The organism is Parabacteroides sp. AM08-6 (assembly GCF_003473295.1).
Classification (GTDB): Bacteria; Bacteroidota; Bacteroidia; order Bacteroidales; family Tannerellaceae; genus Parabacteroides.
In genome coordinates this window covers 174,218-231,888 of record NZ_QRMP01000002.1, presented here as the reverse complement: position 1 = coordinate 231,888, position 57,671 = coordinate 174,218, and the positions used below count along the sequence as shown (strand labels likewise).

At 42.0% G+C, this 57,671-nt stretch carries 36 protein-coding genes (2 of these 36 running past the window's edge); 23 read left to right on the top strand and 13 right to left on the bottom strand.

The genetic code is table 11. The annotated features are described in order from the left end of the window. The 5 genes from DW103_RS02745 to DW103_RS02725 all read left to right on the top strand — a co-directional run. Positions 1–451 carry the 3' portion of an NUDIX domain-containing protein gene (locus tag DW103_RS02745; protein ID WP_122274132.1) on the top strand. 74 nt of this gene lie to the left of the window's left edge, so the window shows 451 of its 525 coding nt (coding positions 75–525); its start codon lies beyond the left edge, outside the window; its stop codon occupies positions 449–451. A gap of 36 nt (positions 452–487) precedes the next feature. After that, entirely contained in the window at positions 488–2,164 is a 1,677-nt protein-coding gene (locus tag DW103_RS02740) for a TldD/PmbA family protein (RefSeq protein WP_122274131.1), read from the top strand. 28 nt (positions 2,165–2,192) lie between these two features. Next, positions 2,193–3,896, top strand: coding sequence for a metallopeptidase TldD-related protein (locus DW103_RS02735; protein WP_158576658.1), 1,704 nt, complete (start codon positions 2,193–2,195; stop codon positions 3,894–3,896). A 207-nt stretch (positions 3,897–4,103) separates the two neighbouring features. Continuing rightward, positions 4,104–7,103, top strand: a complete 3,000-nt coding sequence (locus DW103_RS02730) for a tetratricopeptide repeat protein (RefSeq protein WP_122274129.1) — start codon at positions 4,104–4,106, stop codon at positions 7,101–7,103. 7 nt (positions 7,104–7,110) lie between these two features. Then, entirely contained in the window at positions 7,111–8,868 is a 1,758-nt protein-coding gene (locus DW103_RS02725; RefSeq protein ID WP_122274128.1) for a TonB-dependent receptor, read from the top strand. A 72-nt stretch (positions 8,869–8,940) separates the two neighbouring features. On the opposite strand, the gene DW103_RS02720 is transcribed toward DW103_RS02725, so the two are convergent. From DW103_RS02720 to DW103_RS02700, 5 genes are all read right to left on the bottom strand, one after another. Next, entirely contained in the window at positions 8,941–10,245 is a 1,305-nt protein-coding gene (locus DW103_RS02720; protein ID WP_122274127.1) for a BT_3987 domain-containing protein, read from the bottom strand. Positions 10,246–10,293: 48 nt separating this feature from the next. Further along, the gene (locus DW103_RS02715) at positions 10,294–12,144 is read right to left on the bottom strand and encodes a RagB/SusD family nutrient uptake outer membrane protein (RefSeq protein ID WP_122274126.1); all 1,851 of its coding nucleotides are present in this window, start codon (positions 12,142–12,144) and stop codon (positions 10,294–10,296) included. Between the two features lie 19 nt (positions 12,145–12,163). Next, positions 12,164–15,514, bottom strand: a complete 3,351-nt coding sequence (locus DW103_RS02710) for a TonB-dependent receptor (RefSeq protein WP_122274125.1) — start codon at positions 15,512–15,514, stop codon at positions 12,164–12,166. 118 nt (positions 15,515–15,632) lie between these two features. Next, the gene (locus DW103_RS02705) at positions 15,633–16,619 is read right to left on the bottom strand and encodes a FecR family protein (protein ID WP_122274124.1); all 987 of its coding nucleotides are present in this window, start codon (positions 16,617–16,619) and stop codon (positions 15,633–15,635) included. A gap of 62 nt (positions 16,620–16,681) precedes the next feature. After that, complete coding sequence (locus DW103_RS02700) at positions 16,682–17,242, bottom strand: RNA polymerase sigma factor (protein WP_122274123.1); 561 nt, start codon at positions 17,240–17,242, stop codon at positions 16,682–16,684. 485 nt (positions 17,243–17,727) lie between these two features. On the opposite strand from DW103_RS02700, the gene ruvA reads away from it, so the two are divergent. From ruvA to DW103_RS02680, 4 genes are all read left to right on the top strand, one after another. Then, positions 17,728–18,315, top strand: coding sequence for a Holliday junction branch migration protein RuvA (gene ruvA / locus DW103_RS02695; protein WP_122274122.1), 588 nt, complete (start codon positions 17,728–17,730; stop codon positions 18,313–18,315). Positions 18,316–18,373: 58 nt separating this feature from the next. Beyond that, the gene (gene sprA, locus DW103_RS02690; RefSeq protein WP_122274121.1) at positions 18,374–25,804 is read left to right on the top strand and encodes a cell surface protein SprA; all 7,431 of its coding nucleotides are present in this window, start codon (positions 18,374–18,376) and stop codon (positions 25,802–25,804) included. An 11-nt stretch (positions 25,805–25,815) separates the two neighbouring features. Next, positions 25,816–27,144 carry an MATE family efflux transporter gene (locus tag DW103_RS02685; protein ID WP_122274120.1) on the top strand — a complete coding sequence of 443 codons (1,329 nt, stop codon included), beginning with the start codon at positions 25,816–25,818 and terminating at the stop codon, positions 27,142–27,144. A 63-nt stretch (positions 27,145–27,207) separates the two neighbouring features. After that, on the top strand, positions 27,208–28,488 hold the full coding sequence (locus DW103_RS02680; protein ID WP_122274119.1) for an O-acetylhomoserine aminocarboxypropyltransferase/cysteine synthase family protein: 1,281 nt from the start codon (positions 27,208–27,210) through the stop codon (positions 28,486–28,488). A gap of 118 nt (positions 28,489–28,606) precedes the next feature. Here DW103_RS02680 and DW103_RS02675 read toward each other — a convergent pair whose 3' ends face one another. The 3 genes from DW103_RS02675 to DW103_RS02665 all read right to left on the bottom strand — a co-directional run bounded on the left by DW103_RS02675 (position 28,607) and on the right by DW103_RS02665 (position 32,888). Further along, positions 28,607–29,761: a glycosyltransferase family protein gene (locus tag DW103_RS02675; RefSeq protein ID WP_122274118.1), complete on the bottom strand. Its 1,155-nt coding sequence runs from the start codon at positions 29,759–29,761 to the stop codon at positions 28,607–28,609. Further along, positions 29,758–30,558, bottom strand: coding sequence for a UDP-2,3-diacylglucosamine diphosphatase (locus DW103_RS02670; RefSeq protein WP_122274117.1), 801 nt, complete (start codon positions 30,556–30,558; stop codon positions 29,758–29,760). The genes DW103_RS02675 and DW103_RS02670 overlap by 4 nt, the downstream gene beginning before the upstream one ends. 173 nt (positions 30,559–30,731) lie before the next feature. Then, positions 30,732–32,888 carry a translation factor GTPase family protein gene (locus DW103_RS02665; protein ID WP_122274116.1) on the bottom strand — a complete coding sequence of 719 codons (2,157 nt, stop codon included), beginning with the start codon at positions 32,886–32,888 and terminating at the stop codon, positions 30,732–30,734. A 231-nt stretch (positions 32,889–33,119) separates the two neighbouring features. On the opposite strand from DW103_RS02665, the gene hemW reads away from it, so the two are divergent. The 4 genes from hemW (at position 33,120) to DW103_RS02645 (ending at position 35,651) form a co-directional block, all read left to right on the top strand. Beyond that, complete coding sequence (hemW, locus tag DW103_RS02660) at positions 33,120–34,247, top strand: radical SAM family heme chaperone HemW (protein ID WP_122274115.1); 1,128 nt, start codon at positions 33,120–33,122, stop codon at positions 34,245–34,247. A 171-nt stretch (positions 34,248–34,418) separates the two neighbouring features. Next, the gene (locus tag DW103_RS02650; RefSeq protein WP_122274114.1) at positions 34,419–34,994 is read left to right on the top strand and encodes a zeta toxin family protein; all 576 of its coding nucleotides are present in this window, start codon (positions 34,419–34,421) and stop codon (positions 34,992–34,994) included. Continuing rightward, a complete protein-coding gene (locus DW103_RS18220) occupies positions 34,987–35,157 on the top strand; it encodes a hypothetical protein (RefSeq protein ID WP_199652948.1) in 171 nt (56 codons plus the stop codon). Before DW103_RS02650 ends, DW103_RS18220 begins: the two co-directional genes overlap by 8 nt. Before the next feature lie 38 nt (positions 35,158–35,195). After that, positions 35,196–35,651 (top strand): carboxypeptidase-like regulatory domain-containing protein, encoded by a 456-nt coding sequence (locus DW103_RS02645; RefSeq protein WP_122274113.1) that lies wholly within the window; start codon positions 35,196–35,198, stop codon positions 35,649–35,651. A 1-nt stretch (position 35,652) separates the two neighbouring features. Here DW103_RS02645 and DW103_RS02640 read toward each other — a convergent pair whose 3' ends face one another. The 3 genes from DW103_RS02640 to DW103_RS02630 all read right to left on the bottom strand — a co-directional run bounded on the left by DW103_RS02640 (position 35,653) and on the right by DW103_RS02630 (position 39,646). Next, the gene (locus tag DW103_RS02640) at positions 35,653–37,815 is read right to left on the bottom strand and encodes a S46 family peptidase (protein WP_122274112.1); all 2,163 of its coding nucleotides are present in this window, start codon (positions 37,813–37,815) and stop codon (positions 35,653–35,655) included. A gap of 109 nt (positions 37,816–37,924) precedes the next feature. Next, on the bottom strand, positions 37,925–38,392 hold the full coding sequence (locus DW103_RS02635; RefSeq protein WP_122274111.1) for a CYTH domain-containing protein: 468 nt from the start codon (positions 38,390–38,392) through the stop codon (positions 37,925–37,927). 183 nt (positions 38,393–38,575) lie between these two features. Then, a complete protein-coding gene (locus tag DW103_RS02630; RefSeq protein ID WP_122274110.1) occupies positions 38,576–39,646 on the bottom strand; it encodes a DUF2027 domain-containing protein in 1,071 nt (356 codons plus the stop codon). A gap of 156 nt (positions 39,647–39,802) precedes the next feature. Between DW103_RS02630 and DW103_RS02625 the strand changes: the two genes are divergently transcribed. Then, positions 39,803–41,023, top strand: coding sequence for an S-adenosylmethionine:tRNA ribosyltransferase-isomerase (locus DW103_RS02625; protein WP_122274274.1), 1,221 nt, complete (start codon positions 39,803–39,805; stop codon positions 41,021–41,023). A gap of 62 nt (positions 41,024–41,085) precedes the next feature. After that, positions 41,086–43,080 carry an OmpA family protein gene (locus DW103_RS02620; RefSeq protein ID WP_122274109.1) on the top strand — a complete coding sequence of 665 codons (1,995 nt, stop codon included), beginning with the start codon at positions 41,086–41,088 and terminating at the stop codon, positions 43,078–43,080. A gap of 1 nt (position 43,081) precedes the next feature. Here DW103_RS02620 and DW103_RS02615 read toward each other — a convergent pair whose 3' ends face one another. Further along, entirely contained in the window at positions 43,082–43,441 is a 360-nt protein-coding gene (locus DW103_RS02615; RefSeq protein ID WP_122274108.1) for a hypothetical protein, read from the bottom strand. Between the two features lie 422 nt (positions 43,442–43,863). Between DW103_RS02615 and DW103_RS02610 the strand changes: the two genes are divergently transcribed. After that, complete coding sequence (locus DW103_RS02610; protein ID WP_122274107.1) at positions 43,864–46,092, top strand: S41 family peptidase; 2,229 nt, start codon at positions 43,864–43,866, stop codon at positions 46,090–46,092. A gap of 61 nt (positions 46,093–46,153) precedes the next feature. On the opposite strand, the gene DW103_RS02605 is transcribed toward DW103_RS02610, so the two are convergent. After that, positions 46,154–47,293, bottom strand: a complete 1,140-nt coding sequence (locus DW103_RS02605; RefSeq protein ID WP_122274106.1) for an aldose epimerase family protein — start codon at positions 47,291–47,293, stop codon at positions 46,154–46,156. A 146-nt stretch (positions 47,294–47,439) separates the two neighbouring features. Here DW103_RS02605 and DW103_RS02600 point away from each other — a divergent pair, with 146 nt between their 5' ends. The 7 genes from DW103_RS02600 to DW103_RS02570 form a co-directional block, all read left to right on the top strand. Continuing rightward, positions 47,440–48,234 carry a thymidylate synthase gene (locus DW103_RS02600; RefSeq protein WP_122274105.1) on the top strand — a complete coding sequence of 265 codons (795 nt, stop codon included), beginning with the start codon at positions 47,440–47,442 and terminating at the stop codon, positions 48,232–48,234. 53 nt (positions 48,235–48,287) lie between these two features. Continuing rightward, the gene (locus DW103_RS02595; RefSeq protein ID WP_122274104.1) at positions 48,288–48,785 is read left to right on the top strand and encodes a dihydrofolate reductase; all 498 of its coding nucleotides are present in this window, start codon (positions 48,288–48,290) and stop codon (positions 48,783–48,785) included. A gap of 96 nt (positions 48,786–48,881) precedes the next feature. Continuing rightward, positions 48,882–54,554: an alpha-2-macroglobulin gene (locus DW103_RS02590; protein ID WP_122274103.1), complete on the top strand. Its 5,673-nt coding sequence runs from the start codon at positions 48,882–48,884 to the stop codon at positions 54,552–54,554. A gap of 48 nt (positions 54,555–54,602) precedes the next feature. Next, on the top strand, positions 54,603–54,983 hold the full coding sequence (locus DW103_RS02585) for a DUF1573 domain-containing protein (protein WP_122274102.1): 381 nt from the start codon (positions 54,603–54,605) through the stop codon (positions 54,981–54,983). A 23-nt stretch (positions 54,984–55,006) separates the two neighbouring features. Continuing rightward, complete coding sequence (locus tag DW103_RS02580) at positions 55,007–56,122, top strand: DUF1573 domain-containing protein (protein WP_122274101.1); 1,116 nt, start codon at positions 55,007–55,009, stop codon at positions 56,120–56,122. A gap of 94 nt (positions 56,123–56,216) precedes the next feature. After that, positions 56,217–57,314 carry a methylmalonyl Co-A mutase-associated GTPase MeaB gene (meaB, locus tag DW103_RS02575; protein ID WP_122274100.1) on the top strand — a complete coding sequence of 366 codons (1,098 nt, stop codon included), beginning with the start codon at positions 56,217–56,219 and terminating at the stop codon, positions 57,312–57,314. 42 nt (positions 57,315–57,356) lie between these two features. Beyond that, on the top strand, positions 57,357–57,671 hold the start of the coding sequence (locus DW103_RS02570; RefSeq protein WP_147381166.1) for a hypothetical protein. 654 nt of this gene lie beyond the right edge of the window; only the first 315 of its 969 coding nucleotides appear in the window; it begins with the start codon at positions 57,357–57,359; its stop codon lies beyond the right edge, outside the window.

Genomic DNA, 57,671 nt, shown 5'->3' with positions numbered 1-57,671 from the left:
AGCGAAAAAATGCGCGGCATGCGGATTTACTTATTATTTCAATCCGTCGTCGGCAGTCGCTTGTTTCATCCGCAACAGGAAAGGAGAACTGCTTCTGGTGCGCCGCGCCAAAGAGCCGGCCAAAGGAACACTCGACTTGCCCGGAGGCTTTGTAGACATGCACGAATCGGCAGAAGAAGCAGCACGCCGTGAAGTACAGGAGGAAACAGGACTGGAGATAACCGATTGCCGCTATCTCTTTTCCATTCCGAATATCTATCCTTATTGCGGTTTCGATGTCCACACCGTCGACATGTTCTTTGAATGTCTGACCGACTCTTTCGAAGATACACGCGCCGAAGACGATGCTGCCGAAATAGTCATCCTTCCCGCTAATGAATTAAATCCGGATAAATTCGGGCTGCATTCAATAAAAAAAGCAGTAACAATCTATAGGTATTCACATACCTAAAATTAACATAGACATGAATATTCTAAATTATGTACCATGACAAAATCTAAATTCCTGTTATTTTTCTTCTTCCTGATAGGAATGACCACGACTCTGCATGCCAGTGTGTCGCTCGAAGAAATCTTACAAAAAGAGGCAAAACGAAACCTGGAAGTGCTTTCGAAAGCAGAAGTACCGGCTTACTATATTAGTTACCGGGTGTATGAGACGACCAGTTTTAATACCGGAAGTTCATTTGGCGAGATATTTACTCCTTACAAAAATAAATCGCGCCTAGTACAAGCCATTGTCCGCGTAGGTTCGCCTGAACGGGACAATACCCACGAAATCAAAGACAACAATGAAGATAACTTCTTCCAGGGCAATTCCGTTGAAATCCCCATCGAAGATAGCGAAGAAGCCATCTCGCTCCAATTATGGGATTATACAGACGCTACCTACAAAAAGGCCGTGCAACGCTTTCAAAAAGTAATCTCGGAAGCTTCTACCAAAGTAGCATCTGAAGATAAAGCTCCCGACTTCAGCAAAGAAGAAAGAGAAGTTTATTTTGAAAAACCCATATCCGACAAAGCATTCGACAAGCAAGCCAGCGAACTGACTGACCGGATACGGCACTATTCCAGTCTCTTCAAAGAAAACAAAGAACTGACATCGGGCGAATCCGCTTTCCAGATTAATTTGCTCCGCTCCTATTTTGTCGATACGGAAGGAGCTTGTATCACTCAAAACAGCCTGGATTACCGTATCAACATTAGTGCGGAAACAATAGCTGACGATGGAATGCAACTGCCGCTTTATAAGAGTTATTACGCAAACACTTTTAAAGAATTGCCGGATAACAAAACTGTAGAAAAAGACATACAAGTTGTTAGTAAAATGTTATCGGATTTACGTAAAGCCCCCGTTGCCGACACATACGCAGGTCCCGCTCTACTCCAGCCGGAAGCTTCCGGTGTGCTTTTCCATGAGTTTTTCGGACACAGGCTTGAAGGTGCCCGCATGAAACAGGAAAACGATGCACAGACATTTAAAAAGAAAATAGATGAGAAAGTATTGGCAGACGACATGTCCGTTTACTTCGACCCAACTATTCATTATTATAAAAATATGCCCCTGAGCGGCAGTTATGTATTCGACGATGAAGGTGTAAGAGGACAAAAGACTGATATTATAAAGAATGGTATCTTAAAAGAATTCCTGATGAGCCGGACCCCTATTGACGAACACCCCAAGTCGAACGGACATGGAAGAGGAATGATTTATTACACTCCTGTCACTCGCCAGTCGAACATGATTATCGAATCCTCCAATCCTAAAACAGAAAAAGAACTCCGTCAAATCCTAATCGATGATTTAAAGAAACAAAACAAGCCATACGGTTATCTGTTCTGTGAAGTCAGTGGCGGTTTCACCAACATCAGCCGTGTAGATGCCAACGCTTTTTACGTAAATCCATTGGTTGTTTACCGTATTTATGCGGACGGAAGTCCTGATGAACTGGTACGAGGGGTAAACCTGATTGGAACCCCGCTGTCCATGTTCTCCCAGATTGAAGCTTGTGGAGATAAGCATGGTGTATTCAACGGATATTGCGGAGCTGAATCCGGAAGTATCCCAGTGTCTTGCGTGGCTCCGGCTGTTTACGTTAAAATGATCGAAACGCAAAAACAGGCGAAGTCGCAAAACCTGCCTCCTATCCTGCCACGTCCTTAATTGAATGTTTCATAAAAAAAAGAAAGTCATGAAGAAATTACATCTATATATCGGAGGAATGGCATTGATGCTGTCAACCGGAACAATATCCGTTGCAGCCTCCACTCCTGAAGAAGATCCTATCAGTAAAAGTATACAAACGGAAATACAACGAGGCATGGAAGGGTTGAAGCTGGACAATGTCGTTTCCCCTTGTTTCATCGATTACCGGATGAATGCGTTGGAAAACCTGAATATCAAAGCCATACAAGGAGCTTTGGTATTCAGCAACAGCCGAGCGTACTATAACGGTATGGCCAATGTGTTGGTCGGCGATTATGCGATGAACAATCTGAACTTCGTTGCTTCGTTCCGGGATTTGTACAACTACAACTACCCTAACCGGATGGTTTACGGCAACGACGACCAAGCTATCCGTACGGAACTTTGGCGTATTCTGGATGGACAATACAAAAACGCCGCCGAACGGTATAACAACAAATTAAGTATTCTGAAACAGACGGAACTTCCCGAAGAAGAAAAGAACATCCCTGATTTCCAGCAAATGAATCCGGTGAAAGCTTTTTATCCGGCTCAACCGTTAAAATACGATATGGAGAAACTGAATGAATACATTAAAGAAGCCTCCAGGATATTTGCCGGTAACACCGATATTAATGATTCGCATGTTCGCATATATGCAGGTTCCGCCGATGTCAGATATTGCAATAGCGAAGGTTCCGTATGCCGGTACCCGAATAACTTGATTGCCTTGTTTATTTATACAAGAGGTAAAACAGCCGACGGGCAGGAAATAGCCATGAACAACTGCTATCCGTACGATTCTTTCGATGATATTCCTTCGTTGGACGAACTGAAAGAAATGTGCCGGCAACAAGCAAAATTAATGCACGACAGGATAACAGCTCCCCAGATAGAAGAAGCATATGTTGGCCCCGTTTTATTTGAAGGAGAAGCTGTTGCCGATTTAGTCGGAAAACTGCTGGTTAATAACGATAACGGGATTATCGCACAACGGAAACCGATTGCAACTCCCGAAATCAAAATGTATTACAGCGGCAATTCCGCCATTACAGGCAATGCTCTCGAAGGATTTATGAATAAGAAGGTGATTTCCCGTAATTTATCCCTGGAGTCCATGAGCGGCACTGAAGAGTATAACGGGAAAAGGCTCTTTGGCTATTATCCGGTAGACGCGCAAGGTGTAACACCTGATAAAAACTGCCCGTTAATCCAAGACGGCGTATTGGTCAACATGCTGACTTCACGTACTCCCACTCTGAAGCTTCACAACTCCAACGGACATGCACGGGCAACCATAGACGGACGCCTGACAGGTATCTATCCCGGAGTACTTCGCCTCAGCGGGAAGCAAACGGTATCAGATTCTGAACTCAGGAAAAAACTAATCGACGCAGCCAAAGAAGAGGACTATTCCTATGCTTATATTATTCGCAAGCTGGATAACGATACTCCAGTACAAATTTATCGTGTCAATGTTGCCGACGGTTCAGAGACACTTATTCGCGGAGCAATTATGAAAGATTTAATGCTACGTTCCTTAAAACGTGTTTCCGGCGTTTCCGATAAGGAAATCATTTGCAACAGAATTTATAATGATGTGAAGACATCTTATATTATACCCTCGGCAATCTTACTGGAAGAAGTCGACATTGTAAAAAACAACAAGATTGATTTCCAAAAGCCTTATGTTGTCAGCCGACCTGAATAATAGCTTAAGTGATTATATTTTGAGAAAGAGGACTTTTACGAAGGTCCTCTTTCTTTTTTCCCTTTTCATTTACATCCAGCCGTTATTTTTAATTAATAAGATTTTATATCGAACTTTTTTGTAATCGGGCTTTTTATGTACATTTGCAATTTAGAACTAACAGATACGTTATTTAGTTATATATCTGTATAAAAAGCAAAAGGAGTGATGAAAAGAATACTTATTCCATTGTGTCTGGTGATAGGGAGTCACGTTGCAAACGGGCAACGGTCGTACCAGTTCGATACACCGAACCGCCTGTTTGTAGAAGGGAAAGAATTGTTTAGTTTAAAAAACTATGCTGGATGCATTGACAAGCTGGAAGCCTACAAGCAACATTCCACGGATGCAGACTTGATTCAGGAAGCAGACTATATGATGGTTTATGCAGCCTATGAACAAGGACGTCCGAATGTCGACGAACTGCTGAAGGACTATCTGGAAACCTATCCCGCATCCCGCCACAGTGACGAAATCAATTTCCTGATTGGTTCCGTCCACTTCGAAAAGAAAGAATATCAAAAAGCCATTTTCTGGTTCAACGAATCCAATATCGACACGTTGAGTCCGGAACAGCAAGAAGCTTACTCGTTCCGTCTGGCATATTCATTGCTTCAAACCGGTGAAATGGAAAAGGCACGGGGCTATTTTGCCCGCATTGAACAAATAGGGGACAAATACAAAGAAGCATCCGCCTATTATGTTGCCTATATTGATTATGCAATGGGGCAATACAACAATGCCCTGATTGAGTTTTCCCGCCTGAAAGAGAATCCGAAATACCGGGAACAATCTTTGTATTATATCACACAAATCTATTTCATCCAGAATAAATACGAGAAAGTGGTCAGCGAAGGTGAAGCACTTCTCTCCGCTTATCCCGATAGTAAGAATAATACGGAATTATATAGGATTACCGGTAATTCCTATTACCATTTGGGAAACCAGGATAAGGCAATCAGCATGTTGAGCAAATACGTATCGTCTACCGACAATCCGTTGCGAGGCGATTTGTATATCCTGGGAGTCTGCTATTATGACAAAGGGAAATACAGCAATGCGATTAAATCCCTCAGCCAGACAGTCCGCCAGAATGATGCGCTCACTCAAAATGCTTATTTCTATCTCGGACAAAGTTACCTGAAAACAGGAGATAAGAATAACGCCCGCATGGCTTTCGAAGCAGCAGCCACTGCCTCATTCGACAAACAGATAAAAGAGGTGGCCATGTACAATTATGCCCTGCTTATCCATGAGACGGCCTTTACTGGTTTTGGCGAATCGGTTACCATTTTCGAGGATTTCCTGAACGACTTCCCGAATTCACAGTATGCGGACAAAGTGAATGATTATTTGGTCGAAGTGTATCTGACAACCAAGAATTACGAAGCTGCCCTGAATTCCATCAATAAAATCAAACACCCGAGTACCAAGATACTGGAAGCCAAGCAGGATATTCTGTTCCAACTGGGAACACAAGCATTTACCAATATGAAGCTGGATGATGCCGTTCGCCTGTTTACTGAAGCTATTTCACTTGGTGCTTATAATATGGAATCCCGTAACGATGCTTATTTTTGGCGGGGTGAGTCATATTATCGCATGGGAGAATATGAAAATGCGATTTCCGACTATCGTACCTATTTGAACAATACCCGCCAACGCAATACGGACATGTATGCATTGGCTTACTATAATTTAGGGTACAGTTATTTCAAACAGAAAGATTATCCGGCAGCTCTCAGCCGCTTCCGCCAGTATACAGAGATGGAAGGGAACCGGCAATCGCCTTCTCTTGCAGATGCTTACAACCGTATAGGCGACTGCCTGTATCAAAACCGTCAGTTTGCACAAGCAGAAGAAAGTTATTCACAAGCCGCCCAGTTATCTCCGTCAGCTGCTGATTATTCAGTTTTCCAAAAAGGCTTTTTGCTCGGTCTGCAAAAAGATTACAGAGGAAAAATCAGTGCCATGGATCGCCTGATTACCGAATATCCCGAATCGCAATACGTGGATGATGCCTTATTTGAAAAAGGACGTTCCTACGTACTACTGGAAAACAGCGCATCGGCCGCACAGGCTTTCGAAAAGCTGATACGTGAATTTCCACAAAGCAGCTTGGCACGTAAAGCCGGTATCCAGTTGGGATTGCTTTACTTTAATGATAACCAGCCGGAAAAAGCGGCCGAAGCTTATAAGAATGTTATCAGCAATTATCCCGGTAGTGAAGAGGCAAAAGTCGCATTGCAGGATTTGAAATCTGTTTATATCGACCTCAATGATATCAATGCTTATGCCAATTATGTCAATTCGATAGGTGGTAATATCCGCTTGGAGGTTAGCGAACAAGACTCACTTACTTACATCGCTGCCGAAAAGCTCTTTATGCGTGGAGATAACGATGGAGCACGCCGTAGTTTAATTAATTATTTGCAAACATTCCCTGATGGTGCTTTCAGCTCGAATGCCCACTATTATTTAGGTAGCATTGCCTTCACCTATAAAGAATACGATGAGGCTTTGGAACATTTCAAATCTGTGTTGGCTAGCGGCGATACCAAATTCCGGGAAGAGTCGGTTGCTCGTACAGCTGAAATCGAATATCTGAATAAAGATTATCCGACTGCTCTCGAAAGCTTCAAACGTCTGCTGGTTGTAGCTGAAAACCCGGAAAACAAACAGGCCGCCCGTCTCGGTATCATGCGTTGCGCCGTAGTAACCGACCAGCCGAAGGATGCTCTTCAAGCCGCCGATGAATTGCTGAAGGAACCGAAACTATCACCGGAAATAAGTTCAGAAGCACGTTATGCCCGTGCCAAGGCATATATCGGGTTGAAACAGGAAAATCAAGCGATGGCTGATTTGAAAGAAATCAGTAAGGATACTCGTACCGCACATGGAGCCGAAGCTAAATATCTGTTAGCTCAACTCTATTACGATGCAAACGACGACAAGAATGCGGAAAAAGTATTGATGAATTTTATTGAAAACGGTACACCCCACCAATACTGGTTGGCACGCGGATTTATCCTGTTAGCGGACGTTTATATCCGTCAAGGAGATGATTTCCAGGCACGTCAATATCTCACCAGCCTGCAAAACAATTACAAGGGCGATGACGACATTGCCGGCATGATAGAAGACAGATTGGGTAAACTTAAGAAATAACAGAGCGATGAAGACAATATATAACATAAAAGCATTGTGTGTAATGGCCTTGCTGGGAAGCGTTGCAACCGTCAGTGCACAAGAAGACAAATCAAAGGAAAAAGACCTGAACAGGGAAATGACTTTGGAACGTGAATACGACCCGAGTGTGCAAGATGCCAATAAAGTGAACACGTTGCCGGTCATCAAAGAACCCGCTGTAAAAAAGATGCCTATCGATTATGCATTCTTTAATGCTCCTGCCGATCCGGAAAAGGAAATCAGCCTTCTTCCTTCCGGTAGTATTATGACGGATATCCAATACAACAAACGCCGCGGTTACTTCAACTTCGGTGCCGGTACATACCTCAACCTGAATGGTGACATAGGGTATCATATTCTGAGTACAGATAAGGATAAATTAAACATTTGGTTCTCTCACCGCTCAACCAATGGGAAAGTGAAATATCTTGACATGGACGAGAAGGTAAAAGCAAAGTTAAACGATAATATGGGTGGGCTGAACTTCCGCCATGCATTCGACAAGCTGTCACTGAATATGGGCATCAAATATGGTTATTCCGGTTTCAATTATTATGGATTGCCTATCGATTACCCGACAACCGGGGCATTAATCAATCCGGACCGTGAGACTAATCAGGTCAATCAGACCGTGAAAGCAAAAGTCGGTGTAGAATCGAAAGAGGATGCCCATGTTGGTTACCTGCTGGATGTCGATTATACGAATTTCTCACATAAATATGCGTTGACTAAAGAATTGGACGGTCCTACCGAACATACTTTCGACGTAAAATTCGACTTGAATGCCGGTTTCGGAGGAAATCAACGTATCGGATTCGGAGGAAATATAGAGTATTTTAATTATAATCTACCGACAGACGGTACAAATGAATATCTGTTTTTTGAAAACCATGCCGAAGCGACTTTGTCTCCTTACTACAAAGTAACAGGTGACAACTGGAATGTTAAACTAGGAGTCAACGTCATGTTCGTAACCGGGGACAATAAAAAGTTCATGGCTTCTCCGAATATTGCAGCAGATGTAGAAATAGCAGAAAAAACGGTTCTTTATGCCAGTGCCGGCGGAAAATTATATTCCAACAGTATGTACGATATGTCATTGGTAAACCGTTACGTCAATCCCACTGAAGAATTGTTGCCGTCGCGTAATTACTTGGACGCAACACTCGGTATTAAGAGTGGTGTCGCTCCCGGTTTCTGGTTTGATGTATTCGGTGGATACAAAATTACCAAGGATGATGTATTCTTCATTCCGGGTGTAAACATAGGGGAAGGTCTTTTCGCAAACGTAAGCAATGCTTTCCAAGCGGATGCAGACCATTTATTCGTTGGAGCCAATTTGAAATATAGTTATCAGCAACTTCTCGACATCAACCTGAAAGGTGTTTATAATAGCTGGACTGTCGACGAACCCAATGATGCACAAACATCTATTCCGTACAACGCTTACGGCAAGCCGGAAATGGAACTTACAGCCGGTGTAACAGTCCGTCCTATCCAAAATATCTGTGCTTCATTGGATTACTATCTGGCAACCGGACGAACAACATTACTCCCCGGTTCCACAAAGAAAACAGATATGAAAAATATTAATGAACTGGACCTTACCGGTACATATACCCTGAACGAGACCTTCGGTCTGTATCTGAAACTAAACAATGTCCTTTTCCAGAAATACGAAATGTATTACGGTTACCCACTACAAAGTTTCAGTGCCATGGTTGGGGTAAATATCAATTTCTAAACATCTGATTTATACCGATAAAGCTAATAAAGCCTTGTTCAAATAAGTGTGAACAAGGCTTTATTTATTAATTTAAAGGACCTCATTACCCCTTAAACGGAATTCTGCCATATGTCGGACGCCACTTTTAATCATAAACCTGACATATCGCGCTTTTGTTGGAGGAATATTAAAACCTTGGTATACGTTTAAGTATTTTGTCGTTACATCATCAAACGTCACCCAATCAGTTCCATTTTCACTCAGTTCTATTGTTATATCCGTATCAATTTGAGCCGGACCATATGTCGATTGTCTCCTTACAATTTCAAATCGAGAAATCTCATATAATTTATTCATATCAAACTCCAATTTAACAGGGAAGGGAGAATCATAATAAGCATGCCAATAAGTATCCATATTATCATCCAATAATGCAGGAATACCACCTCCGTCTGTCGGATGAGTGATACTTTGCCCTGACAAAACTGTCCATATACTGCGATTAACCTCCGGAGGAAGGTAATTCAGTAAAAAGTTTAACTTATTTTCCCCTTCTGTTATAGGGAAGTGTTCTGAAGACACAAGCTCAAATGGAAGCATATAAGTTCCAAAAGGTAGATTTTCAACATTAAGTTTAAAATTCACTATTGCTTTCTGTTCATTAGCACTAATCACAGTTTCATTCTCTTGCCGATAATATTGAGGTTGAAGTAATTCCACAGAACTACCATGTTCTTTGTTATATTCTTCCAAAGTCCGTGTATTTATTCCTAATTCAAAACCAGAATTAACAGGTGTCTTAAAAGGTATTTTTACCGGAACTGCCAATATATTATTATCCTTAGCTTCAATAGCCAGCTCTTTTAACCCACTTGTTTCAAATTGAATAAAAGGGGCATGTACTACGGGATTCAAGAAAATAAGATTTATATCCTCATTGATTTGGAGTCCCGGCGTATCATACAATTCTAATGGCAATATAAAATCACTATTACCAAGACCAACAAGCTCCACCATTTGCTGCATATTGAATTCAACAGATACTATACCGGCTTCCTTCTTCGATTCAAATACAACCTCCTGATTCAAAATTTTATAACAAGAAGCTGGTAATTCCCGGAAAGAAGTATAATTCATTGTATTATATTCCGATAACCGCTCCGAACTTACTCTCAATTTTGCCTGTATCTTCAGATTTTCCACTCCACTACATTGAATCGGGAGATCATATGTCACTATTTGTTGACCCACATTCCGTAAATCATACATTTCAAAAGATTGCATACCATTAATAACCAGATATGATTTAATATCCGGATAATCTTTTTTAAGGCTATCTTCACATGAGAAAAAAGCTAAAAGTATGCCTAATAAATATATTATTCTCTGTTTCATATATATCTTGTTTATGATTACAAATTTCTTTAGACATCAACTGTTCAATTACCAATACGGGTTCTGTTCCAACAATTTATTACGATCCAGTTCTTTCTGTTTAATCGGATATAAGTAATGCTTATTCCTGAATATATGGACTTCAACAGGTGTCCTTTTCCAAAATTCACCATTTTCATCATGATTATCAGCCGTATAATTCATTCCATACATAGGACCTGCAAAATACTTTTCACCCTCCTTCCAAAAACGGACATCAAAATATCTATGGCCTTCAAATGCCAACTCCACTTGTCTTTCTCTTTTCAGTAATTCTAAAAGCTTTTCTTTATTCCCGACAGCTTCCGGATATACGGCTTCTATATTGGGTACACCCGCTCTCTGGCGGACTTTATTCCAATAATAAAACAAGTCAGGATTATTCAAATCTGTTTCTATCAAAGCCTCACAATAATTAAGATAAATCTCTGCCAAACGGAAAATCGGAATACTAATATATCCCCAAGAAGTATAATGAGTCAAAGAATGGTCACGATTTCTATCGACAAATTTACGAAGCAAATATCCTCCTTTGCTATAATCGTTGGCTGTACCCAGACCAGAATTACCTTGACGGAAAAATTCCACAATCAAATTTTTCGGATAAGCATTAATCCAATATGCTCCACTCCAGAGCACGGTTGCATAAAAACGAGGTTCCCGATTTATATACATATTAAATGTCCGCGTTTCCTTTTTCTCTATCGGATGAGTAAAATTACTAAATCCCGATTCTGAATATCCGCCTTTATTTCCTGCATAAATAGGACTTCCATCCGTATTATGACCGACAATAGGATATATACCATTATTCATTGCATAAGCATCGACCATTTGTTGGGTAGGAGATATCCCTCCATAAGTAGTCGTTCCTCTCACACCTGTCGGAATACAATCATATTGAATTTTTCCCCATGATAAACGACGAGCCCATATTAATTCTGAATTCCAAGGTTCCGTAATCATTGCATAAATGGAAGCATTCGGATCAATGACTTGATTGCCTTCTTCATTCACCTTCATTTTCACAACCAGCTCTCCATCAAATGTATCAATCACAGCTTTATTGGCTGCTGCCGCCAATTTCCATTTATTAGCATCATACTGCGAACTAAACAAAGAACTACTACTGTAATCTTTGTTACCATTAAATAAAGGACGAGCCGAATACAATAATAGACGAGCTTTGATAGCTAAAGCTGCCGCTTTTGTCGGTTTCCCCAACCACTGTTCCGTTTGCTTTTCTTCCAACAAGGGAACTACAGCCTCCAGCTCTGATGTAACGTAATCGACACACTCATCCCAAGTATTCCGAGTCTTCTCTAATTTTTTAGTGTCCGGTTCCGTTAAATCCATTATTTCATCATACATCAGGACAACCGGTCCATATTGCCTCATAAGCAAAAAGTAGTAGTATGCACGCAAAAAGCGAGCTTCATTCGCCATTTTTTCCTGTTCGTCCCAAGGGATAATTGTCTCCGGACACCATCTCTTATTTAATATTGCATCACGAAAAATATTTGCCTCCCGGATACCTTGGTAATAAGTATACCAGTTTCCGTCGCCAGGCGAAGAAGACACATTCCAAGAACCGTTATTAATGAGTGTAAAGCCAGCATTTGCATAACAATAAATTGCTTCATCCGTTGTGGCAGCCCAAGTCGAAGTACCAGTCATATCCGTACCTCGTTCATCCGGTATGAACGAATAAACATTCCACAAATACTGTTCCGTTGTTGCTCTTTTTAAAAATACCGACTCTAACGTCAACGGATCATCATTCATCTTATCCAAATAACTATCGCATGAACATAATCCGGATAAACCGATAAGTAAAAATAATTTATTAATTAGTTTCATCACATTGCATTTTAGATTATTAAAAACTTATATTTAAACCGACATTAAAGATTCTATTCGGCGGGTATCCCATCCCCTGTCCGGAACCCAGTTCCGGATCCCATAAATCAAATTTGCTAAAAGTCAATAAATTAACAGCAGATACATATATTCTTAGATTTCTGGAATAAATCTTTTTAAGCCACTCTTTCGGAAGAGTATACCCTATCTCCACATTTTTAAGACGCATATAGCTTCCATCATACATTCGGGCAGTCGACTTTTGCTGATTATTCGTATTAGCCCCATCTGATAAACGTGGATATACAGCATCCGTATTATCTCTTCCCTCCTGCCATCTTCTCAAATAAAGGTCCTCAAACATCCCGTTAGCTTTGATATCCGATGATGTTATTCCATATAGAGCATTTCCCCTGGCAAAAATACTTGTTTTAGCTACCCCTTGGAAAAAGAAAGAAAAGTCAAATGAATTCCAACTCAAACTACCACCGAATCCATACGAGATTTGCGGTAACCCCGGATTGCCAATCGGGACTTGATCTTCATCATTCACTATACCATCTCCATTGATATCGCTATATTTAAAATCACCGGGACGTACTTCTCCAAACTGCTGTATAGCCGAATTACGAATCTCTTCCTCACTTTCAAAAAAGCCTTCGCAAATCAATCCCCATTCCTGTCCGTATTTATGTCCGGAAGCCCCTTGATAAGGCCATTTATAAGCAGGTTCATCATTATTGATAACCAGCGAATTATTATATGTAAAATTCGCTCTTCCGGACAAATAACAATTCCCGACTTTTCGCCCGTATTCCAAAGAGCTGTCAAAACCCTGATTTTTCATTTCTCCGACATTAGACCAAGGGATACTCGTATTTCCTGCTATACCGGGGAGACTAGCACGCTGGACAAAGATGCCAGTTCGATTTTCTTTAAAATAATCAGCTTGAATTTTTAACGATTCGAATAAAACAAATTCAGCCCCAATATTTGTCTTATGGGCTGTTTCCCAACCTACATTCGGATTTGCAATATCCCCTTCACGAACACCGGAACCACCAGATTGTCCCTGATCTCCAAAATTTTGTCCTCCAACCCCTGTCAGAATTGTCCCTTCATAAATAAAACGCCTATTACCACCTATCTGATCATTTCCGACCAATCCATACGAACCTCTTATTTTCAACATATCAACATAAGGTCTAATAGGCTCCCAAAATGATTCGTTAGAGACCATCCAACCTAACGCTACAGAAGGGAATATTCCGAATCGATTACCCGGACTAAAATTTTCCGAACCATTATAACCGAAATTTCCTTCAACAAAATATTTATCATCATAAGCATACGTGATACGTCCGGCTATACCTTGTGTCTTATAAGGCATGGCCGCCCTTGAGGAACCCGCCCATAAAATTGTTTTTTCCCGTTGATTATAAAGAAACAATGCACCAATTCTATGTTTTTCATTAAATATACGGTCATAAGTAACTGAAGCTTCCAGATAGATAGAACGTGAACCACTACCACCTTGCGAATAAGCCAAAGTTTCAGAACCTCTTTGCGTCTCATAATAATCTAACGAACCGTCCGGATTATAGTTTCCTGTAGCCAACCATGTTTGTGGTGTTTTTGTACGGGTAATGCTCGTATTATTATAAGCATCCCATGCAAACCGGATATTTGCTTTCAAACCCGGAGTAATCAAATTACCAAGATCCTGGGTGACTCCGATATTTGCCTGTGCCGAATTATAAAAATGCTGAGAATAACCGGAGTGCATTAATTGATTGTAAGGATTCCAGCCTTGATTCGCAAGTTGTCCTGCTAAACGGTCAAAACTCCCATCCTCATTCATATAATAAGCCGGATAAGCATTTGGAGAAGTTTTAAAAGCTAAAGTCCATATTCCCGTATAACTATCATCCCTGGACGCGGCCGGCGAATTTTTCACTTCATATAAATTAGACAAACTCACGTCCAAAACAGTTGACGACGTTACATTCACATCCACATTTGTCCGAAAATTATAACGCTTATAATTAATAGAGGTATTATAATCATTGCTGGCATCCGTTTTATAAATACTTCCTTCATTATAGAAAGAACCGGATATAAAATAACGGGCAATCGTTCCACCACCAGATACACTTAAACTCACTTTTTGATTCGTTGCCACATCCGAAAAAAGCTCCCCCAGCCAATCGACATTTGGATATAAGTTTCTTTCCAAACCCGTCGCCGTCATATATTTTTCTATTGTTTCCGGAGAATAAGTATTGGGACGGACCTCATTCACCATTTCGGCAAATTGTACGGAATTTACCATTTTAGGTAACTGAGTAGGCGAAACCACACCAAATTCAGCCCTTGCAGAAATCAGAGGTTTACCTTCTTTCCCTTTCCGTGTAGTAATCAACATAACTCCATTAGCACCACGTACACCATATACAGCCGTAGCAGTTGCATCCTTCAAAATGGAAAATGTCTCAATATCTTCCGGATCTACAGAATCCAGAGAACGTTCAATTCCGTCAACTAATACTAACGGCTTTTGGGAAGCTGCATTAAACGAGCTTATACCCCGGATATAAAAATCACCGGCTTCTCCAGGTTCCCCGCTCCTCGACACAGCGACAACACCCGCTAACTGACCAGCCAAACTTGTACTAAGTTTGGCTACCGGGAGTTTCAAATCATTCATCGACACTGTAGAAATAGAACCGACAATACTCTCTTTCCGCTGTGAACCATACCCAACAACAACAACCTCATCCAAACTTTCTGTTGAGGGTTCCATTTTAAAATTAATTTCCGTACGATTATTAATCGGCTCCTCTATTTGCTTATATCCCAAAAAACTAATGACCAATACCCCACCTTGGCTGCTATAGCTGATTGTATAATATCCATCCACATCTGTTATAACCCCATTTGTCGTTTCTTTTACCCAAATGTTCGCACCGACAATAGGTTCTCCATTTTCATCCAGAACCCGGCCTTTGATTGTCCGGGCTTTTTGTTGAGCTTTGAAATCAACTTTTTCTTTCCCCGATAAAAATATTTTATCATTCAATATTTTATAGGTAATATCCGTATTTTCAAAAAGAGTTTTTAATACGGTTTCAACTTCTGTATTCCGCATTTTAATGCTTACAACGCGCTTCGTGTCAACTAAATCGCTACTATAGGCAAAATTCAGATTACTTTGCTTGGAAACTTCTTTGAAAACCCGTTCCAATGGGACACTGTCAAAATTGAGAGTGATTTTCTGAGGTTTAAACGAGGCAAAGATATTAGTTGTACAAAAAATAACAACAACAAATAAATATAGCCTTCTTTTGCTGGTATTAAATCCTTTTTTCATACATTTGTAATGTTAGATTAATAGATTGATAATTGTCTGACAGATTAAATCGGGAAGTGTTTGCGGCATTTCTCGATTTTTTTTCGTTAACTTGTATTTTCCATAATGTGTACTGTTTTTATAGTTTCTTTATATAAATGTGGGAACCTTCTATTTCCCATTCTGTAGGAATAGGAGTTATCAGTTTCAAACTTTGGATGATTTCATGAATAGTCTCATTTTTAAAACAAATCGTATATTTCAGAGTTCCCAAGTCCTTATCTTCTATATCAAACCGAACGTTATATTTACGGGCAAGTACTTGTACGATTTCCTGTAAAGGTGTATCATCAAAATATAATTGATTATCTCTCCACAAACCAATTTTTTTCGAATCCCCCATTTTTTCTATTTGGTAAAGTTGAGTAGATGTTTCAAACAATATTTTTTCTCCGGGATATATTTGTACCGGAGTAGGAAATACCGCTATATTCACATTTATACGTCCTTCATCAAGCGTTGTTTCTATTTTCTCATTCTCAGGATATGCTTTTACATTAAAAGAAGTACCAACAACTTCAATATCCAGACCCTCAACATAAACATGAAAAGGCTTATCCGGATTTTTAGCCACCTCAAAATAGGCTTCTCCTTCCAGTTTTAGAGAACGTTCCCGAACATTGAAATTTTCCGGAACATAAATTTTAGACTCTGCATTCAGCCAAACATTCGTATAATCATCCAGTTCCACTTTTCTAATTTCACCCCGCAACGAACAAATTTCATTATAATGTATAACTGCTTGCTGGTCTTTTATATTCAACCAATAAAAAGTGCTACAAATAAATAATGGGACAATAACAGCTGCAATCTTTAAATATAAACGTAATCTTTTCTGTTTATGAATTTCTCGCATCAATACATATTTCATTTTGGCGGAAGGAACAGGATGATTAACAGGTATATCACCGTCATTTATCATTTGGTCGATGTCCTGTTTCATCTCTTTCGATAAAAAGGCTTCCCCCTCAACAGTATTAAACCACTGATTTATAATCCACTTTTCTTCAGGTTCCGACATTCCTCGGAAATATCTATCCAAATTCTCTTTGCCAGGTTGCTTCATAATCACTTGTTTATATATAATACACCCAACAAGAAAAAAAGTATGAAGTCCGGCTTGTTTTTTTACTTCAACAAAAAAAGCAGTAGAAAAGAATACTTCTCCAATTTATCGCGAAGCATTTTTATTGATTGACTATATTGAAATTTGACTGTGTTAATAGAAATGTTCAATTGACTAGCTATTTCTTTATTGTCCAAACCCTCACCTATCTTTAATTTACAAATAGCTCTTTTCCGGGCAGGCAAAGCTTCAATCTCTGTGTATAAAGCCCTTACAAGTTCATCAAAATCGGAAAGGTTTTCGGGATTCTCAAATGAAGGCTGTTTGCTTAAATAAATCAAATCCTTTTCCATATGAGAGAATCTATCCCGTATCATATTGAGCAAATGATTTTTGAGTAGCGTGAATATAAAACTTTTAAATGAAAAGTCGGGATTAAGTATTGCCCTTCTTTCCCAGATATACAGAAAAACCGCTTGTACGGCATCCTCTGCCAAAGCCTTATTTTGCAGATACTTATATGCAAATGAGTACATACGTATATGGTAAGAATCATAAATAGCAGAAAAGGCTTGTTGATTTCCTTCACGCAGCTCTATTATATAATCTTTTTCATTTTGCATAAATCATACCATAAACTTAAATACATATCAAAAAGAACGAATTGATAACATTTCTCTTTTCACAAACATAAGGATTTTCTAATAATAAAAGACTAAAAGTAGATTACAAAAAAATAAAAAAAGACACAGACTCACTGAGGATAACAAAATATTCAAAGCTATTGTAAGATTTCGACAAGTTAGACTGCTGAAAGCTAAAGATTATCAAAATGTCACAAGTATAGCAGGTAAAATGGATTAATATGGCGGGTAAAATAAATTACCCGCGCATGTAACTCTTTTTAACATATCAGTCCGATAGTGAAACACTCAAATGGAGAACATCCTGTCACTCGCAAAGATATGCAAGGCTAGTCATTTTTGTTGATTTGCTAAAAATGGATAAAAGATACAGGGGAGTAAACACACAAATATTTTACGACCATATATACGCTTTTACTTAATTTTGCGTTATAATAGGTACGAATGACTAAGACAAACATAAAATGATTGAATATATCAAAGGCGAAATAGTAGAGCTAACGCCAACGCGCATGATTATCGAATGCGCCGGCATTGGATATGAGCTTAATATTTCCCTGAATACATACAGCTATTATAACGGGAAACAAACTGGGAAAATTTACGTATACGAGGTAATACGGGAAGATGCCCATTTATTATTCGGATTCGCAGAAAAAGCGGAGCGTGAACTTTTCTTGATGCTTACCTCCGTATCTGGGGTCGGACCCAATACAGCACGGATGATTCTCTCCTCCCTGCCCCCTTCCGAACTCATACAGGTCATCGCGAATAAGAATGAAACAGCACTGACCGCAGTAAAAGGTATCGGATTGAAAACAGCTCAACGTATCTTAGTGGATCTCAGAAACAAAGTGAAACCGATTGAAGGGATAACAACCGGTACGACCACAATAGCAGAAAGTGGAGCAATTGCAGAAGAAGCTGTTGCCGCACTTGTGATGCTGGGGTTCCAAAAAGCAGCTTCACAGAAAGCCGTTACAACCATTCTGAAAGGCTCGCCGGCACTGGCTGTCGAACAGGTGATTAAAACGGCACTCCGGATGCTCTGATTAATTGAGAATTGAGAATGAAAAATTGAAAGACTCAATGGTTCATTAATTCTAACGAATGAAGAAGAAGACACTAAAATATATACTCTGGACTATTATTCTTATGTTCGGCATCGGTCTGTATTCATTGAATGCAGACTATCTGGTTTATACAGCCTCAATGCCTGACTTTGAAGTACTAAACGCACCGGATGATACGGTTTCTGTCACCCGTTATCCGGTAGCGAAAACAGTACCTGAAGGATACAAAGACATGCTCGAACAATCGCCAGTCGATTTAAAAACACCGGATAACGTAAAAACTACAATCGAATATGACACCCGGACAGGGACTTATGTGGTCCGCTCCAAACTGGGCGAGATGGAGTTGACCACCCCTATCGTGTTAACACCTGAAGAATATCAGGATTATAGCCTTCAAAAGTCTATTCAATCCTACTATCGGCAGAAAAATGAAGAAGAATTTCAAAAAGCGGCTAACAATCAATTCAATCTGACCGATATGCAGTTCAACATCGGAGCCGCGGAACGTATATTCGGCCCCGGAGGCGTCCGGGTCAAAACACAAGGTTCAGCTGAAGTAACACTAGGATTGAAGCAGAACAAAACGAAAAACCCTTCTCTACCTGAACGTGCACGCAACCGTACATTTTTCAACTTCGATGAAAATGTACAGCTGAATGTGAACGCATCTGTCGGTAGTAAGGTTAATTTCGAAATGAATTACAATACTGAAACATCTTTCGACTTTGATTCCAAAAAGCTAAAATTGGCTTATACCGGCGAAGAAGATGAAATCATCAAATCGTTGGAAGCCGGTAATGTTAGCATGACGACAAGTAATTCGTTAATTAATGGTGGTGCAGCCCTGTTTGGTATGAAAACAGATCTTCAGTTCGGAAAACTGAGGGTTAACGCATTATTTGCTCAGCAGGAATCGGAATCGAAAACTGTCAACTCAAAAGGGGGAGTACAGACAAAGCCGTTCGAACTAACCATCGACCAATATGACGAAAACCGTCACTTCTTCCTCTCACAATATTTTCGTGATACTTACGAAAATTCTGTCAGGAGCTTACCTTCTGTTGCTTCCGGTATCAAAATTAATCGGATTGAAGTCTGGATAACCAACAAACGAAGTAATTACGACCAAGCACGTAATATTGTCGCTTTCTCCGACTTAGCTGAACATAATCATATCTTTAACAATCAATTTCAACCGTCACCAGGCAATAAAGACATACCTTACAACAAAACAAATACTCTTTATCAGACCATCGTTGACCAATATGCCGGAGCACGTGACATAAATACCGTCAATCAGGCTATCGGAGGCTTTTTGATAAATGGAACAGACTACGAAAAAGTGGAAAGCGCCAGATTACTGGATGCATCCGAATATACTATCAATGCACAGTTAGGATACATCTCACTAAAAACCCAGTTACAAGCGGATGAAGTGCTAGGAGTCGCCTACGATTATACCTATTCGGACGGACAGACTTACCAAGTTGGTGAATTTTCAACAGATAACGCACAAGCTACTTCCTCTTGTTTGTACGTCAAGTTATTGAAAGGAACAAGTATGTCCCCAGATATGCCGTTCTGGGACTTGATGATGAAGAACGTATACTCACTCGGAGCATATTCGGTACAAAAAGAGAAGTTTAAACTGGATATCCTCTATCAAAGCGATACGACAGGTACTTATGTTAATTATTTGCCTGAAGGAAACAGGGCTAAAGAAATTCTACTTCGTGTAATGAATCTGGACAACTTGGATTCTAATAATGAACGTCATGCAGATGGTTTCTTCGACTTTATCGAGGGATATACAGTATTATCAGAAAATGGGAAAATTATTTTTCCGAGTGTTGAACCATTCGGTTCCTATCTGCGTAAACAAATCGGTAACGATGCAATTGCCGACAAATATGTCTATCAGGAGCTTTACGACTCAACATTGACGGTAGCCCGTCAGATTGCCGAAAAGAATAAATTCATTATGCGGGGAGAATACAAAGCCTCCTCCGGAGCTGAAATACAACTGGGTGCAAGCAATGTAGCCAGAGGCTCGGTCCGTGTAACAGCCGGAGGAGCTGTACTGACCGAAAATGTGGATTACACCGTCGATTATACATCTGGTATCGTTACAATCCTGAACGAAAGTATTATTGCCGCAGGTACACCAGTTAGTGTTTCACTGGAAAACCAAACGGCTTACAATATGCAGCGCAAGACAATGATGGGGTTAGACCTGAACTACCAGTTAAGCAAAGAATTCATGCTGGGAGCTACTATCATGCACATGTCCGAAATGCCATTGACCACCAAAACAGTGATGGGAGACGAGTCCATAAAAAATACTCTTTGGGGGCTAAACACAGCTTATAAAGGAGAAAGCCAATGGTTGACGAATGTATTCGATAAACTGCCGCTACTTAACCTGACAAAACCAAGTCAGATATCATTTAATGCGGAATTTGCCCATCTGATTGCCGGTCATTATGAAAGTAAAACGACTGGCGGATACTCTTATTTAGATGACTTCGAATCCACTCAAAGTAATTTCGACCTGCAAGACCCGTACCCTTGGCAACTGTCCAGTGTTCCATACGATGATGGCTCCTCACCTCTTTTCCCGGAAGCCAGCCTCGTTAACAATATTGACTATGGCAAGAATCGTGCATTGTTGGCCTGGTACTACATCGACGGACTTTTTACACGACAGAATTCCTCCCTGCGCCCGAAGCATATCGACAAAAATCAATTGTCGAATCATTACGTACGCTCCGTACAAATGAGCGAATTATTTCCACAACGGCAAACAACTCTTAGCGAAAGTAATACATTGAGAGTACTGAACGTAGCCTATTACCCACAAGAACGCGGACCGTACAATCTGGATGCTGACGGGATGAATCCGGACGGTACATTATCGAACCCGGAAAAACGTTTCGGCGGCATGATGCGTAAGATAGATCAGAGTGATTTTGAAACGGCAAATGTAGAATACATCGAATTCTGGATGCTTGATCCTTTTATTTATAATCCGGAATCACCCGGTGGGGATCTTTATTTCAACCTAGGAGAAGTCTCCGAAGATATATTGAAAGATGAAAAGAAATTCTTCGAAAACGGTTTACCTGTTGACGGAGATAATAGTCGAGTTGATACAACCGTTTGGGGAAAAGTGCCTAAACAACAAAGTACGGTTTATGCATTCGATAACACTTCTGGGGCCCGCAGATTGCAAGATGTCGGCCTAAACGGTCTTTCATCCGAAGAGGAAGCCCAATTCCCTACTTATCAGGAATATCTGGCAAAGCTGGAACAACGTCTTTCCGCCGGTGTTTTAGAACAAATGAAAAATGACCCCTTGCAATTATCCCCATTTTTTGATCCTGCCGGCGATAAATTCCATTATTTCCGAGGCTCGGATTACGATAGCGAAGAAGTGGATATCCTCACCCGTTATAAACGATACAACGGAACCGAAGGAAACTCCAGGGAGGTTGAAGATTCTCCCGAACGTTACAGTACAGCAGCCCGTTCTACACCCGATGTAGAAGACCTGAACCAGGATAATACATTGAATGAAAACGAAAAGTACTTTGAATATAAAGTTTCCATCCGCCCAAAAGATTCGATTGTGGGCTCTAACTTTATTGTGGACAAACGTACTGCAACAGTTAATTTAGCGAATGGCACAGAAGAAAAAGTCAACTGGTACCAGTTTAAAATACCTATCCGGAAGTATAACCGTAGAGTTGGTTCCATTAATGACTTCAAAACCATTCGCTTTATGCGTATGTATATGACAGGTTTCCGCGATTCGGTAGTCCTCCGTTTCGGGACCTTGCGTCTGGTTCGCGGCGAATGGCGTTCGTACGAACAGGATCTTTCCGATCCGAAAATGCCCCCGGCAGCCAAGGCAACCTTGGAAGTATCGACTGTCAATCTCGAAGAAAACGGTGATCGTAAACCCGTCAATTATGTGTTGCCTCCAGGTGTGGACCGTGTACTCGACCCGAGCCAGCCGCAAGTACGCCAAGAAAACGAACAATCGCTTTCTCTAAAGGTAACCGACCTGTATCCTATGGATGCAACTGCTGTGTACAAAAATACAAACTACGACTTGCGCCAGTACAAGCGGATGCAAATGTTTACGCATGCCGAGGCATTTATCGACAACCTTACCAACTTGGGGAACGGAGAAATGTCTGTATTCATTCGTTTGGGGTCAGACTATAAGAATAACTATTACGAATATGAAGTACCCTTGCAGCTCACATCACTGAATGGGTTACAAACTTCTGAAGCTGTATGGCCGGCTGAGAATATGCTGAACTTCCGGCTGGAAGTATTAACAGACTTGAAACTTAACCGGAACAAAGCAAAACGTAGCGGACAAACAGATGTGACCTTCCAGAATGTCTATTCGGAATATGATCCGGATAATACACGAAACAGGATTAGTATTGTTGGTAATCCCAGCCTCTCGGAAGTAAAAACAATTATGATTGGTGTCCGTAATAATTCGAAAGAAAAGAAAAGTGCCGAAGTATGGGTAAACGAACTGCGTTTGACCGACTTCAATGAAGAAGGAGGATGGGCTGCAAATGCGAATCTGAATGTTGCCCTCTCCGACTTGGGAACGGTCAATGTCGGAGGACGTATAGAAACGGCCGGTTTCGGTGCTTTGGATCAATCGCTGAACGAACGTCGCCTGGAAGATTTCAAACAATACAATATCGCCACCACTATTGAATTAGGAAAACTATTCCCGGAAAAGGCGAAAGTGAGCATCCCCTTCTATTACGCTTATTCAAAAGAGACGAACGACCCGAAATATAATCCGTTGGATCAAGATATTAAGTTGAAAGATGCAATCAATGCCGTAGAAACACAAGCGGAAAAAGATTCCATACGTAGCTACGCACAAGACAAGAGCATTATCAAAAGCGTATCTTTCAATAATGTACGTGTTGACGTCAAAAGCAAAACTCCGATGCCATACGATCCGGCGAACTTTACTTTGGGCTATTCATATAGTATCAACAGCAAAAAGAATCCGGAAACGGAATATGAAACAACGAAGGATTATCGGGCAAACTTTGCATACAATTATATTCCATATATAAAGCCTCTCAAACCATTCGATAAACTAAAGAAAAATAATGGATATACCCGCTATATCAAGCAACTGGCATTTAACCCGGCTCCTTCCATCAGTTTTCAAACGGCCATGATGCGTAATTATTACGAGTTGCAGCTACGCGACTTGAATGCTGCAAATACGGGGATAAAGAATGAAATACCGGTATCGTTCAGCCAAAACTTCTATTGGGATCGGGCATTCAGCCTAAATTGGGCATTCACCAATAACCTGAACATCCGATTCTCTTCCGGAACTAATGCCCGTATCGAAGAACCTTATGTTCAAGTAAACAAAGAACTCGAACCGGATTTATACAAAGTTTGGAAAGACTCTGTTAAGAAAAGTATTGCCGACTTGGGTACTCCTATGCAATATGACCAAAGTTTTATGGCTACCTGGCAACTTCCGACACAATTTATTCCTGTGTTGGACTGGATTACCTCATCCGTGAACTATGATGCCACTTACAATTGGTATCGCGGTGCGACTGTCAGTGAAGATTTGGAGTTGGGAAATACGATTAAGAACCAACGTCAATTCCAGTTACAAAGCCGTTTCAACTTACTTTCGTTATACAACAAGAACAAGTTCTTGAAAAAAGTCAATCAAAAGTTCGGTAATACCCGGGCCACAACGACGAAGAGCGAAAAGAAGAAAAAACCGAAACTCGAAAAAGAAATTACATTGAATACCGACAGTGGTACAATAGTTGAACACGGAATGTTTACCAAAAAGGTTCAGATTACTGCACGAGGAGCTGATGGGCGTGTGTATGCTATCAAATATAAACCGCTCAATTATGCGCAAGTAGTGATTACCAACAAGGATACGGCCCACCTGAAATTAACGATTGTGCCCGGACCGGCTCCAACAGAAGATTTCCTGTATAAAACAGCAGAATATGGTAGCCGTTTCTTGATGATGGTCCGTCGTTTCAATATTCAGTTCACGAATACGGCAGGTATGATGTTACCTGGCTTCCGTCCTGAAATTGGTGATATTTTCGGTCAAAAACGTTCGTCTATCGGTCTAACACCTGGACTTGGTTTTGCCTTCGGTAGTGTTCGCAGGAGTTATATCGATGAGGCTTCGGATAAAGGCTGGTTGGTCGAAAGTGCCGAGAGTAATCTGACTCCGGCCGTCATGACCAGTACCAAAAACCTGAATATCCAAGCGAACCTCGAACCCTTCACCGGATTAAAAATCGACCTCAATGCTCTTCGTAATGATACCCGGAGTACGGACATTCAATACATGTACGATGGTATGCCGGAACAGCGGGGAGGAAATTTTACCATGACAACAATCGCTTTAGGGAGTGCCCTGAGCGGCAGCGGTAATGCAGGAAATAACTATTCCTCCAAAACATTCGACAAATTCCTGGCAAATCGTACTATCATAGCACAAAGACTGGAACAAAAATATTCCGGTCTGAACTATCCGAACCAAGGTTTTATCAAAGAACAAGGATTAGGCGGACGTCCATATAATCCGGGTGAAAATAATATAAACGGAGTGAACCAGAATTCGGCTGATGTTCTGATACCGGCGTTTCTGGCTGCTTACACCGGAAAAGACCCGGGGAAAATAGGCCTGACAGCATTCCCGTCATTACGTAGTTTGCTCCCGAACTGGCGTATGACTTATGACGGCCTGATACAAATTCCGGTTATCAAGAAATATTTCAAAAGTGTAACGTTAAGCCATCAATACCGTTGTACTTATTCTGTAGGTGCTTACAGTTCATTCCTGAATTGGGTGGATGCCGGATTGGACGGACTGGGGTATATCCAGTCTATTTTGAATGACAATCCAAGTCCGTCGTCTCCTTATTCTATTTCGACGGTTAGTCTTACGGAAAGTTTCAGTCCATTGTTAGGAGCGGATGCGACCTTATTGAACAACATCACGTTGCGAGCTGACTATACGACAACGCGAAATTTGAGCCTGAACACGACATCTTACCAGTTGGTAGAAGGTTTATCAAAGAAAATGACTATCGGCTTGGGGTACAAACTGACAGAGTTCAACAAAGTCTTGAAGATGAAGAAAACACGTGATTTCAGTAATGACCTGACTGTCCGGCTGGACTTCTCTTATAATAAGATGCAGTCGTTAATCCGCAAAATTGAAGATGGATTCACACAAGCAACAAGCGGTAATATTGCCAAGACGTTGCAGTTCTCTGCCGATTATGGGCTCAGCCGTGCCCTGACAATTCGTGCATTCTATGACATTCAGATTAATGAACCGCTTATTTCAAGCGCTTCTTATCCGACGTCGAATTCCAATTATGGTATTAGTCTTCGTTTCTCACTGGCACAGTAAAGAAATAGATTATGCAAGGAACAAAAAATCTGACAGAAGGACCGATTAGACGACAATTATTCAATCTGGCCCTGCCTATCATGGGGACTTCTTTTATCCAGATGGCATACAGTATAACCGATATGGCCTGGGTAGGTCGCCTCGGAAGTGAAGCTGTTGCCGCTGTCGGAGCTGTCGGTATCCTTGTATGGATGACATATTCTATAGCCCTACTGAACAAGGTGGGCTCTGAAGTAAGTGTCGGACAAAGTATCGGTGCAAAAAACATAGAAAACGCACGGGCTTATTCCTCCCATAATCTGACTATTGCCTTGATTATATCACTTTGTTGGGGACTACTTCTATTTGTATTCGCCCATCCGGTCATCAACATTTACAAACTGGAACCTCCGATAGCAAATAATGCTGTAAACTATCTGAGAATTGTATCGACAGCTTTTCCTTTTGTATTTTTATCAGCAGCATTCACCGGTATCCACAATGCAGCAGGACAAAGTAAAATACCCTTCTACATCAACGGATGTGGTCTTATACTGAATATTATACTGGACCCGATTATGATATTCGTATTCGACATGGGAACGAACGGAGCGGCATGGGCTACTTGGATTTCTGAAGGAACCGTTTGCGCCCTATTCGTTTACCAAGTTAAAAAAAGAGGCATTCTGTTTGGTGGTTTTCCTTTCTTTGTCCGTCTCAAAGGGAAATACACGCAACAAATATTCCAGTTGGGATTGCCCGTTGCCATGCTGAACACCTTATTTGCAATCATAAATATCATGATGGGGCGGACAGCCTCTACTTACGGAGGGCACATCGGACTCACTACCTTGACAGCCGGCGGGCAAATTGAAGCCATTGCATGGAATACCTCACAAGGTTTCAGTACGGCATTAAGCGCATTTGTGGCCCAAAACTATGCAGCAAAAGAAAAGGAGCGTGTCTTGGGCGCATACCATACGACACTGAAGATGACAGCTATATTCGGTATTCTTTGTACCCTTCTGTTTGTTTGCTTCGGCAGTGAATTATTTTCACTGATTGTACCGGAAAAGACGGCTTATGAAGCTGGAGGAATTTTTCTTCGTATCGATGGTTATTCCATGCTATTCATGATGTTGGAAATAACGATGCAAGGATTATTTTACGGAACCGGACGAACAGTTCCTCCAGCCGTTATCAGCATCATATTCAATTGTCTGCGAGTTCCTTTGGCTATCGGACTGACAGCTTTGGGGTTCGGGGTAGCCGGAGTATGGTGGGCTATCAGTATTTCCAGTATGTTGAAAGGAATAGTCTCATTTGTCTGGTTTCGTATTTTACAGAAGAAGATATTGTGATACTACAAAACTATTCCTTATTTTTGCCCAACAATAACAAATATACAGTAAAACATTATTATAATGAACAATTCGTTAAAGCCGGAAACCCTCTGCGTGCAAGGAGGCTGGCAACCTAAAAAAGGCGACCCCCGTGTCCTGCCCATTTATCAGAGTACAACATTTAAGTATGACACCAGCGAACAAATGGCAAAACTCTTCGACTTGGAAGAAAGCGGTTATTTCTATACCCGTTTGCAAAACCCTACCAATGATGCCGTTGCCGCTAAAATAGCTGCCCTGGAAGGGGGCGTAGGTGCTATGCTTACCTCATCCGGTCAGGCAGCTAATTTCTATGCTGTCTTTAATATCTGCCAGGCTGGCGACCACATGGTTTGTTCATCTACTATCTACGGCGGAACATTCAATTTGTTCGGAGTTACGATGAAAAAGTTGGGAATAGAGGTAACATTCATTGAACCGGATGCTTCGGAAGAGGAAATCTCTGCCGCTTTCCGTCCCAATACAAAAGCATTATTCGGTGAAACACTTGCTAACCCTGGTATGAGTGTATTAGACATCGAAAAGTTTGCCCGTATCGCACACAGTCATGGCGTTCCTTTGATTGTAGATAATACTTTCGCGACACCTATCAATTGCCGTCCATTCGAATGGGGAGCTGATATCGTGACTCATTCCACAACCAAATATATGGATGGTCATGCCACTTGCGTAGGCGGTGCAATCGTCGACAGCGGAAACTTCGACTGGGATGCTTACGCCGATAAATTTCCCGGACTGACACAACCGGATGAATCCTATCACGGATTAACTTATACAAAAGCATTTGGGAAAATGGCATATATAACCAAGGCAACCGCCCAATTGATGCGCGACCTCGGTTCTATTCAGGCCCCGATGAATGCTTTTTTACTCAACCTCGGCCTGGAAACATTGCATTTGCGCATGCCGCAACATTGCAAAAACGCCCAGCAAGTGGCTGAATGGTTGGAAGCGAACAATCAAGTTGCATGGGTAAACTATCCAGGATTAAAAAGTAACAAATACTACGAACTGGCACAAAAATACATGCCGAACGGCACTTGTGGCGTAATTGCATTCGGCCTGAAAGGAAACCGTGAAGATGCCATCCGCTTTATGGATAATCTGAAAATGATTTGTATCGTCACACACGTTGCCGATGCCCGTACCTGCGTGCTTCATCCGGCCAGCCACACACATCGCCAACTGACAGATGAGCAGTTGATGGAAGCTGGCGTAGCACCCGACCTTATCCGTCTGTCAGTCGGTATCGAAAATGTAAACGACATCATTACGGATATCAAACAAGCTTTAGCAAAATAGAGGAAAACAGATTATCCTGATGCGAACAAATTAAACAGCTACAAAAAAGCTGATATCCGGTATCTTCTTGTGTAAGGACATACACTTAGATACCGGATATCAGTCAAATAATATCAGTTCAAATCGGAAGAGATTTTCCCAATTTATAAATCCACCCCACCATTAAGCGATGCCAGAAAGTAGTTGGGTGCTCCTCCATTAATAGGTCCGGACGAAATTCACGAAGGATAAGCCAATCCGCCTGTTTTACCCAATGGTTGAAAGAAATATTAGGCTGATGTGTCTCCGATAACTCCAGTAACGCATCCAAATCAAAACGGCCGGCTACTGCGCCTGCGCCTGACAAAGAGGCATCATACGCATTACAAGCCTGTTCAATATGTGTCGGGACCATCAGAACCGGTTTTCCCAGATACATTGCTTCACAAACAGACTCAAAGCCGGCAGTAGTAGCAAACGCCTTGGCGCCTGCCATATAATGAACAAACAAAGTGTCATTTAATTGGTGGAAGGAAAGATGATTATCCACCTTTACTTCCTGACGGACATTTTTCTTATCCCAAAAAATATGCAGGTTGACAGATGGATGCGTATTATGCCACATCCGTATCTCCTCACTGAAACCGCTATTTAACAAATACCCATGCAAATAATCACCTCGGACTGGTTTCATTTCCAACACCTCTTTTCTTAAAAGCGGAGGAACAACGATGATTCTCTTTGTCGGAACCTCCCGCATTTTACGGAAAGACAAGGCCAATTTTTTCGTAGACCCGATTGCCGTTATACGAGTGAAAAATTTCAATGATGCAAGCGAAACAGAATTTAATTTAGGGAATGTATAATCCGGGTGCAGAAAAAGATACTGATGCGCGATACAAACCATGATTGCCCTCGGACGGCAAAACAGATAGGTCAAACCAGTCAACAACTCGTAAAAGTTGACTACCACATCCGCCTGTGTTTCTTTTATCATCCGGTTAATATAAGATATACTCGTTACATACTTATGCAACCGGCACAGATTATAAGCAACACTTCTCCCCAGATTAACCTGTTTATTCTTAGCCGAAGGCAAGAAATTCGGACTTTCAAACGTATAAATAGGAGCATTTATTTTATCGCTAAAAAAATCAGGAAGATGCCTTGCCGGACTTTTACCGACTAACACACCGACAACCTGATGACCTTCATCTGCCAATTTTCGACGGAGTGAAAGAGCTTGAGTCAAATGTCCCCGGCCTTCGCCTTGTATAATAAACAGTATTTTCATACGACTTCCGCATAAAATAATTTCGATACGGCTGTTTCTTTTTCCGTATACACTTCTCTATCATAAGAAACAATGCTCCACTCTCCTTGTTCATTTTCTACCAGAGCTGTCAGGCTTTCCACCCAATCTCCGGAATTCAAATAATGGATATTCCCATACCAGACATTAGCTGCCTGATGAATATGTCCACATATAATGCCATCCAATTTCTTCACTTCCACAAGCTTAACAAGTTCTTTCTCGAAATCGGAAATATACGAAACGGCACTTTTCACTTTATGTTTGACGTGTTGTGAGAGAGAAAAATAGGGTTTTCCTTGTTTTTCTCTTTTCTGATTATAAATCCGATTCAACCAAAGCAGAAATGTATATCCGATATCCCCTAGCATAGCAAGCCAACGCATATTTGTCGTTATCGTATCAAAAATATCTCCGTGCGTCACCAGATAACGTTTGCCATGACTATTCAGGATATAATCTTTCACAATAAAGAGATTAGAAAAAGAAAAAGGGACCAGATTATCCAGGAAATCATCATGGTTTCCACGAACATAAATAATTTCGGTTCCTTGCTTTTCCATCATCTTCATCAAGACCTTAAAAAAATCAGTATGTTGTTGTTTCCAGCGTTTGCCGGATTTCTGCAATTGCCAGCCATCGATAATATCACCGTTCAGTATCAAACGGTCACAGTTTACATGTTTCAGGAAGTTAGTCACCTCCTCTGTCCTGGAATGCTCTGATCCCAAGTGAATGTCCGAAAGGACAATCGTCGGATAGTATTTTCGTTGTTTCATGTTCTTTTTATTAACACGCTACAAAAAAACACAATCTATATTACACTCAGACAACAACAAGATGAAGAAACCTTTTCATTTTCAGTTGCTACAGTATGCCCTTACCGGACAAACAGAAAAAAAGGCCACTCCTTCACAGGAGCAGCCTTTCCTAATTATTAAAAGATCCAAAATCAATCTTCTGCCTGAGTTGCCTCGTATGCCTTCAACAACTTTTCCTGAACATCCGACGGAACCAGTTCATAGCTGGCAAACTTCATTGTAAATGAAGCACGTCCACCGGTGATGGAACTTAAAGAAGTCGAATACGTAGACATCTCTTTCAAAGGCACTTTTGCTAAAAGCTTTTCGTAGCCTTTTTCACTATTCATACCCATGATAATGGCACGACGTCCTTGCAAATCACTCATTACGTCGCCCAAATAATCAGCCGGGACCGAGACTTCCACATCATATACAGGTTCCAAAATTTTCGGACCGGCTTCTTTAAAGGCTGTGCTGAAAGCATTACGGCCAGCCAGCATGAACGAAATTTCATTACTGTCAACCGGGTGCATCTTTCCGTCATAGACAATGATGCGCACATCGCGGGCATACGAACCAGTCAACGGTCCCTGCTCCATACGTGCCATAATACCTTTCAGGATAGCCGGTAGGAAACGGGCGTCGATGGCGCCCCCTACGATACTGTTTATAAATACCAGTTTTCCACCCCATTCCAAATCAATTGTCTGCGTGTCGCGTACGCTAATCTTAAATTCCTGTCCGCCGAAACGATAAGTATCCGGAGCCGGCATACCTTCGTAATACGGTTCAACAATCAGATGAACTTCACCGAACTGGCCCGCACCACCGGATTGTTTCTTATGACGGTAGTCGGCACGGGATGCCTTTGTGATTGTTTCCCGATACGGAATTTTCGGTTCGAAGAATTCAATCGGCAATTTATCATTATTTTCAATTCTCCATTTCAAGGTACGCAGATGGAATTCACCCTGACCGGAAACAATCGTTTGTTTCAATTCTTTCGATTGCTCGATTACCCATGTCGGGTCCTCTTCACGCATACGCATCAGAATTTCCATCATCTTTTCGGCATCGGCCTCATTCACCGGCTTAATGGCACGACGGAACTTCGGATCCGGATATTTTATAAAGTCGAAACGATAATCGCATCCTTTCCCATTCAGAGTATTTCCCCGACGCACTTCTTTCAGTTTAACGGTAGCACCTATATCGCCGGCAACCATTTCCGGCACCTGGACACGAGTCTGGCCGGCAACAGTAAATAACTGCGCAATACGTTCTTTCGAACCCCGGTCGGCATTCAACAAATCATCACCTTCTTTTACTTTCCCTGATATCACTTTAAAATATGACACCTGACCAATATGCGGTTCCACCGTCGTCTTAAAGAAAAACAAGCTGGTCGGCCCGTTGGAATCGGGAGTTACTTCCACGCCGGAAGTTGTTACCGGACGTGGCATTTTATCGGTACAAGGAACTACATTTCCAAGAAATTCGAGTGTACGGCGTACGCACATGTCGCGTCCCGCACAAACACAGAACACCGGATACATGCCTCGGATAACCAGACCGGCACGAATACCTGCACGCATATCGTCTTCACTCAACGTACCTTCCTCGAAGAACTTTTCCATCAACATATCATCGTTTTCAGCTGCAGCCTCAACGAGTGCCTTATGAAGTTCCATCGCCTTATCCATTTCCTCTGCCGGGATTTCCAACACATCCGGTACGCCTCCTTCCGGCTTCCAACGATACATCTTCATCTTCAGAACGTCAACTACGGCATTAAAAGATGCCCCCGTAGAAATCGGATACTGGATTGGAACAATCTTACTTCCCCACTGTTCGCGTAACTGGGAAATAGTCCCGTCATAATCAGCCTTGTCGTTATCCAATTGATTGACAACAAAAATAACCGGCTTATGGAATTGTTCGGTATACCGGAACTGGTTGATTGTACCTACTTCCACGCCATACTGGGCATTCAGAACCATTAAAGCGGTATCTGTTACATTCAAGGCGGAAACTGCTCCTCCGATAAAATCGTCGGAACCCGGACAATCAATGAAATTCAACTTTCTATCCTGCCATTCTACACTGAAAACGGTCGAGAACACCGAGTAACCATACTCCTTCTCAACCGGGAAATAATCGCTCACTGTATTTCCTGCGTCTACAGTTCCGCGACGTTTTATAACTCCACCCTCGTAAAGCATAGCTTCAGCGAGAGTGGTTTTCCCAGAGCCCGAACTTCCCAAGATAGAGATGTTCTTGATTTCGTTTGTTTGGTATACTTTCATGATATCAAGGTATAATTTGTGTTTAACAATAATGATTGACTTGTGAACCGTTTGTTCACGAGGCGCAAATTAGAGATTGTAAAGGAGAAAAGCAATTATCACCCGGTGTTTGAGAACTATGTTATTTAACAGTCCGCACGTAATCTCCCGATAATATGAAAATTACAAATATTTCATCACAATGAAAAGATTTGCCTATCTTTGCTTTTCTAATATTTTTAGCATCTAAAAATGGCAGGTCTTTACATCCATGTTCCCTTTTGCGCCAAACGGTGTTTATACTGCGACTTCTATTCCAATACGGAAATGAAGTATAAAGAACCATATATAGACGCAATCATTCAGGAGATGGAACTCAGAAAAAACTATCTCGGAGACGAATCCCTCGAAACCATTTATTTCGGGGGAGGAACGCCCTCCCAGCTGCAAGCAGCCGATTTTAGCCGGATATTCGAAGCCATATACCGTATATTTCCAGTCGACACATCCGCCGAAATCACACTGGAAGCCAATCCGGACGATATGACCGCCGAATATGCAGCCAATCTCCGCTTATTTCCCTTCAACCGGATTAGTATGGGGGTACAAAGTTTCAAAGAGGCAGACCTGCGCTTCCTGAACCGGCGTCATAGCCGCGAACAAGCATTTCAAGCCGTCGAACGATGTAAGGATAACGATATCCATAATATCAGTATCGACCTGATATATGGCTTACCCGGACAAACCGAGAAAGAGTGGGAAAGCAACCTTCGTGATGCGCTCCGGCTGGATATTCCCCATATCTCCGCCTACCATTTAATCTATGAAGAAGGGACAACTCTCTATAGATTGATGCAAGCCGAAAAGATAATCCCCGTAGAGGATGAGTTGAGCGTATCGTTTTTCTCTACATTAATATATATATTGGCCGATGCCGGCTACCTACATTACGAAATATCCAACTTTGCCCGTCCCGGCTTTATTTCCCGTCACAACAGCGCATACTGGACCGGGAAGAAATATCTCGGCCTCGGCCCCGCCGCTCATTCGTACAACGGAACAAACCGACAATGGAATATATCCTCTCTTCCCCATTACCTGAAAGGCATTTCGGAAAACCAGCCCGATACCGAAAAAGAGGAACTGGATATTAACACCCGATACAATGATTTTATCATAACCGGACTTCGAACCATGTGGGGAGTGAAACTTTCCGACCTGAAAAAGCTGTTCGGAGAAAAAAAATTTGCCTATTGTTTGGAGATGGCCTCCCCACATTTAACACAAGGACTACTTTCCCTCGAAAATGACACTTTGAAACTATCCAAGCAGGGAATCTTCATTTCTGATAGCATAATGAGCGACTTACTATATGTATAACCTTCTATTGCAAGACATTTACAAAGGTATTAAATCACACCAAACCGGGTGTTTCCATAACAAACCGGTCACTTACCAGTACATTTTCTGCACATTTTCACGATTTTTGAGAATAAAAGTATACAACATATAAAACTATTATCTATATTTGTCACGTTAAAACAGCAAATAGTGCCATACTTATATATAATATCGGGATGCAACGGAGCAGGTAAGACAACCGCTTCCTTCACAATTCTACCGGAAATGCTGAAGTGCAAGGAGTTTGTCAATTCCGACGAGATTGCCAAGGGGCTTTCCCCTTTTAATGCTGATAGTATCGCGGTAGCCGTTGAAGCCAGTCGTATTATGTATAAACGTATTAAAGAACTAATCGCCGCCGGCGAGACGTTCGCGATGGAAACTACGCTGGCCACCCGTTCGGTCGCAAACTTGATACGGGAAGCACAAAGGGAAGGGTATTATGTAACATTGCTTTATTTCTGGTTGAATACGCCGGATTTGGCAGTGGAACGAGTTAAAATGAGAGTAGCAGCCGGAGGTCATAACATTCCGGAGAGTACAATTCGTCGTCGTTACGAGGCGGGTATTCATAATCTCTTTGAACTATATATCCCCATTTGTGATTATTGGATGATAACAGACAACTCTATGTCGCCGATGGAAGTAATCGCCAAAGGCTTCAGGAGCGAAAAAAAAGAGATATATAATTCAGTTATTTATACAAAACTTGAACATCATGAATGAGCAAGAAGTAAGAGAATTTGAAGAGAATATAGTGAAAGGTGCCAATATAGCTTTTCAGCGTTTAGTTAACCAGAAAAAGAAAGAAGACGGCGAACTTGTTTTTTCGCGTAACGGATATGTATTCCGTGTAAAAGCAGCTGATTTGGAAAAAGGTATGTTTTAACTATTCAAATAGGAAATATTACAAAAAGGGGTTGCCTGATGATAAAAAGTCAGGCAACCCCTTTTTCGTACCCCGAAGAAGATAATCCATTGAAAAACCTTCCGCTTCTTCCGCAAAAGTCTTACGGTTTTCAGAGATTACTTACCACATGTAGTAAAAAGTATTACAATACGACACTTCCCGATACTACACAAAACAAAAGGATTATAACCGGAATTGTAACTTGCGATTCAGGTGAATTGGCCATTGGAGCAAGCGTACGCGAAGGCACTTCCGCTTTCGCAACCAACGGTACAATTGCCGGAATGGACGGAAGATATACCCTCTCGATAGAAGATACCACTAAATATTTAACCTTCTCATATATAGGATATAAAGAACAAATAGTTAAAATCCAACATGATACTGTTGATGTCGAGATGAAAACCGATCCGGATCTTCCCAAAGATATGATAATAGGTTCTCTCACTCGTTTGGAAGAGAAAAAACAATAAGCTATTCTGCCAGCTCCATCTCTTCCAGTAAATAACCGGCTCCGGCATACTTATCTATCAGGAAAAGGACATACCGGATATCGACAATTATACTACGTTGATAATCGGGCAAATACTGAATATCGCCTCCTACACCTTCCCAGTTCCGGTCGAAATTGATGCCAATCAGTTCGCCATTGGCATTCAATACCGGACTACCGGAATTACCCCCTGTCGTATGGGTGGTAGCACTGAAAGCGACCGGCATTCTTCCATCCGACATCCGGTAACGGCCGAAATCCCGGGTATTATACAACTCCTTCAGACGTTCGGGAACCACAAACTCCCAGTTCGTCGAATCTTCTTTTTCCATCACTCCGTCCAGAGTAGTCTGGTGACCGTAATAATCACAATCGCGCGGACTATATCCTTTTACCTGTCCGTAAGTCAAACGGAGTGTAAAATTAGCATCCGGGAAGTTAGCCTGATTGCCATACATGGCCAACAACCCTTTCACGTATGTCCGATGAGCCAACGAATAGCCATCTTCAAAATCTTTCAAAGAAGCGGCAATGGCATTTTTCTCATCCTGAACAGACCGGGCAAATTGTATCATCGGATCATGCTCCAAGGCTTTGACAGAGGGACGGGCTTTGAATTTATTGAAATTATCTTCACTCCCGAAAATAGACTTCTCAAATAGATAATCGACAAAACAATCCGTGTCTCCTTTGAACTTCTTATCAATCAAAGAGAAATAAGCCGGTTGCTTTTTAGGAGAAATCTGGCGGCAGTATTCTTTCAGCAACACTTTGGCTATCTTCTTATCCACTTCCGGCGCATAATCTTTATCTGCGAACCGGTGATAAGCCAACTCAAGCAGATGCATTTGTTCGCGAATCTTTTCCCGGTCTTTCTCTTTCAGGGCATTAATGACCGACTGCACGCTTGTCGGAACCTTGCTAAATTCGATACCCCGGCTAATTGCCTCATCCAACATCCAACTACGGAAACGCAGGTCTTTACGGTCGGAAATAATCTGCTCCAGAATCAGAAGAGCTTCCGGATAAGCCGGTTCACACATCTTCTTCGACCAAGCAATCAATTTATCCTGTTCTTCTTTCTTCACTTGTTCGAAATTCCGTTTCCCGATAGCCCAGTTACAGCCGATAGCATTCTTGTAAGCATTTGTCGAACCCGCATATTTACTGGAATACTGGATACGCACTGAAGGGTCTTTCAACATTTCCTCCAGCATCACTTTCTGACGCAGGTCACGCATATTGATGCGCACCGTATTATCTATATCCCGCCGTTCGGCCACCTCCCAAGATGTATAATATTTATTCGTACGTCCGGGGAAGCCCATCATCATAGCATAATCATCTTCCTCCACACCTTTGATGGATATTTTGAACCAACGTTTGGGACGTAGCGGGACATTGTTTTCGGAATATTCCGCAGGATTGCCATTGGCATCGGCATAAACACGAAAGACGGAAAAGTCACCGGTATGCCGTGGCCACATCCAATTGTCCGTATCCGCTCCGAACTTTCCTATAGCCGAAGGCGGAGCACCGACAAGGCGGACATCCGAATAAATCTTTTTAGTGAACATATAATAGACATTTCCGCCATAGAAAGCCTTGATTTCAACCTCAGTTCCGGGATTATCCTGCAAGAACTTCTCACCCACTTTCTCTTTGGCCAAGCCGTTCAGGTATTTGGGAGAAAGGAAATTCATGCTATTAGGGTCGGTATCTTTTTCCAATTCTTTCATCACATAATCCGTCACATCCTCTATCTTGTCGATAAAAGTAACAGTCAATCCCGGATTAGGTAGTTCCTGTTCGCGCGACATGGCCCAAAAACCATCCGTCAAATAATCATGTTCCAGCGAACTATGCTTCTGTATCTGACTGTATCCGCAATGATGATTGGTCAATAAAAGACCGTCAGGCGAAACAATCTCGCCGGTACAGCCCCCGCCGAATATCACAACGGCATCCTTCAGAGAAGCCGAGTCGGGGCTATATATATCGTAATCCTGCAATTTAAGTCCAAGTGCCTGCATCTCCGGAAACTTCTGTTGTTTCAGCAAAGGCAACAGCCACATTCCTTCATCGGCCACAACCGGCAGAGAGAAAACCACGGCGGCCAGAGAGAGTATGAATTTTTTCTTCATGGTGTTTTATTGTTTATTCGTTTCAGTATCTTATCAGTACAATCCGCCGCGAACAGCGGGATGTTTATCCTATTCCAATTATTGACAAAGATACTATTTCCGGCACATTTTACCAAGTTGTAAACGGATGTTTCGTGAGCATGGAATTGTAATACCGGCGGTCGCCACTGACCTCTGCCCCCAGCCATTCCGGACGTTCGAAAGGTTCGTCTTCCGAGGCCAGTTCTATTTCGGCCACTATCAGGCCTTCGTTGCTCCCGTGGAAGACATCGACTTCCCAAATATGTGACTCCCGACGAACCAAATTACGAACTTTGTCGATAACGCCCGGTTCGCAAAGCTTTAGCAATTCCTCGGCATCAGCCAGCGGGATGGTTTGCTCAAATTCATAACGGCTCAAGCCTTTTTCATCCGAAGGGCCTTTAATCGTCAAAAACCCCTTGTCTCCACGAATACGGACACGTACTGTCCGGCCGGGCTGGGAACAAATGTAACCTTGCACGATACGCTCCGCACTGAACACTTCTCTACTGAAATCGCCGGCCACAAGGTATTTCCTTTCTATTTCCGTCGCCATCTTTTTGAAAATGATTAGTCATGTTTCATAAATTAGTTGCCGAGGTATTTGCCTTTCGACAACTGTCGTAAGACCTTTCGACAATTGTGGTAAGGCCTTTCGATAATTGTCGTAAGGCCTTTTGATAACTATCGTAAGACAAATAGGTCGGCTGCTTTTGCCAAATTCATTCCGGTCTGTTTCCTATTTGATAGTAACCATTGTCGCGCCAAAACCGTACTCGCGGAAAGAAGCATCCTGATAATAATATTGCTTATACCTGGTCTTCAGTTCCTTTTCGATAGCCTTGCGCAGCACCCCGTCACCTTTTCCATGAATGAACACGATTTTCTGCCCTTTATGTCCGGCATATTGTCCAAGAATTTCGTGGAACTTATCCAGTTGGTAATTCAACATATCCGCATTACTCATACCATTCGTATTATCCAACAATTGATGGATATGCAGGTCAACCTCCAGCACGGCGCTCTCTTCCTTTTTCTTGACAACCGGCTGCGGAGCATGACGGTCTTCGCGCACCTTCTGTCGCATCGCTTCCTGAAGTTCGACAGCCGAAATCAGTAGTTCTTTTTCCGGAATATCCTGACGGACAAGCGGAAAGAGCAAAGCGTCTTCGTCGAAGAAATCATTCTCCATGAAACAATGTTGCTTATAGAACTTAACTGTATCTAAGTGGAGTTCAACGGATGCCGTATTCTTCAGAGAATATGGCTTGTCCTTCTTGAAAGCAATCAACTGCACGCAGATACGTTCCAAATCATTCAGTTCCTCTTTCCCGAATTCTTCCAGAAAGATTTTCGTATTTGGTTCAATCAGGCCGTTATAACGGCTTATCCAGCTGTTATTCTGACGATTCATATAGTTGAACATCAAATAATAGTTGCTGTCGTTCACAAAATAGGTTTCATAGCCGGTATTCTTCATGATATTCTCCGGTTCGAGAGGCAGATAAGCCAGATAAATATTCAGCCGTTCCCCCTCCACTGTTTCCTCCACTTTCACTTCTTCCGGTTCCGGCTTTTTAGGTTGTGGAGCAGCCACGACCGGAGACGTTTGGGGCAAAGGAGAACGACGGGAACTATGCACCTGCATTTCAACTTCGCCCACCACTACGCATTCGCGTATCAGAGCCGGAACTTCAAAACCGTCTTCATCTTCTACCAAAACCTGGTCTTTTCCCTTCAGACCCCGTACTATTCCTCCACCCGTGGAGTTCAGAAAGCGGACTTTGTCCCCTACTTTTATGTTATTCATTTTGTGAGATACTTTAAATATTTTGATACAAATGTAGCAAATCCTTCCTGAAACCACTAATCCTTCACTTTTTGTCCGCTATTCCACGTGTATTTTCTCCCTAATTTGTACTTTTGCAGCCGGATTTAATCCGTGACTTCAGTAACAGCAAAAATCATGACGACAAAGACGCAACAGATACGTATCGAAGATTACGACTATTCATTACCCGACGAAAGAATAGCTAAATTCCCGCTCTCCAAACGGGATGAGTCCAAACTATTACTTTATCGTGACGGAACGGTTGGCGAAAGTGTTTTCAAGCACTTGACCGACTATTTGCCGAAAGGTTCGCTGATGGTTTTCAACAACACCCGCGTCATACAGGCTCGTTTGCTTTTCCAGAAAGAGACCGGGGCAAGAATAGAAATATTCTGCCTCGAACCGGTAGAACCGCATGACTATGCCTTGGTTTTTCAGCAAACCGAACGGTGTAGCTGGACCTGCCTTGTCGGAAACCTGAAGAAATGGAAAGAGGGGCTGCTAAGCAAAGATGTAACCATCGACGGTGAAACCGTCACGCTAAAAGCAGAAAAGAAACAAACTTGCGGCGACAGCCATCTGATTGAATTTACCTGGGACCATCCCTCCTATACGTTTGCCGACATATTGGATGCTGCCGGAGTATTGCCTATTCCGCCTTATCTGCACCGGGAAACCGAAAAAAGCGATTTGCAGACATATCAGACAGTCTATTCCAAAATAAAAGGCTCCGTTGCCGCTCCTACCGCGGGACTGCATTTCACTCCGGAAGTGTTGGCAGACTTGGACGCTAAAGGTTTTGGCCGTGAGGAACTGACTCTGCATGTCGGAGCCGGAACATTCAAACCGGTCAAAAGCGAAACGATAGAAGGGCACGAAATGCATACCGAATTTATTTCAGTACGTCGAAGCTCCATCGAACGGATAAAAAACAATTTAGGGAAAATCATTGCCGTTGGAACCACTTCGGTCCGTACCCTCGAAAGTCTTTATTATATCGGGGTGACATTAGCCTCTAATCCGAACGCAACAGCCGGAGAATTGGTGGTCGGACAATGGATGCCTTATGAAGAAGAAAACAACCGGCTGACTCCGACCGAGGCACTACAAAATATCTTGAACTATTTGGACAAACATCAGGCTAATAAATTGGTAACTGCTACACAGATTATAATTGCTCCCGGCTACACATTCAAGATTGTCCGGGGAATAGTGACCAATTTCCATCAGCCGAAAAGCACTTTATTATTGCTGATATCCGCTTTCGTGAAAGGGGACTGGAAGAACATCTACGATTATGCTCTTGCCAGCGACTTTCGTTTCCTGAGCTACGGAGACAGTTCGCTATTACTGTAAAAAAGCCTAATCGCACAATAACGTTTTTCATCTTCCGTTATTTCATAGATAAAGTACAGACGATGAAGTTACATACATATATATATATACTGTTGGCAGGCATTCTTTCCCTCCTGTTGTTTTCCTGTAAATCCGCTAAACTGAGTGATGCAGAAGAAAAGCAACGGATTGGCGAATACTTTGAAGCCGCCGCCATCTACCGGAAAGTGTACACCAAAACCCCGCTGAGCAAACGCGACCTGCGTGGATATATCGCATTCAGAATGGCCGAATGCAATCGTCTGATAAACAATACTCCACGTGCGACAAGCGCTTACATGAACGCGCTCCGATACGAGTATCCGGACAGCATCGTCAACTTACGCTTGGGGCAAATGTATCAGAAAACAGGAAAATATGGAGAAGCTATAAAGTATTACAACGAATATCTACTTGCCGAACCGGGCAGTTCACTGGCCTTCAACGGTATAACAGGAAGCGAACAAGCGCAGGAATGGCGACAGAACCCTACCCGCTACATCGTGAAACGAATGGAAAAGTTCAATTCGCGACGTGCCGAATTCGGTCCGATGCTTTACGGGGAGAATTACGACCAGCTCTATTTTGCATCCACCCGTACCCCAAAAGGAGCCGGAAAGGATAAGGAGGAAACAATCAATGCAATTACCGGACAGCGAAATAACGACCTTTATTTGGTGAAACAGGACGAGAACGGGATCTGGCAGGCACCGATAGAATTGGAAGATGAAGTGAATACGGAATTTGACGAAGGCACTCCTTCTTTCTCCAGAGACGGAAATACAATGTACTACACCTACTGCGCACAAGACCCGGAGGGGCCGCGCACGGCCGAAATATACATTTCCACCCGCAGTAGCGCCAAATGGGGAAAAGGAAGCCGGGCAGCAATCGTCAAAGATTCAGTCACTGCTTTAGGACATCCCGCCATCTCCCCGGATGGAAAGTATTTATATTTTGTTTCCGATGCAATAGGGGGCTATGGAGGGAAAGACATTTTCCGTTCGCGCGTAATGGGAAACGATTTCGGGCCAATGGAAAACCTTGGACCGGAAATCAATACGCCCGGAGATGAATTGTTCCCGTATGTACGCGACTCCGTTACGCTCTATTTTGCATCCGACGGGCATCCGGGTATGGGAGGATTGGACCTATTCAAGGCGACATTAGACAGTACCGGCAAATGGAATGTGGAAAACATGAAAGCTCCCATCAACTCGATGGGGGATGATTTCGGCATCACATTCGAAGGGAACAAAGAAAAAGGCTTCTTCAGTTCCAACCGGAATGATGCGCGTGGATACGACCATATTTATTCTTTTGAATTACCCATTATCACTGTATTCATCGAAGGGATTGTCTCCGATGTGGACGAAAATCCGATAGAGGATGCCGTAGTCCGCATTGTCGGTAAAGACGGCCTCAACGAAAAAGTGCTGGCAAAAAAAGACGGGACTTACCGTGTTGAACTGGAACGGGACATTAAATACGTCATGATGGCAAGTGCACGCGGTTACCTAAACCAGAATTTTGAATTGAAAACAGGTCCGGAAGAAAAGAATGAAACATACGTAGTGGACTTCTTCCTGTCACCCATCAGTCGCCCCGTGGTAATCGAAAATATCTTTTATGATTATGATAAGGCCACCTTGCGTCCGGAGTCGAAAAAAGCATTGGATGATATGATAAAAATGCTGAACGACAACCCGAATGTGACAATCGAACTGGGAGCACATACCGACCGCAAAGGTTCGGATAAATATAACGAGCGGCTGGCACAGCGCCGTGCGCAATCGGTTGTCGACTACCTGATAGCCGGTGGTATCAAAACCGACCGCCTGGAAGCCAAAGGATATGGTAAAAGCGTTCCGAAAGTAATCAACAAAAAGATGGCGAAAAGTTACGATTTCCTGAAAGAAGGAGATGTCCTGACGGAAGAGTTTATTCTGACACTGACTCCTGAACAACAAGAAATTGCCGACCAGATTAACCGTCGGACTGAATTTAAAGTATTGAGAACAAACTACAATCTGTTTTAATCTATTCAGTACGACTTATCGTCTGTATTTCAGAAAAGGAGATTGGCCATTCTATCGCATTCATCAATGTTTCGAATGTGGCACGACGGTTGAACGATATATTTATACATTCGGAATAAATATCACAAACGGTCAAGGCAAGCAACATTTTCATATTATAATGTATGTTTTTTAAGGTCACAATGCTGACCAGCACCGAAACAGAACGAGCTGCTTCAAAATCCTGTTCGGTCAGTCCGCTCTTCTCTTTCAAAGATTGATAGTGGCGACTATCGGTAATAGAAAAATCGACTCCCATATCCGCCATAATATCCAATAACACCCGACATATCGCAATCCGCTCTGTTTCTTTAAATTCCATACTCACCCTCACAACCGGACTATTCCCCTTTATCCGACAATTATTAATAAAAAAGCGTGGGAACTGTTAATCTATTATTCGAAACTGAGGCATCGCCAAACACCTTTCGGACAAACAATAAACAACAGCCCACGCCCTATTCTATATACTTAGTATATATAACAAGGGTGAGCGCTTAGTTGTCTATTATCTTTGTCCGAAGTGAAAGTTGGCGATTTCCAGTTCCAAAGATAATATCTAAAACGCTTAACGTTATCAATACAAGAAACAGCCGAAACTCAACGGCTTGACTGTTTCATTCGTGTTGCAAAGATATACAAAAACAATGAAACCTATTGTTTGCAAAGAATTATTAACAAGAAAAACAGCTTCCTGATTAGATATATTTTTGTAAATTGCAAAAATTATAAAACTCAAATACCATGAATAAACTTTGCATCCTTTTCTGTATACTGATATCCGCCTGTACACATCAAAAAGATGTATCAATGTCGCTTGAAAATAATCCTGTAATAGAAAAAGGACAGCTACAATCTCTAAGTAAATCAGGATGGTATGTGCCCAACGGATTAGCAAATATCGATTCGGTTGTCTTATATAATAATCAGAAATCAGTACGACTATCAAATGCTCCCGAAGACACAGCAAAAATATCCCAAATATATTACTGGGTGAACACAAGCAGTATCGAAGGGAAAACTGTCCGTTTTTCCGGGAAATACAGATACAAAGGAGCCGATAGCACCCACATGTCCATCGGCATTCAAACAATGGATAAAAATAAAGGTCCGATTAGTACCAATACCGATATCGGGAAACATTCAGGAGATGCTGATTGGACTGATTTTACGGTAGAGGCTACCATGCCTACCTTAACAGAAGGTATAGCCTTTTTTGCCTATATAACCGGGAATAACGAATTTTGGCTAAGCGATTGTCAAGCGTACATAGACAATAAACCGTTGGACAAACTGACCAGCCAAGTATTCCCAGCTGAAAAAGATAACGAATTTGATAATGGCTCAAAAATCTCTCTACCTGCCCCGACACCCCAAATGTTTGAGAACTTGGAAATATTAGGTAAAGTTTGGGGTTTTCTGAAATATTACCACCCGGCTGTAACCAGGGGTAAATATAACTGGGATTACGAGTTATTCCGCATTATGCCCCAAATAGCCCAAGCTCCCGACAAAAAAACAAGAAATAATTTATTGAATAAATGGATTGACCAATTCGGAAAGATAAACAAATCTGCACCTTATATCATAGAGGATTCCAGTAAATATTCACGCATCATTGACTTAAACTGGATAAACAATCAAGAAATATTCGACAAAAAACTAATTTCTAAATTGAATAAAATCAAGGATGCAGAACGAAGTTTAAAATTCAACTACTATTACATACCTTATCAAACAGGTGGAAATATTTCCAGAACGCCGGAAAAAGCATATCCTTCCATTCAATGGAAAGACCAAGGGTTCCGTATTCTTACTTTATTCAGGTTCTGGAACGCAATGGAATATTGTTTTCCTTATCTGGAGATGACGGATAAACCCTGGAACACGCTATTGAAAGAATTTCTACCCAAATTCGTACAGCCGGAGAATAAAGGAAACTATGAATTAGCTATTAACGAGTTAGTTTCATGTATAAACGACTCACACGGCGGTGTAAGCACATCTTCTCAGGATTTGGCAAAAACCATTTTAGGAAGAAGATTCGCTCCCAACATCATAATCTCCACACTGACATTTTCCAAAAGTGGAGATATAGTAGTAGAAGAAGCCCGGACAACCGAACTGGAGAGGGGAGATATTATCCGCTCTATTGATGGAGAAAAAGTAGAAAAAATAATTCAAGACCTGAAACCTTTTGTACCCGCATCAAATCATGCTGTTCTGCTAAGAAATACTTTACCAGATTTATTACGTTCTGATTCCGGTTCTATGCTGGTTACTTGTATACGGGATGGTGAAGAGATAGAATTGAAACTGACAAATTTCGGACGAAACAGACGACACAAACCTCATCAATACAGCGAGGTGAAAAGTGTGGAAGAGTATAATCTGAAGGAAAAAAATATTGCCTACATAAATGTTGCAAATATGGATGGAAAAACAATTTCCGATATAATAACAAATAATAAAGAAGCAAAAGGTGTTATTCTGGATATGAGAAAATATCCGAAGATGGATGCCTATCAGACTTTATACTCGTTATTATGCCCTACCCCTCAGGAATTTATGTGGTTTGCCGCCAATGAAAGAAATGCTCCGGGAAATTACAAAATGCTTCCTCCGGCCGTATTTGGGACAAACAATCCGGATTATTTTAAAGGGAAAGTTGCCATTTTGGTTAATGAAGGTACACAAAGTCATGGAGAGTTTTCATCCATGGCTTACCGGAAAGCACCGCAAAGTGCTGTTATAGGAAGTACCACTGCCGGAGCGGATGGTAACTATAGCTATATATCCCTGCCTGGAAAGAAGCTGGTCACTTTTACAGCTCTTGGAGCCTACTATCCCAATTGGGAAATCTGCCAGCGTAAAGGTGTAAAAATCGATATTGAAGCCAGACCGACCAACGAAGAAATACGAAACGGACAAGATGTCTGGATTGAAAAAGCTATTCAATACATTTCGGAATAAAAAACAAAAGCGATGAGTAAAAAACACTCATCGCTTTTGTTTTTATATTTATCGAGATTTCTTATTTCTCAACAGTGAATTTATAAATACATTCACTGAAATATTTTTCACCCGGACGAAGAACAACGCTCGGGAAAGTAGGCTGATTAGGAGAATCCGGATAATGTTGTGTTTCCAGACACAAAGCACCACGATGCGGATAAATTGTTCCATGTTTGCCTTTATCACCGGCTTTATTCATTGCGTTACCTGCATAAAACTGAATACCCGGTTCGTTTGTATAAACTTCCAGACCTATTCCGCTCTTGGGAGATACCACCTTCGCAGCCAATGTCTTGATATCGCCGTTCGTATTCAATACCCAGTTATGGTCGTAGCCTGTTCCTCTTTCCAACTGAACAAAAGCATCATCGATATGTTCACCTACGGTAATCAACTGACGCAAATCCATCGGAGTACCTTCTACAGACTCTATTGCAGAAGTAGGAATCAGTGTTTCATCTACCGGCACATAAGTATCGGCATTAATCATGATCTTATGGTCCAGAATTTGTGAACCCGGAACACCGGAAAGGTTGAAATAGCTATGATTCGTCAAATTGACAACTGTCGGCTTATCCGTTGTTGCCTCATATTTAATATCAACGGCATTATCATCGGTCAATGTATAAGTCAGTTTGATATTCAGATTTCCCGGGAAACCGGCTTCGCCGTCCGGAGAAAGATAAGTTAATTCCAATGTCTGGTCGTTTACCTGTTTAGCATCCAATACGCGGGTATGATATCCTTCAGGTCCGCCATGCAGACAATGGCCGTTATTATTCTGAGGCAACTGGTACTCAACATCGTCAAGCGTAAACTTACCATTGGCAATACGATTACCGTAACGGCCGATAAACCCTCCGTAATTATTATCAGGATTATCTACGTACTGCTTTATGTTGTCATATCCCAAGACAACATCCGTCATTTTTCCGTTCTTATCCGGAACCATAACCGACACTAAGCGTCCTCCCCAATTAGTAACGCAAGCTTCCGCTCCGTTTTTGTTTTTCAACACATACAAGGCAGTGGGTTTCCCTTGAACTTCAGACACGAAATCCGCCTTCTTTAAGCCGGAAAGGGTAGCCCCTTCTTCTTTTTTTTCAGCGCATGACAACAACACACAGATTGCCATAACAGCCATACATAGTCTCTTCATTTGATACTAAAAATTAATGATTGTTTGATTTGGAGACAAATATACACTCTTTTATGAAAATAGCCACTATCCATACCTCATCTTTTAGTTGCTGTTGTTTTATACGAATCACTTTTGTACATTTGTATCCTGTTATATAAATAAAAATGAAACAATATTTAGAATTGCTCGAACGTGTACTCAGGGAAGGAGTAAAAAAAGAAGATCGCACAGGGACGGGTACTTTCAGCGTGTTCGGCCATCAAATGCGATTCAATCTGGAAGATGGTTTTCCGCTTCTCACCACCAAAAAACTACACCTGAAGTCCATCATATATGAGTTGTTATGGTTTCTGCAAGGAGACACCAATGTGAAATACTTGCAAGAACATGGCGTACGCATCTGGAACGAATGGGCTGACCCGGACGGGAATTTAGGACATATCTATGGTTATCAATGGCGTTCTTGGCCTGACTATAAAGGAGGTTCCATCGACCAGATTAGCGAAGTAGTAAACACAATCAAACACAACCCTGACTCGCGCCGTATTATTGTCAGCGCTTGGAATGTAGGTGATTTGGATAATATGAACCTGCCTCCTTGCCATGCTTTTTTCCAATTTTACGTCGCGAATGGACGTTTAAGCCTACAAATGTATCAACGTAGTGCCGATATATTTCTGGGCGTACCTTTCAACATAGCTTCCTACGCCTTGTTATTGCAAATGATGGCACAGGCAACAGGGCTTAAAGCCGGTGACTTTGTACATACTTTAGGGGATGCACACATTTACCTGAACCACCTTGAACAAGTGAAACTGCAATTAACGCGTGAGCCGCGTGCACTTCCGAAAATGGAAATAAATCCGGAAGTAAAAAGCATTTTCGATTTCCGGTACGAGGATTTCACTCTGACGGGATACGACCCTCACCCTCATATCAAAGGGGAAGTAGCCGTATAACGATAATTTTATTTGATTTTAGAAACAGCAAGTTCTTTTAAATTGATAAGTTTATGAGTACAATTTCGATTGTTGCAGCCATTGCAGATAATAATGCAATCGGCAAGGACAGACAGTTGCTTTGGCGTATGCCGGCAGACATGAAGCGTTTTAAAGACCTGACAACAGGGCACGCCGTTATAATGGGACGTAAAACATTCGAATCTTTGCCAAAAGGAGGACTTCCCAATCGTAAAAATATCGTATTAACAACTTTGCCGGAAGCCGGTTTTGTGAATTGTTTTGCCTGCGAGTCCATGCACGATGCGTTAGATATTTGTGAAAAGGAAGAAGACATCTTCATCATTGGAGGTTCCTTGGTCTACAGACAGGGATTGGGTATAGCAGACAAAATGTATCTGACCCGCATACATGGCGAGTTTCCGGATGCCGATGCTTTTTTTCCGATTGTCAACTGGGACTTATGGGAAGAAGTAGAACATCAGGATTTTCCGGCTGACGAGAAAAATCCGTATCCGTACACATTCCTGACTTTTGTACGTAAAAAATAAAATTACTCCTATTTAACAGTAATTTTACAAGTTTTTGCTCTTTCTTTGTATCTATATGCTAAAGGATGTTTGTTTAACATGTAAACACATATAAATATGAAGATAAGAGCATTTATTATTTTAGCCCTGATTGCATGCGGGATACTGGCAACAGCCTTTTTCGTTCGGGCAAATCATACTTCCGTTGACGAAAAAGCAATAACGGAAGCTATCAAAACTCAAAATACGCCACAACTGATTCAAGCACTCATCACAAAGATGAAAAATCAATTGGAGAAAGATTCCGAGACTTTCCCTGAACTGATAAAAGAAGTCGAAGTCTATACCACACAATGTACTGATTCTGCTTCCGTTGCCATATTGCACTCTATGATTGCAGAAATGTACAAGAGTTACTATATACAAAATCGCTGGGATATAGATGCCCGGACGAATCTGAGTGACTACATCCCCGAAGATATCCGCGAATGGACAAGTAATCTGTTTACGAATAAAATCAGAGAAGAACTGGCCGCTTCCCTTCAACCGGCACATTTACTGCAACAAACACCGGTCAGTAAATTTAATCTCATTTTGAAAAAAGGGAAAGATTCCCCCGAACTTCGTCCTACTTTATATGATTTTCTCGCCTTCCGGGCTATCGATATACAACCGTCTGAAAGTTGGTACAACGATTTGTTGGCATTTCGCCGGACTCAGCCGGACAAAAAAATATTGCTGTTCGACGAACTGGATTATCTGAATTATAAATATATGGACTTAAAATACGATCCTACAAAAAAAGAGACAGCCTTAGACAGTCTTTATCGCCTCTACGGACAAGAGCCTTATGGAGCTGCTATTAGGATTGCACAGTTTAATCTGCTTGAAAGACAGCGTTACATGGGAGATTTGGCTTATCAGGATTCCATGAAAACGGTCATTTATACATTTTGCAAAGAAAATATCGCCCGCTACCCGAATTACGAACGTATCAATATCCTGAAAAACAAAATACAGGAAATGGAACGTCCGGTTTTAAACATACAACAATACAACCAGAATGTATATCCGGGAAAAGCACTCACATTTGTACTCAAATATACCAACACCCCTAAACTGACTGTACGCATTTATGAGAGTCTCCGTCAACCGGAACTTGCATGGAAAAGATTTTATAAACAAACAGAACAAAAACGAGGCAAACTGCTGAATGAATACACTTTCAATTTGAACCTGAAAAACAGTTATCTGGAAGGAGATACGACATTATCCATTCCAATGGATAAGTTAGGTTTGTACGAATTCGTAATAGATGCACCGGGTAAAGGAGTAACTGCAAATGCATGCTTCAGTGTAAGTCGTCTGGCAGCCCTCACCCGTAATCAGGCAAACCAGACGGAAGTCCTTGTAACCGACCTGGAAAGCGGGAAACCTATAGAAGGAGCCACTGTACTCTGTTACCAGACCAATATGAAGAATGGTAATCCGGAAAAAAGTGGCCAAGTAAAAACAGACAAAGACGGAATTGCCGTCTTGCCATCCAAACAGAAAATAGATTTAATTCGTCCAATCTTCCGTGAGGACACAATGGCCGTTGCCACAAATGTTTATCCATACGGTACTTTCCGGCCAAGAAATGAGAATGATAATGTCGAACTTTCAATCTTTACCGACCGGGGGATTTACCGGCCGGGACAAACCTTGTTTTTCAAAGGAATTGCATATGTAAAAGAGACAGACAATCCGCATGTAGTAGCCAATCGCTCTTATACAGTGGTTTTCAGGGATGCCAACAACAAAGAAATAGCCTCGAAAAAATTAACGACCGACAAGTTCGGTTCATTCAACGGGGAATTTACTATTCCTCGGCAGACACTGAGTGGAAATTTTAGCCTTTCATCAGAAAAGGCAAATGTTTATGTAAGAGTGGAAGAATACAAGCGTCCTACATTCAAAGTGAATATTCTCCCGGTCAAAGGAGAAGTTTCATTTGGACAACCGGTTCGGATAGAAGGAACGGCACAAACATTCTCAGGAGTTCCTCTACAAACAGGTGAAGTAAAATGGCAAATCACTCGTCGCCCGTTCTGGATGCGTATCTATATGCCCAACCCGTTCGATTTCACTAACGAACAAGTAGCCAGCGGAACAGCCAATGTGGATGAAAAAGGTAACTTCAACCTGTCATTTATACCGGAACGAACTGCCGGTATCAGTACGCATTCGGTTTTCCAAAGTTATGAAGTAACCGCGACATTGACTGACAGTAAGGGAGAAACACAGGAGGCTCATTATACTTTCTCTGTCGGAGATTCCGGTATCTTATTAACGATTGACCTGAAAAAACAAGAGATGGAACGTGATTCCGCACAAGTAAACATAATAGCCTTTACCATAAATGGAGAAAAAGCAGAGGCAAACGGCACCTATACAATTTACTCGCTGGAAGACAATGCTTCGGGAAAGGATATTTATGGTATCGATAAATATAAAATAAACAAGCAAGTTGCCACTGGTGATTTTACCACGCAACAACCTGTAACCTCTTCCGTATTCAAGGATTTGCCTTCCGGCCGGTATCGCATGGAAGTCAAAGCCAGCGACCGGAACGGAAAACAGGTTTCCACAGAACGAGACTTTATCCTCTACGACCGCAAAGACAAACGCCCACCGGTATTTATGCATACTTGGTTGCTTGAGAACCAAACCACTTGTTTACCCGGAGAAGAAGCCGAATTTGTATTCGGAACCTCCGATAAACAAACATATATTTTGTATGAAATATTCAACAGCGAAGGAAAATGTACCGAGCGCAGATACATACACTTGAACAATGAGAACAAGACTTTCCGTATTCCGTTTAGAGAAGAGTCCGGAAATGGTTTTACCGTATCCTTTACTTTTGTAAAAGACGGAAAAATGTATGTGACGCAAGTTCCGGTAAAACGTCGCCAACCCAATCGTACACTGACGATTCGGCCGGAGACATTCCGTGACCATTTATTGCCGGGAAGCAAAGAAAACTGGACATTCAGAATTACCGATGCAGACTCAACCATTGTTTCCGCCGAAGTTTTAGCCAGCATGTACGACGCATCATTGGACAAACTCCAACCATTTAGCTGGTTTTTTGCTCCTAAACGATATATCAATCTGCCGGCCCCCCGATTCACAGAAGGAAGTGCCTTCAATTATAATGGTATATATGAAAGCGCAAAACTCAAAGAATTACCGGTTTTACAATATAAATATGACCAGATTAACTGGCAAAATGTTTTATCATTAGGACTTCATTATGGAGGAAGCAACCCAGTTTATATGAGGAATGCAGGAGTCATGAAATCACAAGCTGTCGGTGCAGCCGATATGATTATGGAAGACCATGCTGTCTTGGCAGAAAACGTAGTTACTTCCACAGAGGAAGCTGCCCCGATTCCCGCGGAGGCAGAAGCTCAAAACACCTTTGAGCAGGAGGCCGCCAACTTGCAACTTCGTGAAAACTTTGCTGAAACAGCCTTCTTCTATCCTACTTTAGTAACAGATACGGAAGGGGATGTTGCTTTCAGCTTCACAATGCCGGAAAGCAACACAACTTGGAAATTACAACTCCTGGCACAAACGGAAGACTTGAAATATGGTATTTTATCAAAGGAAATCGTGACCAGCAAACCGTTGATGGTCCTCCCGAACCTGCCCCGTTTCCTGCGCGAAGGCGATGAAGTTACTATTTCCACTCAAATCATCAATCAATCAGATGATGTAACGGAAGGACGTGCCCGTCTGGAATTATTCAATCCCAACGATGAACAGCCAGTTGTATGCCTCACCAAATCACAAAAGCCTTTTGCTTTGGAGGCCAACAGTACCACTACAGTCAGCTGGTCACTGACAGTTCCGAATATTCCGGAAGGATTAGTCGGTTGCCGGATTGTTGCCGAATCCGAAAAAGGTAGCGACGGTGAACAATCTCTCATTCCGGTTCTTTCCAATCAAATATTAATTACGGAAAGCACTCCGTTCTATCTGTTCGATAAAAACGAACAAACCATTCAGCTTAAGAAAGGGAGCAAACCGTTCCGTATCACATTAGAAATGACTGCCAATCCGATTTGGTATGCCGTACAAGCATTACCAACAGTCAATCAACCGGACAACGACAATATAATCTCCTGGTTTGCTGCTTACTACAGCAATACACTGGCCAGCTATATAGCAAAAGCCAATCCGCGTATTCAGCAGATTATCAGTCAGTGGAAAGCACAGGGAGGAACCGCTTCCACACTCTATTCAAACCTTCAAAAAAATGAAGAACTTAAGAATATCCTGTTGCAGGAAACACCTTGGGTATTGGCTGCCGACAACGAAACAGAACAGAAACAACGCCTGTCCCTTCTTTTCGACTTAAACCGTGCTTCACAGTTACGGGAGACAGCTTTACAACAATTGCTCAGTCAACAAAAAGAAGACGGTGGATGGGGCTGGTTCAAAGGGATGTATTCCAGCCGGGAAATCACCACTTATATTTTGAAAGGAATGAGCCAACTGACCCAATTAGGAGCTATCCAATATAATCAACAGGAAAAGGAAATGCAGATGAAAGCACTCAATTTCCTGGATAAACAAATACAACAGGATTATGAATCTTTGCAGAAGAATAAGAATTACCTTACAAAATATGTACTTGAACCGCAAATTATCGATTACCTGTTTACCCGTAGTGCTTATCGTGATATTCCGGAGTTGGGCAGTGCACGTGAAGCCATCCGTTTCTTTACGGCCAACGCAGAAAAGAACTGGGATAAATTCTCTTTATACGGTAGAGGAGAAGTGGCTATGCTTATGTACCGGAACGGTAAAAAAGAAGTCACCAATTCCATCCTGGCTTGGTTGCGCAAAACGGCTACAACCTCACCAGAAAAAGGAATGTATTGGGCAAACAATAGAAGAGATAACGGCTTCTTCCTTTCGCCTATCGACACACATTGCCTGTTAATGTCCGTCTTCCAGGAAATATCGCCTAACCAGAAAGAAACAGAACGCATGAAGCAGTGGCTTCTTAATCAGAAACAAACCCAAAATTGGGAGTCGGTTCCGGCCACAGTAAATGCGATTTATGCCTTACTGTTGACAGGCAACGACTGGCTGAACAGCAACAACACCTGTACAGTTCAATGGGGCAAGCAGACATATAGTACTTCTCAAAGCGAAACAGCTACCGGATACCTGAAAGTAGCTTTATCGGACGAAAAAGAAATCGCTTCCGGAGGAAACACTCTTTCCATCCGAAAAGAAGATTCCGCACCTGCATGGGGAGCTGTTTACGAACAATACTTCGAGAACATCAATCAGGTAAAAAAACAAAAAGGAATATTAAATGTTGAAAAAAAATTATTTATCGAAACGAATAATGGAACCGAACGGCAATTGCGTCCGGTAACACAGGAACAGCCGCTAAAAGTAGGAGACAAAGTGATTGTTCGACTGACTATCCGCACAGACCGCGAAATGGATTATGTATTCCTGAAAGACCTGCGCGCAGGCTGTTTTGAAACGGCCAGCCAACTTTCCGGCTCCAATTACAGAGACGGTGTTTGGTACTATCAGTCACCTACGGATATTTCGGAAAACTTCTTCTTTACCCGCCTTCCCAAAGGGACTTACGTACTGGAATATGCGGTTTACGCTTCCCGTACCGGACAGTATGTGGGAGGCATCAGCACCATTCAATGTCTGTATGCACCGGAGTTTGTTTCTCATACGGAAGGTAATGAGGTGGAAGTCAAATAAAAAATGCTTATATTTGTGGCATATAAACAATAGCTAAATAAAAGAAAGATGAAACAGATTATTTTTATTTTTATGGCAATCCTGCTGGCTACAGGAATGGCTTCGGCCGAGAAGAAGGCTGTTATTTCAGCAAAAGAAACGTCTTACGACTTTGGCACAATCAAAGAAGCAGACGGGAAAGTATCGCACACATTTAAAATAGAAAACACCGGAGATAAACCTCTGGTTATAACCCGCGTAATTGCTTCTTGCGGTTGTACAACTCCGGAATGGACTAAAGAACCGATTGCCCCTGGGAAAACAGGAGAGATTACAATCACTTACAATCCCAAAGGCCGTGTCGCCCCATTTACCAAAACAGTATCCGTATATAGTAATGGGAAAGTCGGAAGCTTCATCCTTACTATCCGGGGAGTAGTTGAAGAATAACGACAAAGAGAAACAAGCAAAATATGCTGAATAACAAAAGACTGTTCCTTATTCTGGTCGGTGTATTGTTCATAGCGTACAATATACCGGCACAGAATAATGCACAGATAAGCGCCGACGAACTAACTTATAATTTCGGGAATATCGGTGAAGCCGACGGATTGGCCAGCCATGTATTCAAAATCAAAAACACTGGTGAAGGTCCGCTCGTCATCACGCGGATTACAGCATCATGCGGTTGTACGCAACCGGAATGGACAAAAGAGCCTATCGCTCCGGGAAAAACCGGCGATGTCAAAGTAACATACAACCCTAAAGGCCGCCCGGGTCCGTTCTACAAAACCATTTCAATCTATAGCAACGGGAAAAAAGGAAGTTATACGCTTGCCATCAAAGGCAATGTAACCCCCAAGATACTACAACCTGTCATTCTTTATCCTTATAATATCGGCGAACTGAAAATGCAGACAAAAAAAGTACTGTTCAACAGCATCCGCCCGGAAGAAACATCAGGCGAAAAGATTAGTGTAATCAACGAAGGAAAAACATCTCTCACAATACATTTGGGCAAAGCACCCCACTATCTGACAGCAAATGCCCTGCCCACAAAACTGGAACCGGGAGAAACCGGAGAAATCACTCTTTTGATGAATGCCAAAGAGGCTAAAAGAAAAGGGCGGATTACGACAGAAATACCTATCACAATCGAACAGATTGGGGATAAGAACGACAAGACTGACAAAATCTATGTTGCCGCCAATATTATTGACGACTTCAGCAAGCTGTCCGCTTCAGACAAAGCCAAAGCCCCGGTTGCACAACTGTCCGGCACCTTGCTGGAGTTCGGCAAACTACCGACCAAAGGAAACTTTATTCCTTTGATTGGAGGGAAAGTAAGCGGAACAATCGAGGTAACCAACTCCGGGAAGTCGCCACTCCTCATCTACAGTGTAACCTGCGATGATGAACGGATAGATATTTCAGGAGGCAAAAGGGAAATAAAACCAGGCACAACCGCCACTTTCAAAGTAAGCGTACGCCCCAAAGAAATAAAAGCAAAACTGGAAGCACTCATCAATATCGTATGCAACGACCCTGACGGTCCCATACGTTTTGTTAAAGTGACAGCAGAGAAATAATATCCCAATTCAACAATATGTCAATGCACCAATAAGAGGGAAACTTTTCCGGAATTGGCACATTGGCATATTAATTTATTAAACAACTATTAATATGGAACATCCCGAGAACGACGACCTGTATAAAGGATTAAAGGTAAACAAGGGAGTAGCAGATGTACCGACCGTTAATCCATACCTAAAGAAACGTCTTCAACGTAAAGAATATACTCCGGCCGAATTTGTAGAAGGTATCCTGAAAGGAAACATCACAATCCTCAGCCAGGCTGTAACGCTGGTAGAAAGTGCCAAATATGAACACCAACAAGTCGCACAAGAGATTATAGAGAAATGCCTCCCACATGCCGGCAAGTCGGTTCGTATCGGTATTACCGGCGTCCCGGGTGCCGGGAAAAGTACTTCTATCGACGTATTCGGCATGCACTTGATAGGCAAAGGACGGAAATTAGCAGTTCTGGCTATCGACCCCAGCAGCGAACGCTCGAAAGGAAGTATTCTGGGAGATAAAACCCGCATGGAAGCATTGTCACGCGAGAAAAACGCATTCATCCGCCCTTCGCCTTCTGCTGGTTCTTTGGGAGGAGTTGCACGCAAAACACGTGAAACCATCGTCCTTTGTGAAGCAGCCGGTTTCGATACCGTTTTTGTAGAAACAGTAGGTGTCGGACAAAGTGAGACAGCCGTCCACTCAATGGTCGACTTTTTCCTGCTAATCCAATTGGCCGGCACAGGAGACGAGCTTCAGGGCATCAAACGCGGTATCATGGAAATGGCCGACGGCATTATCATCAATAAAGCCGATGGCGACAATATAGACAAGGCAAATCTGGCGGCAGCACAGTTCCGGAATGCCCTCCATCTGTTCCCGCCTTCCGAGTCCGGCTGGTTCCCGAAAGTCCTGACATATTCAGGATATTATAATCTGGGTATTAAAGAAATCTGGGAAATGATCGGCAAATATATGGAGTTCACAAAAAAGAACGGATACTTCAACCACAAACGAAACGAACAGGCTAAATACTGGATGTATGAAAGTATTAACGACACACTCCGGGAAAAGTTCTATCACAATCCGGCTGTCGAGAACAGGTTGGGTATTACCGAACAGCAGGTGCTGAACAACGAAATCAGTTCGTTTGTCGCCGCCAAAAGGATGATGGATTTATTCTTAGCCGACATTTCCGGCAAGTAAACCGGTAAAACATAAATAACTTCAAACAATCAGAATGCAGAGATGAATAAATCGGGCGTCATACTTTTGGCAATGGCAAGCAGTCTCTTTCTCAATGCCTCGATAAGCGTCGGGGATAATCCTCCCGCAAAAGAATGGGAGGCATTTGGCGACAGAGCATTTGAAAAAGGATTTGCCCTGACGCCCTTGGACCCGCAAATCGTACAGCAAAACGGAGGCTTCGAGAAAACCTGTGTGGATACCCTTTATTTCAAAAAAACGGGCACAATTCCAATCTGGAAAATGGCCCAATGGTACAGCAAGTACGACTTGGGACATACGCTTCCCGAAAAAGACGAGATTGGGAACATCACATAT

Bases quoted from the DNA above. Each gene is read 5' to 3' on its own strand.
- DW103_RS02665 (WP_122274116.1), bottom strand. From the start codon at position 32,888: ATGAAAGTATACCAAACAAACGAAATCAAGAACATCTCTATCTTGGGA.
- hemW (WP_122274115.1), top strand. From the start codon at position 33,120: ATGGCAGGTCTTTACATCCATGTTCCCTTTTGCGCCAAACGGTGTTTA.
- DW103_RS02605 (WP_122274106.1), bottom strand. From the start codon at position 47,293: ATGAAGAGACTATGTATGGCTGTTATGGCAATCTGTGTGTTGTTGTCA.
- DW103_RS02705 (WP_122274124.1), bottom strand. From the start codon at position 16,619: ATGAAGCAACCTGGCAAAGAGAATTTGGATAGATATTTCCGAGGAATG.
- DW103_RS02685 (WP_122274120.1), top strand. From the start codon at position 25,816: ATGCAAGGAACAAAAAATCTGACAGAAGGACCGATTAGACGACAATTA.
- DW103_RS02620 (WP_122274109.1), top strand. From the start codon at position 41,086: ATGAAGTTACATACATATATATATATACTGTTGGCAGGCATTCTTTCC.
- DW103_RS02725 (WP_122274128.1), top strand. From the start codon at position 7,111: ATGAAGACAATATATAACATAAAAGCATTGTGTGTAATGGCCTTGCTG.
- DW103_RS02630 (WP_122274110.1), bottom strand. From the start codon at position 39,646: ATGAATAACATAAAAGTAGGGGACAAAGTCCGCTTTCTGAACTCCACG.
- DW103_RS02645 (WP_122274113.1), top strand. From the start codon at position 35,196: ATGATAAAAAGTCAGGCAACCCCTTTTTCGTACCCCGAAGAAGATAAT.
- DW103_RS02720 (WP_122274127.1), bottom strand. From the start codon at position 10,245: ATGAAACAGAGAATAATATATTTATTAGGCATACTTTTAGCTTTTTTC.
- DW103_RS02675 (WP_122274118.1), bottom strand. From the start codon at position 29,761: ATGAAAATACTGTTTATTATACAAGGCGAAGGCCGGGGACATTTGACT.
- DW103_RS18220 (WP_199652948.1), top strand. From the start codon at position 34,987: ATGAATGAGCAAGAAGTAAGAGAATTTGAAGAGAATATAGTGAAAGGT.
- DW103_RS02610 (WP_122274107.1), top strand. From the start codon at position 43,864: ATGAATAAACTTTGCATCCTTTTCTGTATACTGATATCCGCCTGTACA.
- DW103_RS02590 (WP_122274103.1), top strand. From the start codon at position 48,882: ATGAAGATAAGAGCATTTATTATTTTAGCCCTGATTGCATGCGGGATA.
- DW103_RS02625 (WP_122274274.1), top strand. From the start codon at position 39,803: ATGACGACAAAGACGCAACAGATACGTATCGAAGATTACGACTATTCA.
- DW103_RS02715 (WP_122274126.1), bottom strand. From the start codon at position 12,144: ATGAAACTAATTAATAAATTATTTTTACTTATCGGTTTATCCGGATTA.
- DW103_RS02585 (WP_122274102.1), top strand. From the start codon at position 54,603: ATGAAACAGATTATTTTTATTTTTATGGCAATCCTGCTGGCTACAGGA.
- ruvA (WP_122274122.1), top strand. From the start codon at position 17,728: ATGATTGAATATATCAAAGGCGAAATAGTAGAGCTAACGCCAACGCGC.
- DW103_RS02635 (WP_122274111.1), bottom strand. From the start codon at position 38,392: ATGGCGACGGAAATAGAAAGGAAATACCTTGTGGCCGGCGATTTCAGT.
- DW103_RS02735 (WP_158576658.1), top strand. From the start codon at position 2,193: ATGAAGAAATTACATCTATATATCGGAGGAATGGCATTGATGCTGTCA.
- DW103_RS02600 (WP_122274105.1), top strand. From the start codon at position 47,440: ATGAAACAATATTTAGAATTGCTCGAACGTGTACTCAGGGAAGGAGTA.
- DW103_RS02740 (WP_122274131.1), top strand. From the start codon at position 488: ATGACAAAATCTAAATTCCTGTTATTTTTCTTCTTCCTGATAGGAATG.
- DW103_RS02710 (WP_122274125.1), bottom strand. From the start codon at position 15,514: ATGAAAAAAGGATTTAATACCAGCAAAAGAAGGCTATATTTATTTGTT.
- DW103_RS02615 (WP_122274108.1), bottom strand. From the start codon at position 43,441: ATGGAATTTAAAGAAACAGAGCGGATTGCGATATGTCGGGTGTTATTG.
- sprA (WP_122274121.1), top strand. From the start codon at position 18,374: ATGAAGAAGAAGACACTAAAATATATACTCTGGACTATTATTCTTATG.
- DW103_RS02670 (WP_122274117.1), bottom strand. From the start codon at position 30,558: ATGAAACAACGAAAATACTATCCGACGATTGTCCTTTCGGACATTCAC.
- DW103_RS02595 (WP_122274104.1), top strand. From the start codon at position 48,288: ATGAGTACAATTTCGATTGTTGCAGCCATTGCAGATAATAATGCAATC.
- DW103_RS02640 (WP_122274112.1), bottom strand. From the start codon at position 37,815: ATGAAGAAAAAATTCATACTCTCTCTGGCCGCCGTGGTTTTCTCTCTG.
- DW103_RS02730 (WP_122274129.1), top strand. From the start codon at position 4,104: ATGAAAAGAATACTTATTCCATTGTGTCTGGTGATAGGGAGTCACGTT.
- DW103_RS02680 (WP_122274119.1), top strand. From the start codon at position 27,208: ATGAACAATTCGTTAAAGCCGGAAACCCTCTGCGTGCAAGGAGGCTGG.
- meaB (WP_122274100.1), top strand. From the start codon at position 56,217: ATGGAACATCCCGAGAACGACGACCTGTATAAAGGATTAAAGGTAAAC.
- DW103_RS02580 (WP_122274101.1), top strand. From the start codon at position 55,007: ATGCTGAATAACAAAAGACTGTTCCTTATTCTGGTCGGTGTATTGTTC.
- DW103_RS02700 (WP_122274123.1), bottom strand. From the start codon at position 17,242: ATGCAAAATGAAAAAGATTATATAATAGAGCTGCGTGAAGGAAATCAA.